The sequence below is a fragment of the Promicromonospora iranensis genome, from assembly GCF_028994775.1.
Classification (GTDB): domain Bacteria; phylum Actinomycetota; class Actinomycetes; order Actinomycetales; family Cellulomonadaceae; genus Promicromonospora; species Promicromonospora iranensis_A.
The window spans coordinates 1-54,838 of sequence record NZ_JAJQMN010000016.1 but is presented as its reverse complement, the minus strand read 5'-3'; the positions used below and the strand labels follow the sequence as shown (position 1 = coordinate 54,838).

57 protein-coding genes (1 of these 57 cut by a window edge) are annotated in these 54,838 nt (G+C 71.2%); 24 read left to right on the top strand and 33 right to left on the bottom strand.

Going from position 1 to position 54,838, the window contains the following annotated elements; translation table 11 throughout:
• Both LUU90_RS23350 and LUU90_RS23345 read left to right on the top strand, forming a co-directional pair.
• Positions 1–463, top strand: the 3' portion of a protein-coding gene (locus LUU90_RS23350; protein ID WP_275006358.1) for a TetR/AcrR family transcriptional regulator. 140 nt of this gene lie to the left of the window's left edge; only the last 463 of its 603 coding nucleotides appear in the window; its start codon lies beyond the left edge, outside the window; its stop codon occupies positions 461–463.
• Between the two features lie 569 nt (positions 464–1,032).
• Positions 1,033–1,698 (top strand): class I SAM-dependent DNA methyltransferase, encoded by a 666-nt coding sequence (locus LUU90_RS23345; protein ID WP_275006357.1) that lies wholly within the window; start codon positions 1,033–1,035, stop codon positions 1,696–1,698.
• A gap of 3 nt (positions 1,699–1,701) precedes the next feature.
• Here the strand turns inward: LUU90_RS23345 and LUU90_RS23340 are convergent, their stop codons facing one another.
• Positions 1,702–2,745: a maleylacetate reductase gene (locus LUU90_RS23340; protein ID WP_275006356.1), complete on the bottom strand. Its 1,044-nt coding sequence runs from the start codon at positions 2,743–2,745 to the stop codon at positions 1,702–1,704.
• 103 nt (positions 2,746–2,848) lie between these two features.
• Between LUU90_RS23340 and LUU90_RS23335 the strand changes: the two genes are divergently transcribed.
• The gene (locus LUU90_RS23335; protein ID WP_275006355.1) at positions 2,849–3,352 is read left to right on the top strand and encodes a MarR family winged helix-turn-helix transcriptional regulator; all 504 of its coding nucleotides are present in this window, start codon (positions 2,849–2,851) and stop codon (positions 3,350–3,352) included.
• Positions 3,353–3,370: 18 nt separating this feature from the next.
• On the opposite strand, the gene LUU90_RS23330 is transcribed toward LUU90_RS23335, so the two are convergent.
• Positions 3,371–3,799, bottom strand: coding sequence for a hypothetical protein (locus LUU90_RS23330; protein ID WP_275006354.1), 429 nt, complete (start codon positions 3,797–3,799; stop codon positions 3,371–3,373).
• A 179-nt stretch (positions 3,800–3,978) separates the two neighbouring features.
• Between LUU90_RS23330 and LUU90_RS23325 the strand changes: the two genes are divergently transcribed.
• Both LUU90_RS23325 and lat read left to right on the top strand, forming a co-directional pair.
• Positions 3,979–5,286, top strand: a complete 1,308-nt coding sequence (locus tag LUU90_RS23325) for a CynX/NimT family MFS transporter (protein WP_275006353.1) — start codon at positions 3,979–3,981, stop codon at positions 5,284–5,286.
• Positions 5,287–5,342: 56 nt separating this feature from the next.
• Positions 5,343–6,650, top strand: coding sequence for an L-lysine 6-transaminase (gene lat / locus LUU90_RS23320; protein ID WP_275006352.1), 1,308 nt, complete (start codon positions 5,343–5,345; stop codon positions 6,648–6,650).
• Positions 6,651–6,716: 66 nt separating this feature from the next.
• Here lat and LUU90_RS23315 read toward each other — a convergent pair whose 3' ends face one another.
• Both LUU90_RS23315 and LUU90_RS23310 read right to left on the bottom strand, forming a co-directional pair.
• Positions 6,717–7,400: a hypothetical protein gene (locus tag LUU90_RS23315; RefSeq protein WP_275006351.1), complete on the bottom strand. Its 684-nt coding sequence runs from the start codon at positions 7,398–7,400 to the stop codon at positions 6,717–6,719.
• A 1-nt stretch (position 7,401) separates the two neighbouring features.
• Complete coding sequence (locus tag LUU90_RS23310; RefSeq protein WP_275006350.1) at positions 7,402–7,932, bottom strand: peptidoglycan-binding domain-containing protein; 531 nt, start codon at positions 7,930–7,932, stop codon at positions 7,402–7,404.
• 210 nt (positions 7,933–8,142) lie between these two features.
• Here LUU90_RS23310 and LUU90_RS23305 point away from each other — a divergent pair, with 210 nt between their 5' ends.
• A complete protein-coding gene (locus tag LUU90_RS23305; RefSeq protein WP_275006349.1) occupies positions 8,143–9,069 on the top strand; it encodes a S66 peptidase family protein in 927 nt (308 codons plus the stop codon).
• Between the two features lie 22 nt (positions 9,070–9,091).
• On the opposite strand, the gene LUU90_RS23300 is transcribed toward LUU90_RS23305, so the two are convergent.
• On the bottom strand, positions 9,092–9,559 hold the full coding sequence (locus LUU90_RS23300; protein ID WP_275006348.1) for an Lrp/AsnC family transcriptional regulator: 468 nt from the start codon (positions 9,557–9,559) through the stop codon (positions 9,092–9,094).
• Positions 9,556–11,406, bottom strand: coding sequence for an ABC-F family ATP-binding cassette domain-containing protein (locus LUU90_RS23295; protein WP_275006347.1), 1,851 nt, complete (start codon positions 11,404–11,406; stop codon positions 9,556–9,558). Before LUU90_RS23295 ends, LUU90_RS23300 begins: the two co-directional genes overlap by 4 nt.
• A 225-nt stretch (positions 11,407–11,631) precedes the next feature.
• Between LUU90_RS23295 and LUU90_RS23290 the strand changes: the two genes are divergently transcribed.
• Positions 11,632–12,621, top strand: a complete 990-nt coding sequence (locus LUU90_RS23290; protein WP_275006346.1) for an acetylxylan esterase — start codon at positions 11,632–11,634, stop codon at positions 12,619–12,621.
• A gap of 87 nt (positions 12,622–12,708) precedes the next feature.
• The gene (locus LUU90_RS23285; protein ID WP_275006345.1) at positions 12,709–13,518 is read left to right on the top strand and encodes an acetylxylan esterase; all 810 of its coding nucleotides are present in this window, start codon (positions 12,709–12,711) and stop codon (positions 13,516–13,518) included.
• A gap of 33 nt (positions 13,519–13,551) precedes the next feature.
• On the opposite strand, the gene LUU90_RS23280 is transcribed toward LUU90_RS23285, so the two are convergent.
• The 7 genes from LUU90_RS23280 to metG form a co-directional block, all read right to left on the bottom strand.
• Positions 13,552–14,505, bottom strand: a complete 954-nt coding sequence (locus LUU90_RS23280; RefSeq protein ID WP_275006344.1) for a 4-(cytidine 5'-diphospho)-2-C-methyl-D-erythritol kinase — start codon at positions 14,503–14,505, stop codon at positions 13,552–13,554.
• The gene (gene rsmA / locus LUU90_RS23275) at positions 14,502–15,371 is read right to left on the bottom strand and encodes a 16S rRNA (adenine(1518)-N(6)/adenine(1519)-N(6))-dimethyltransferase RsmA (protein WP_275006343.1); all 870 of its coding nucleotides are present in this window, start codon (positions 15,369–15,371) and stop codon (positions 14,502–14,504) included. The genes LUU90_RS23280 and rsmA overlap by 4 nt, the downstream gene beginning before the upstream one ends.
• Before the next feature lie 109 nt (positions 15,372–15,480).
• Entirely contained in the window at positions 15,481–16,860 is a 1,380-nt protein-coding gene (locus LUU90_RS23270; RefSeq protein ID WP_275006342.1) for a ubiquitin-like domain-containing protein, read from the bottom strand.
• A gap of 368 nt (positions 16,861–17,228) precedes the next feature.
• Positions 17,229–18,602 (bottom strand): ubiquitin-like domain-containing protein, encoded by a 1,374-nt coding sequence (locus LUU90_RS23265; protein ID WP_275006341.1) that lies wholly within the window; start codon positions 18,600–18,602, stop codon positions 17,229–17,231.
• A 214-nt stretch (positions 18,603–18,816) separates the two neighbouring features.
• Positions 18,817–19,989, bottom strand: coding sequence for a ubiquitin-like domain-containing protein (locus tag LUU90_RS23260; protein ID WP_275006340.1), 1,173 nt, complete (start codon positions 19,987–19,989; stop codon positions 18,817–18,819).
• 90 nt (positions 19,990–20,079) lie between these two features.
• Positions 20,080–21,039, bottom strand: a complete 960-nt coding sequence (locus LUU90_RS23255) for a TatD family hydrolase (RefSeq protein ID WP_275006339.1) — start codon at positions 21,037–21,039, stop codon at positions 20,080–20,082.
• An 11-nt stretch (positions 21,040–21,050) separates the two neighbouring features.
• Complete coding sequence (gene metG, locus LUU90_RS23250) at positions 21,051–22,676, bottom strand: methionine--tRNA ligase (RefSeq protein WP_275006338.1); 1,626 nt, start codon at positions 22,674–22,676, stop codon at positions 21,051–21,053.
• A gap of 149 nt (positions 22,677–22,825) precedes the next feature.
• Between metG and LUU90_RS23245 the strand changes: the two genes are divergently transcribed.
• Complete coding sequence (locus LUU90_RS23245) at positions 22,826–23,422, top strand: isochorismatase family protein (RefSeq protein ID WP_275006337.1); 597 nt, start codon at positions 22,826–22,828, stop codon at positions 23,420–23,422.
• A gap of 24 nt (positions 23,423–23,446) precedes the next feature.
• On the opposite strand, the gene LUU90_RS23240 is transcribed toward LUU90_RS23245, so the two are convergent.
• On the bottom strand, positions 23,447–25,150 hold the full coding sequence (locus LUU90_RS23240) for a dolichyl-phosphate-mannose--protein mannosyltransferase (RefSeq protein WP_275006336.1): 1,704 nt from the start codon (positions 25,148–25,150) through the stop codon (positions 23,447–23,449).
• 111 nt (positions 25,151–25,261) lie between these two features.
• Here LUU90_RS23240 and rsmI point away from each other — a divergent pair, with 111 nt between their 5' ends.
• Positions 25,262–26,137, top strand: coding sequence for a 16S rRNA (cytidine(1402)-2'-O)-methyltransferase (rsmI, locus tag LUU90_RS23235; RefSeq protein ID WP_275006335.1), 876 nt, complete (start codon positions 25,262–25,264; stop codon positions 26,135–26,137).
• Positions 26,138–26,208: 71 nt separating this feature from the next.
• Here rsmI and LUU90_RS23230 read toward each other — a convergent pair whose 3' ends face one another.
• Both LUU90_RS23230 and LUU90_RS23225 read right to left on the bottom strand, forming a co-directional pair.
• Positions 26,209–27,789, bottom strand: a complete 1,581-nt coding sequence (locus tag LUU90_RS23230) for a family 20 glycosylhydrolase (RefSeq protein ID WP_275006334.1) — start codon at positions 27,787–27,789, stop codon at positions 26,209–26,211.
• A 57-nt stretch (positions 27,790–27,846) separates the two neighbouring features.
• Positions 27,847–29,295: a hypothetical protein gene (locus LUU90_RS23225; protein WP_275006333.1), complete on the bottom strand. Its 1,449-nt coding sequence runs from the start codon at positions 29,293–29,295 to the stop codon at positions 27,847–27,849.
• Between the two features lie 355 nt (positions 29,296–29,650).
• On the opposite strand from LUU90_RS23225, the gene LUU90_RS23220 reads away from it, so the two are divergent.
• The 3 genes from LUU90_RS23220 to LUU90_RS23210 all read left to right on the top strand — a co-directional run bounded on the left by LUU90_RS23220 (position 29,651) and on the right by LUU90_RS23210 (position 32,231).
• A complete protein-coding gene (locus tag LUU90_RS23220; RefSeq protein WP_275006332.1) occupies positions 29,651–30,250 on the top strand; it encodes a TetR/AcrR family transcriptional regulator in 600 nt (199 codons plus the stop codon).
• A 205-nt stretch (positions 30,251–30,455) separates the two neighbouring features.
• Positions 30,456–30,884, top strand: a complete 429-nt coding sequence (locus LUU90_RS23215) for an organic hydroperoxide resistance protein (RefSeq protein ID WP_275006331.1) — start codon at positions 30,456–30,458, stop codon at positions 30,882–30,884.
• 234 nt (positions 30,885–31,118) lie between these two features.
• Complete coding sequence (locus LUU90_RS23210) at positions 31,119–32,231, top strand: DNA alkylation repair protein (RefSeq protein ID WP_275006330.1); 1,113 nt, start codon at positions 31,119–31,121, stop codon at positions 32,229–32,231.
• Positions 32,232–32,363: 132 nt separating this feature from the next.
• Here the strand turns inward: LUU90_RS23210 and LUU90_RS23205 are convergent, their stop codons facing one another.
• Positions 32,364–34,166, bottom strand: coding sequence for a cytochrome c biogenesis protein CcdA (locus LUU90_RS23205; protein WP_275006329.1), 1,803 nt, complete (start codon positions 34,164–34,166; stop codon positions 32,364–32,366).
• A gap of 184 nt (positions 34,167–34,350) precedes the next feature.
• Here LUU90_RS23205 and LUU90_RS23200 point away from each other — a divergent pair, with 184 nt between their 5' ends.
• Complete coding sequence (locus LUU90_RS23200) at positions 34,351–35,028, top strand: fasciclin domain-containing protein (protein ID WP_275006328.1); 678 nt, start codon at positions 34,351–34,353, stop codon at positions 35,026–35,028.
• Positions 35,029–35,182: 154 nt separating this feature from the next.
• Here LUU90_RS23200 and LUU90_RS23195 read toward each other — a convergent pair whose 3' ends face one another.
• The 12 genes from LUU90_RS23195 to LUU90_RS23140 all read right to left on the bottom strand — a co-directional run bounded on the left by LUU90_RS23195 (position 35,183) and on the right by LUU90_RS23140 (position 45,168).
• A complete protein-coding gene (locus LUU90_RS23195; protein WP_275006327.1) occupies positions 35,183–36,031 on the bottom strand; it encodes an anti-sigma factor in 849 nt (282 codons plus the stop codon).
• The gene (gene sigK / locus LUU90_RS23190) at positions 36,024–36,608 is read right to left on the bottom strand and encodes an ECF RNA polymerase sigma factor SigK (RefSeq protein WP_275006326.1); all 585 of its coding nucleotides are present in this window, start codon (positions 36,606–36,608) and stop codon (positions 36,024–36,026) included. The genes LUU90_RS23195 and sigK overlap by 8 nt, the downstream gene beginning before the upstream one ends.
• 114 nt (positions 36,609–36,722) lie before the next feature.
• Positions 36,723–37,937 (bottom strand): D-mannonate dehydratase ManD, encoded by a 1,215-nt coding sequence (manD, locus tag LUU90_RS23185; protein WP_275006325.1) that lies wholly within the window; start codon positions 37,935–37,937, stop codon positions 36,723–36,725.
• A 57-nt stretch (positions 37,938–37,994) separates the two neighbouring features.
• The gene (locus tag LUU90_RS23180; protein ID WP_275006324.1) at positions 37,995–38,810 is read right to left on the bottom strand and encodes a carbohydrate ABC transporter permease; all 816 of its coding nucleotides are present in this window, start codon (positions 38,808–38,810) and stop codon (positions 37,995–37,997) included.
• A complete protein-coding gene (locus LUU90_RS23175; RefSeq protein WP_275006323.1) occupies positions 38,807–39,769 on the bottom strand; it encodes a carbohydrate ABC transporter permease in 963 nt (320 codons plus the stop codon). The genes LUU90_RS23180 and LUU90_RS23175 overlap by 4 nt, the downstream gene beginning before the upstream one ends.
• Positions 39,769–41,082, bottom strand: coding sequence for an ABC transporter substrate-binding protein (locus tag LUU90_RS23170; RefSeq protein ID WP_275006322.1), 1,314 nt, complete (start codon positions 41,080–41,082; stop codon positions 39,769–39,771). The genes LUU90_RS23175 and LUU90_RS23170 overlap by 1 nt, the downstream gene beginning before the upstream one ends.
• Positions 41,083–41,237: 155 nt before the next feature.
• The gene (locus tag LUU90_RS23165; RefSeq protein WP_275006321.1) at positions 41,238–41,480 is read right to left on the bottom strand and encodes a hypothetical protein; all 243 of its coding nucleotides are present in this window, start codon (positions 41,478–41,480) and stop codon (positions 41,238–41,240) included.
• The gene (locus tag LUU90_RS23160; RefSeq protein WP_275006320.1) at positions 41,477–41,899 is read right to left on the bottom strand and encodes a sigma factor-like helix-turn-helix DNA-binding protein; all 423 of its coding nucleotides are present in this window, start codon (positions 41,897–41,899) and stop codon (positions 41,477–41,479) included. The genes LUU90_RS23165 and LUU90_RS23160 overlap by 4 nt, the downstream gene beginning before the upstream one ends.
• Before the next feature lie 19 nt (positions 41,900–41,918).
• Positions 41,919–42,695, bottom strand: a complete 777-nt coding sequence (locus tag LUU90_RS23155) for a FadR/GntR family transcriptional regulator (protein WP_275006319.1) — start codon at positions 42,693–42,695, stop codon at positions 41,919–41,921.
• 84 nt (positions 42,696–42,779) lie between these two features.
• Positions 42,780–43,643 (bottom strand): endo alpha-1,4 polygalactosaminidase, encoded by an 864-nt coding sequence (locus tag LUU90_RS23150; protein WP_275006318.1) that lies wholly within the window; start codon positions 43,641–43,643, stop codon positions 42,780–42,782.
• Between the two features lie 200 nt (positions 43,644–43,843).
• Entirely contained in the window at positions 43,844–44,491 is a 648-nt protein-coding gene (locus tag LUU90_RS23145; protein ID WP_275006317.1) for an SDR family oxidoreductase, read from the bottom strand.
• Positions 44,492–44,742: 251 nt separating this feature from the next.
• Positions 44,743–45,168, bottom strand: a complete 426-nt coding sequence (locus LUU90_RS23140) for a VOC family protein (RefSeq protein WP_275006316.1) — start codon at positions 45,166–45,168, stop codon at positions 44,743–44,745.
• Between the two features lie 214 nt (positions 45,169–45,382).
• Here LUU90_RS23140 and LUU90_RS23135 point away from each other — a divergent pair, with 214 nt between their 5' ends.
• Positions 45,383–46,468, top strand: coding sequence for a phosphotransferase family protein (locus LUU90_RS23135; protein ID WP_275006315.1), 1,086 nt, complete (start codon positions 45,383–45,385; stop codon positions 46,466–46,468).
• Here LUU90_RS23135 and LUU90_RS23130 read toward each other — a convergent pair.
• Positions 46,356–47,594 (bottom strand): TDT family transporter, encoded by a 1,239-nt coding sequence (locus LUU90_RS23130; protein ID WP_275006314.1) that lies wholly within the window; start codon positions 47,592–47,594, stop codon positions 46,356–46,358. The genes LUU90_RS23135 and LUU90_RS23130 overlap by 113 nt on opposite strands.
• Positions 47,595–47,680: 86 nt before the next feature.
• Between LUU90_RS23130 and LUU90_RS23125 the strand changes: the two genes are divergently transcribed.
• Positions 47,681–48,571, top strand: coding sequence for a LysR family transcriptional regulator (locus tag LUU90_RS23125; protein ID WP_275006313.1), 891 nt, complete (start codon positions 47,681–47,683; stop codon positions 48,569–48,571).
• 20 nt (positions 48,572–48,591) lie between these two features.
• On the opposite strand, the gene LUU90_RS23120 is transcribed toward LUU90_RS23125, so the two are convergent.
• Positions 48,592–48,963, bottom strand: coding sequence for a winged helix-turn-helix transcriptional regulator (locus LUU90_RS23120; protein WP_275006312.1), 372 nt, complete (start codon positions 48,961–48,963; stop codon positions 48,592–48,594).
• 81 nt (positions 48,964–49,044) lie between these two features.
• Between LUU90_RS23120 and LUU90_RS23115 the strand changes: the two genes are divergently transcribed.
• The 4 genes from LUU90_RS23115 (at position 49,045) to LUU90_RS23100 (ending at position 50,974) form a co-directional block, all read left to right on the top strand.
• Positions 49,045–49,455, top strand: a complete 411-nt coding sequence (locus tag LUU90_RS23115; RefSeq protein ID WP_275006311.1) for a RidA family protein — start codon at positions 49,045–49,047, stop codon at positions 49,453–49,455.
• Positions 49,456–49,521: 66 nt separating this feature from the next.
• Positions 49,522–49,689, top strand: a complete 168-nt coding sequence (locus LUU90_RS23110; RefSeq protein ID WP_275006310.1) for a hypothetical protein — start codon at positions 49,522–49,524, stop codon at positions 49,687–49,689.
• Positions 49,689–50,402: a DsbA family oxidoreductase gene (locus LUU90_RS23105; protein WP_275006309.1), complete on the top strand. Its 714-nt coding sequence runs from the start codon at positions 49,689–49,691 to the stop codon at positions 50,400–50,402. Before LUU90_RS23110 ends, LUU90_RS23105 begins: the two co-directional genes overlap by 1 nt.
• Positions 50,399–50,974 (top strand): TetR/AcrR family transcriptional regulator, encoded by a 576-nt coding sequence (locus LUU90_RS23100; RefSeq protein ID WP_275006308.1) that lies wholly within the window; start codon positions 50,399–50,401, stop codon positions 50,972–50,974. The genes LUU90_RS23105 and LUU90_RS23100 overlap by 4 nt, the downstream gene beginning before the upstream one ends.
• A 4-nt stretch (positions 50,975–50,978) precedes the next feature.
• Here the strand turns inward: LUU90_RS23100 and LUU90_RS23095 are convergent, their stop codons facing one another.
• Positions 50,979–51,929 (bottom strand): GlxA family transcriptional regulator, encoded by a 951-nt coding sequence (locus tag LUU90_RS23095; RefSeq protein WP_275006307.1) that lies wholly within the window; start codon positions 51,927–51,929, stop codon positions 50,979–50,981.
• A 161-nt stretch (positions 51,930–52,090) separates the two neighbouring features.
• Here LUU90_RS23095 and LUU90_RS23090 point away from each other — a divergent pair, with 161 nt between their 5' ends.
• The 3 genes from LUU90_RS23090 (at position 52,091) to LUU90_RS23080 (ending at position 53,997) form a co-directional block, all read left to right on the top strand.
• Entirely contained in the window at positions 52,091–52,753 is a 663-nt protein-coding gene (locus tag LUU90_RS23090; RefSeq protein ID WP_275006306.1) for a DJ-1/PfpI family protein, read from the top strand.
• Positions 52,754–52,881: 128 nt separating this feature from the next.
• A complete protein-coding gene (locus LUU90_RS23085; RefSeq protein ID WP_275006305.1) occupies positions 52,882–53,589 on the top strand; it encodes a haloacid dehalogenase type II in 708 nt (235 codons plus the stop codon).
• Positions 53,590–53,787: 198 nt separating this feature from the next.
• Positions 53,788–53,997, top strand: a complete 210-nt coding sequence (locus tag LUU90_RS23080) for a helix-turn-helix transcriptional regulator (RefSeq protein ID WP_275006304.1) — start codon at positions 53,788–53,790, stop codon at positions 53,995–53,997.
• A gap of 30 nt (positions 53,998–54,027) precedes the next feature.
• On the opposite strand, the gene LUU90_RS23075 is transcribed toward LUU90_RS23080, so the two are convergent.
• A complete protein-coding gene (locus LUU90_RS23075) occupies positions 54,028–54,435 on the bottom strand; it encodes a DUF6766 family protein (protein WP_342471053.1) in 408 nt (135 codons plus the stop codon).
• A 298-nt stretch (positions 54,436–54,733) separates the two neighbouring features.
• On the opposite strand from LUU90_RS23075, the gene LUU90_RS23070 reads away from it, so the two are divergent.
• Positions 54,734–54,838, top strand: a 105-nt coding sequence (locus tag LUU90_RS23070; protein WP_275006388.1) for a manganese catalase family protein, incomplete at its 3' end; no start/stop codon positions are given.

Genomic DNA, 54,838 nt, shown 5'->3' with positions numbered 1-54,838 from the left:
CGGCAAGGAGGGCATCTACGCCGTCGTCGTGGACCGCGAGGTGCAGGCGCTGACCACCGCGCTGACCGGAGCCCTCGGCTCGGGCGGCCACCCCAAGGTGCTCCTGGAACGGACGGCGCTCGCCCTCCTGGACTACATCGAGTCGTCCGAGGACGGTTTCCGCATCCTCGTGCGCGACTCCCCCGTGGCGCAGGCGACGGGCACGTTCTCCAGCCTGATCGGCGACGTCGCCACCCAGGTCGAGGCGATCCTCGAGCCGCAGTTCCGGGAGAACGGTCTCGAGACCAAGGCCGCACCCCTCTACGCACAGATGCTGGTCGGCATGATCGCGCTCACCGGCCAGTACTGGCTGGACGCACGCAGCCCCCGGAAGACCGAGGTAGCGGCCCACCTGGTCAACCTGGCGTGGAACGGCCTGCACAACATGGAAAAGAAGCCGGCGTTGACCAAGCACTCGCGCTGAGCCGTGGAGAGCACGCGCGCACTGACGGGGCGTCAATAAAGCCGTCGAAATGCCTGCCACCACCGGAATGTCCGAACCGGTCAGGCCCTTTTGCGTCAAGGCAACAATGTCTGCGCGCAACGCAAAAAACGAAAGCCCTCTGCATTGGAAGCAGAGGGCTTTCGCTTTAGCTGGGGATGCTATTGACGTCGCTTCCGAGGAATGTCAGCAACGTCTGTGCAGGTCAGAGACCCAGGAGGCAGAGGATCTGCTCGACGGTGTAACCCAGGTTGTGCAGCAGGTCCGAGAGGATGTCAACGACGGTCATGGAGCTATTCCTTCCAGAAAAGGGAAATCACAGGATGATCACCTGCGAGCGGAACAGTGTTCGCGTTCCATACATTAAGCACACGACACGGACTCTGCAACGGGAAATGGATATTCGCCTTTAATGCGCGCTCCGTTTCACCCTGTGATAGAGAGTCAGGAATCGAAGTACGGTTCACCGCAAAGTGGACAACTCGTGAGCGGGAGTCCGCCCGGTCGGACATCGGCCCGCGCCCTCCGGCGTCGCGTCTAGGCTGCGGAGCGTGACGTCTTCCGAACATCTCGCGACCGTCCGCGCGGACTACGACGACATGGCCGACGCCTATACGGCGTTCGTCCGGGGAGCGTTCGCCGACCAGCCGCTGAACCACGTCATGGTCCAGGCCTTCGCCGACCTGGTCCGGCAGGCGGGCGGCGGTGCGGTGGCCGACGTCGGCTGCGGACCCGGGCACGTCACCGCGTGCCTGCGGGACCGCGGCGTCGACGCGTTCGGCATCGACCTCTCGCCGCAGCTCGTGGCGATCGCTCGTGCGGCCCACCCCGGCGTCCGCTTCGACGTCGGCGACATGGGTTCGCTCGAGGTCGCCCCAGGAGGTCTCGCCGGGGTGCTGGCGAACTACTCGATCATCCACACGCCGCCCGCCGTGCTGCCGACGACGCTCGCCGAGCTCAGCCGGGCCCTGGCGCCCGGCGGGTATCTCCTGGTGTCGTTCCAGGCGCTGGGCGGTACCGGAGCGGCTGCCGAGGCCTTCGACCACAGGGTGTCGCCCGCCTGGCGGTACTCGCCCGACCACGTCGCCGGGCTGTTGCGGGAGAACGGTGCGGACGAGGTGTCCCGCCTCGTGATCGCGCCGGGCGAGGACCCGGTGCGGGGCTTCCCGCAGGCACACCTGCTCGCCCGCAGATCCGCCCGCGGTGCAGGCGGCTGACGCTCACCAGGCGGCGAGCAGCAGCTCCTCCACACCGTCAGCGGTGACCGGCCGGGGGTTCGGGTACGGATCGTCCGCCACCCGCTCCGCCACCTCACGCAGTGCGGTGCGCGGCACGCCGAGCGCGCCGAGCGTCGTCGGACCCTCGTGCGTCGAGGCGAGGGTGGCGACGGCGAGCGTCGGGTCACCGCCGGCGACGCGCGCCAGGCGAGCGGCGGCGTCCGGCGCCGCGACCAGGTTGAACCGCATGACGTGCGCCAGGAGCAGCGCGTGCAGCTCCGCGTGCGGCAGGCCGAAGGTCCCGCCGAGTACGTGCGCGAGCTGGTGGTGCAGACCCATCCGGGCCTGCGCCAGGCAGGCACCCGCCAGCCACGCCGCCTCCTGCAGACGGCCGCGGGCAGCGATGTCGGACGGGTGGTCCAGCACCACGGGGAGCGCCGCGAGGATGCCGTCCGCGGACTCGACCCCGTAGGCCCGGGTCGCCGCGCTCGCCCCGGTGTCCCACAGCGCCTCGACGGCGTGCGCGAGCGCGTTGAGGGCCGACGTCAGTGTCAGGCCGCGCGGCAGCGACAGCGTGAGCTCCGGGTCGTACACGACGGTGTCCGGGGCGAAGGCCGGGTCGCGCCGCGTCGTCTTGACGCCGTTCTCCGTCTCGCCGAGCACCGGTGTGGCCTCCGAGCCCGCATAGGTGGTCGGTACCGCCACCTGGGGCATGCCGGTCCGGATGGCCAGCGCCTTCGACAACCCGATGGCTGATCCGCCACCGATCGCGACCAGCGCGTCGGCCCGGACCTCACCGGCCAGGGCGAGCGCCTCGGCGGTCACCTCGACCGGGGTGTGCTGGGCCGGGTGCCCGAAGGTCGCGGCGTACCGCTCCCCCAGCGCGGTGGCCAGGTCCCGGGCGACCTCGGCCGACGACGGTGCCGCCACCACCAGCACACGCTGCGACCCGAGCCGCTCCGCCTCCTCGGGCACGAGGGACCGCGCCCCCGGACCGTGCAGCACTCGACCGGCGTACACCTGGTGCACCCTGATATCTGTTCCCACGAGGCCTGAGCCTACGGTCGCCGCACCGCCGCTGACCACGCACGACACCGGACGCACCCGCTATCGAGATTCTTGACGTCGAGACATCCGGTAGCCTCTCGCCATGGAGCACACAGGTCCCGCCGACGAGGTCGACCGCATCGTCGCCGCGTGGCACCACGTGCGCCCGGACCTCGAGCTCGAGCCCCTCACGGTGTTCAGCCGCGTCTCCCGGCTCGCCCGGCACCTCGATCTCGCGCGGCGTACGGCCTTCGCCCGGCACAGCCTCGAGACCTGGGAGTTCGACGTGCTCTCCGCGCTGCGCCGCGCGGGTGAGCCGTTCCGGCTCTCGCCCGGCACGCTCGTCACGCAGACCCTGGTCACCAGCGGCACGATGACGAACCGGATAGACCGCCTCGAGTCGCGCGGGTTCGTCCAGCGGCACCGCTCCCCCGACGACCGCCGCGGGGTGCTGGTCCAGCTCACCGAGGAAGGGCTGGCACGGGTCGATGCTGCGATGAGCGACCTGCTGGACATCGAGGCCAAGGTGCTGACCGCCCTGTCGCCCACGGAGCGTCCGCAGCTGGCGAACCTGCTGCGCACGGTCACCGCCCAGTTCGACGAGTGAGCTCGACGGCCCGCCCGCTCAGCGGCTCCGGCTCACCACGATCTTCTCGCGCCCGAGCTGGTCGGGCAGGAAGAAGAGGTCATCGGCGTCGGCGACGTACAGGGGCAGGCTGCCCAGCTCCGCGGGCATGCCGTCCGCGTCGGTGACGGTGAGCTCGACGTGGTCGGCGGAGCTCTTCGAGTCGTACTTCCAGGTGCCCTCGATCTCGGCCGGGACCTCCTCGACCGTGCCGCCCGCCGCGTCGTCGAGCACCTCGTCCGGGACCCCGACGGCCTTGAACGTCCTGTCCTCCCCGAGTGCGACGACGGTCGCGGCGCCGTCGCCCACGTAGGAACCGACGAACTCGGGCTCCGTGTAGTCGAGCTTCCCGATGTCGAACCCGCACCCCGACAGCATGAGTACGCCGACGAGTGCTCCGACACCGCGGAAGACCTGCCGCTGCTCCATTCGACACCTCTGTTGTTCCAGACCGGCTGATGGTGTTCCAGACCTGCTGACCGGTCGCCCAATCTAACGGGAAAGCCGCAATCCCTCCTGGGGAGCGGAGATGACGATCAGCACACCTGTGGGGATGCGATGGACGCCTGACGCAACCAACTGACCCCGTCACGCACAATGACAGCATCATGAGCAACATCCGCACAGCGGCCGGCGGCTCCGCGCTGCTCGTCGCGGTCCTTGTCTTCGCCCTGAACCTGCGCACCCCCATCACATCACTCCCGCCGGTCATGGCCGACGTCGCGACAGGCCTCGGGCTGGACCAGACCCTGGCCGGCCTGTTGGTGGGGATCCCCGCGCTCTGCTTCAGCGTGGTGGCGCCGGCGGCCTCGACCCTGATCGCCCGGGTGGGGCCGTACTCCGCGGTCACCGTCGCCCTGGTGGGCGTGATCGTGGGGACGCTCGTCCGGTCGGTCGGCACCGGCACGGCAGGCGTGGTGGCGGCCTTCGCGGGCACGGTGGTGCTGGGCTGTGCGATCACCGTCGGCAACGTGGTGGTGCCGGTCATCATCGCGCGCGACTTCTCGACGCGGACGGCCCTTGCGACCGGCCTGTACTCGTCGACGATGAACCTCGGCTCCGTCTTCGCGACGTCGCTCACGGCACCGTTCGCCGCGATCATGGGCTGGCAGGGTGCCATCGCCTCCTGGTCGGTCGTCGCGATGGTGGCGCTGGTCGTGTGGCTCGTCACCACCAGGAAGCAGGGCAGGCGGTCACCCGACGCCGACCGCGGGCGCGCGGGGACACCCACCGGGACGCCCGTCGAGACCCAGGTCGACGGCCCCACCGGGATACCCGCCGACGCACCCGCCGAACCGGTCACCGCGCCACGTGGCGAGCGGCCCGACGAGACGTGGGGCGGCGTGCTGCGCCGCCCGATCACCTGGGCACTGACGGTGGCGTTCGCCGGGCAGTCCTTCTCGTACTTCGCGGTCACCGGCTGGCTGCCCGAGCTGCTGCGCGACCTGCTGCACGTGTCGGTGACCACGGCGGGCAACGCGGCGGCCCCCTTCCAGGGCTTCGCGATCGCGGGCAGCGTGCTGGTGCCGCTCGCGCTGGCCGCCCGGGTACCGATGCGGGGCGCCGCGGTCACGATGGCGCTGCTGTGGGTCTCCCTGCCGGCGGGCCTCCTGCTGGCGCCGCAGTGGTGGCTGCTGTGGGTGAGCCTCGCCGGGATCGCCCAGGGCGGGAACTTCGTCGTGATCTTCACCATCGTCGCGCAGCGGTGCCGCACGGTGGCCCAGACGCGGCGGACGGTGGCGGCCGTGCAGGCGTTCGGCTACGCCGTCGCGGCTACCGCGCCCGCCGTGATCGGCGCCGTGCACGCGGCGTCGGACGGCTGGACGGCGGCGCTCCTGGTGCTGCTCGGCTCCACGCTCGCGCTGGGGACCGCCGAGCTGCTGGCCACCCGACGACCCAAGGATATGCGCTCCTGACAGGAACTTTTCCATAGTCATTGAAACTTGACAGGATCATTGCCTACCTTTCCAGCATGACGACACCTCTTGAGCCCACCGCAGTGCTCCCCACCCTTCGCGAGCACCTCCTGGTCGACGGGTTCGACCTCGTCCTCGACCTCACCCGGTCGCACGGCTCCACGCTGGTCGACGCACGTGACGGTCGCGAGTGGCTCGACCTGTTCACCTTCTTCGCCTCCTCACCCCTGGGCATGAACCATCCGGCCCTCGCCGACGACGCCGCGTTCCGCGAGGAGCTCGCCACCGCCGCGATCAACAAGCCGTCCAACTCCGACATCTACACCGTCGAGATGGCCCGCTTCGCCGACACGTTCGCGCGCGTCCTCGGTGACCCCGCGCTGCCGCACCTGTTCTTCATCGACGGTGGCGCACTCGCCGTCGAGAACGCGCTCAAGGTCGCGTTCGACTGGAAGTCCCGCCACAACGAGGCGAACGGCCGCTCGTCCGAGCTCGGCACCCGGGTGATGCACCTCGAGCACGCGTTCCACGGCCGTTCCGGGTACACGATGTCGCTCACCAACACCGAGCCGGGCAAGGTGGCGCGGTTCCCCAAGTTCGACTGGCCGCGCATCCCGTCCCCGTACATCGCCGAGGGCAAGGACATGGACGCGGCGGAGGCGGCGGCGCTCGGGGCGGCACGTGCGGCGTTCGAGGCTCACCCGCACGACATCGCCGCGTTCATCATGGAGCCCATCCAGGGTGAGGGTGGCGACCACCACTTCCGCACCTCGTTCCTCCAGGGCATGCAGGACCTGTGCCGGGAGTTCGACGCGCTGTTCATCGTGGACGAGGTCCAGACCGGCGCGGGCATCACGGGGACGACCTGGGCATACCAGCAGCTCGGCATCACCCCCGACGTCGTCGCGTTCGGCAAGAAGACGCAGGTCTGCGGCATCATGGCCGGCGGCCGCGTCGACGAGGTCCCGGACAACGCGTTCGCCGTCTCCTCACGCATCAACTCCACGTGGGGCGGGAACCTCACCGACATGGTCCGCTCGCGCCGGATCCTCGAGACCTACGAGGCGGAGGGCCTCGTGGACCGGGCACGCACCATGGGCAAGCGGCTCAACGACGAGCTGGTCGCGCTCGCCCAACGGCACGACGGCGTGACCGACGTCCGCGGCCGGGGCCTCATGTGCGCGCTGACGCTGCCCTCCCGCGAGGTCCGCGACCGCGTGCTGGCCGCGCTCACCGAGCGGAGCGTGCTGCTGCTGGGCTGCGGCGAGCGGTCGGTCCGGTTCCGCCCGGCACTGACGGTGCCGGCCGAGGCCCTGGAGGCCGGCGTCAAGGCGCTGGACGAGGTCCTGACGGAAACCCTCTGACCCGCTCGCCGCTCACGGCGCGCTGGTCGAGCTTGGTGAGCGCCCTCGCTGAACCAGCGAGGGCGCTCACTCGTCCTCGGCCGCGACGCTGTCCGCGATCCTGATCAGCTCGGCCACCGTGGGCCCCGAACCGCCCGTCGGCGTGCGGCCCATGGTGCCGAGCAGCAGGTAGGAGCCGGCGTCGTCGGACCATTCGACCCGGACCGGACCGAAACCGTTGTTGTCCACGCGAGTGACCCGGGCATCCAGGCCCGACTCCGCGAGGTCCACCCACTCGACCATCACGTTGTCGCCGGACATCTCGTCCGACAGCTCCGCCGAACCCGGGTACGCCACGTAGGTGATGGCCGAGGCCGGGTGATAGGCACCGGAGCGGACCTCGTCCTCGGGCCAGGCCGGTCCGGGACCACCCCTGAACGTCTCCTGGTTCTCCGCGCCGTCCAGCGGGTAGACGATCCACGTGCCGAGGTGGTCCTCCGCCGTCGTGCGGCCGATGCCCGCCGAGATGTCCGCCGGGCACTCGACCACCGCACGCCGGACGGAATCCGGCACCCAGTGCGGCTGGCGCAGGTCCTCGGCGCAGGTGCCTGCCGTGAGTTCCGTGGCGTCGGCAGGAGTGACCACGGGCTCCTCCTCACCCGACCCCAGCACGAGCGTGACCACGATGATGACGATCGCGCCGAGCAGCGTCACGGCCCCGCCGAGCAGCCACTCCGGACGGATCCTCGGTTCCTCGATCGAGGTGACCACGTCAGCCCTCACACTCGATCTCGACGACCGCGTCCCGCGAGAGCGCCATGATCTTGTTGGACGTGACCGGCGTGTGCGCCACCCCCGGCAGCACGTAGGAGCCCCAGTCGCAGTCGTTGTCGGCGAAGTAGGCCTCCCGGGCGCCGCCCGGCGCGGCGTAGCGCACGCGGTGGTCGGGACCCCGGCAGTCGAACTCCGGGTCGCACAGCGAGATGACGTACGCCCGCATGGTGACCCAGGTGCCCGTGTCGACGCAGCCGTTGACCGGCAGGCCGTTGTGGGCCTGGAACGCCTTGGTCGCGACCTCCGACTCGGCGTCCCACGACCCGTCGACGGGCTCGAGCCCGGTACTCGCCGACAGCACGTTCTGGGCTGCCACCACCGCACCGCCGGACGTCTGACCGCACTCGCCGACCGGGTCGTTGGACACCCACATCGCGCTCGAGTTCATCGCCTGCACCACGGCGGCGATGATCAGAGCGGCGGCCACGGTGCCACCGCCCGCCTGCAGCCAGGTTCGGGTGGTGGGCATTCCCTCGGCGCTCCTTCGTCTGCCCGACGCGGAGCCGGGCAATGTACTGGCGAGCGCGAGCGTAACAATCTGCTCTTACAAGACGGAAGCGACGCACCGGACTAAATAGGTGCAGGTGCACCGAACCGGCACGGGCGCGCCAGATTTCGCCTGACTGCAAAGCCTGCGGCCCGACGCGCGGCGTATCGCCCGAAAGGTAATCTCGGCCGCATGCTGCGGCACCTGATGAGCCCGCCGCGACTGCGTCCGGGGGACATGGTCGCCGTGGTCGCCCCGTCCGGACCGGTCCACGCCGACCGGCTCGACGCTGGCGTCAACCACCTCCGGGGGTGGGGCCTCGACGTGCAGGTGATGCCGCACGTGCTGGACGAGCATCCCGGCCTCGGCTATCTGGCCGGCTCCGACGAGGCGCGCGCCGCCGACTTCCAGGAGGCCTGGCTCGATCCTGACGTCCGTGCGGTCGTCTCGGCGCGCGGCGGGTACGGGGCGGCACGGATGATAGACCTCGTCGACTGGGACGCCCTCGCCGCCACGGACCCGAAGGTGCTCGTCGGCTACAGCGACTGCACCGTGCTGCACCAGGCGGTCGCCGCCCACCTCGGCCTGGTGTCCCTGCACGGCCCGATGGCGGGGACGGCGTCGTTCCTGACGTCCGAGCCGGCCCGCGACCATCTGCGGCGCAGCCTGTTCGAGCCGGAGACCACGCAGACGATCACCGGTCCCCTGGCACACACCCTGGTGGGTGGCACGGCCCGTGGCATCACCACCGGCGGCTGCCTCTCGCTCCTGGCGACGTCGGTCGGGTTCGGCACGCCGCCGACGTCCGCCGCCGGCGGGATCGTCCTCCTGGAGGACGTCGCCGAACGGGCCTACCAGATCGACGCGCACCTCACGTACCTGCTGCGCTCGGGCTGGTTCGACGGTGCGCTCGGGATCGCGCTGGGCTCGTGGGAGGACTGCGGCCCCGCGGAACCGGTGGTCCGGGACCTGCTGGGCGCGCTCGGCATCCCGATCGTCGGCGAGCTCGGGTTCGGCCACGGGCCCGACCCGCGCACCGTGCCCCTGGGGGTGTCCGTCGAGCTGGACGCCGACGCCTGCACGCTCACGCTCGACCAGCCGGCCCTCGCTCAGCGTTGAGGCGCGGGCCGCGTCACCGGGGTCAGGACGGCTCCGTCGTCTGCCCCTCGAAGTAGGTCTGCAGCACCACCGTCGTACGCGTCGAGACCTTTGCCGTGCGCCGGATCCGCCCGAGCAGCTCCTCCAGCGCCCTGGGCGAGGCCACCCGGGCGGTGAGCAGGTAGTTGGCGTTGCCGGCCACGGAGTAGCAGGACTCGATGCCCGGCATGCCGCGCAGGCGCTCGGGTGCGTCGTCCTCCTGTGCCTGGTCGAGGGGCGTGATCTCGATGAAGGCGGACAGCGGCAGCCCGACCGCCTCCGGGTTCACCACCGCTCGATAGCCCGTGATGACGCCGCGCGCCTCCAGCTTCCGCACCCGCACCTGCACCGCGGACAGGGACAGGCCCGAGATCTCGGACAGCACCGCGAGCGTGGTGCGTCCGTCCTTGCGCAGTGCGTCGACGAGCGCTCGGTCCACCCCGTCGAGCGGTGTCAGATCGTTGTCGGTCATCCCGCCACCTCCGCCGCTTCCAGCCATGCCGCCTCGAGCTCGTCGCGCTCGCTCGCCAGGTCGCGGAGCTCCGCGTCGAGCCGGGCGACAGCCTGGTAGTCCGTGGCCTGCTGTGCGATGGTCTCGTGCAGCTCGGCCTCCTTCTGGGCAATCTTCGCAAGACGGCGCTCGATTCGGGAGACCTCCTTCTTGGCGGCACGGATGTCACGCTGGGTGACCGCCTCGCCCCCGGAGTCGGCGCCGGACGTCGGGGCCGCACCCGTCGCCGTCCCGCCGGCGCCCGAGCCGCCCGCCGGGGTGCCCGAGGCAGAGGCGCCTGCGGCCTTGGCGGCGGCCCGCAGCCGCAGGTATTCCTCGACGCCGCCGGGCAGGTCGCGGATGGTCCCGTCACCGAGCAGCGCGACCTGCCGGTCCGCCACCCGCTCCAGCAGGTACCGGTCGTGGGAGACGACGATCAGCGTGCCCAGCCAGCCGTCGAGCAGGTCCTCGACGGCGGCGAGCGTGTCGGTGTCGAGGTCGTTGGTGGGCTCGTCGAGCAGCAGGACGTTGGGCTCGGCCACCAGCAGCCGCAACAGCTGGAGCCGACGCCGCTCGCCGCCGGACAGGTCACGCACCGGCGTGTAGGCCCGCTCCCGCGTGAAGCCGAGCTTCTCGGTGAGCTGCGACGCGGTGAGCTCCTTGCCGTCGACGACGACCCGGCCCTTCTCCTGCTCGATGACCTCGACCGCCTTGAGGTCACCGAGCTCGTCGAGCTCCGCGACGTCCTGCGACAGCTCGCGCACGTGGATCGTCTTGCCGCGCTTGACCCGGCCGGAGTCGGGCTCGCGACGGCCGGCGAGCAGCGCGAGCAGTGTCGTCTTGCCCGCGCCGTTGACACCGACCACGCCGTACCGGTCGCCGGGGCCCAGCCGCCAGGTCACGTCGTCGAACAGCACCTTGCCCGGGACGGTCACGGTGACCGACTCCAGGTCCAGCACGTCCTTGCCGAGCCGCCGCGTCGCCATGCGGGTCAGCTCCATCGAGTCGCGCGGCGGCGGCTCGTCGTCGATCAGCGCGGAGGCGGCGTCGAGCCGGAACTTCGGCTTGGACGTCCGTGCCGGCGCGCCGCGGCGCAGCCAGGCGAGCTCCTTGCGCAGCAGGTTGTCCCGCTTCTCGGCGGCCGTCGCGGCCTGCCGTGCCCGCTCGGCGCGCGCGAGGATGTAGGCCGCGTAACCGCCCTCGTACCCGTCGACGGCGCCGGTGTCGTCACCGCGCACCTCCCACATCCGTGAGCAGACCTCGTCGAGGAACCAACGGTCGTGCGTCACGACCGCCAGCGCACCCGTCGTGCCGGGCCGCCCGTACCGCTCACGGAGGTGGGCGGCGAGCCAGGCCACGCCCTCGACGTCGAGATGGTTGGTGGGCTCGTCGAGCAGCAGCAGGTCCGGGTCCTGCACGAGCAGGGCCGCGAGCGCCACGCGACGGCGCTGGCCGCCGGAGAGCTTGACGACCGGAGCGTCCCAGGCGAGGTCGGCGAGCAGTCCGTCGTGCACCTCGCGGACCTTGGCGTCCGATGCCCAGACGTGCGTCTCGGCGTCGCCGTGCACGATGTCGAGGATCGTCGCATCCTCGGCCAGCTCGTCCCGCTGGTCCAGCATCCCGAGGGTGGAGCCGCCCACCCGGGTGACCCGGCCGGCGTCGGGCCGCGAGGTGCCCGCGAGGATCCGGAGCAGCGTGGACTTGCCCGCGCCGTTGGGCCCCACGACGCCGACGCGGTCGCCGTCGTCGAGACCGAGGGAGACGTCGGACAGGAGGGTGCGAGTACCGATGGTCAGCGCGATGCCGTCCGCGCCGAGAAGATGTGCCACCTCAGAAGACTACGGCGTGTTCCGCCGGTCCTCAGACGCCGGACACCGCCCTTCCCGGCATGCTCCGGCCGGTTTCCGTGCGGTCCCTGCCCGGTCCCTGCCCGGTCTCCGGCAGGTATCTGTTCGATGTCGGACGCCGCGGCTACGCTGTCCACCGTCGACGGCGACCGTGCCCGCGGGGCCCCGGCGTCGACCCTGCAGACGACTACGCCGAGGAGCACCCACGTGGCCCAGTTCGACATGCCGCTGTCCGATCTCGAGGTGTATGCGCCCGAGATCGACGAGCCCGCCGACTTCGACGAGTTCTGGTCCACGACCCTTGCCGAGGCGCGCACGTTCGACGAGGCGCCGAAGGTGGAGCGCATCGACGTCGGGCTCACCGAGGTGGTCGTCGACGACGTGACGTTCCCCGGTTTCGGCGGGCACCCGGTCAAGGCGTGGCTCACCCGCCCCGCGCACGCCGACGGCGACCTGCCCGTCGTCGTCGAGTACGAGGGCTACGGCGGCGGACGGGGTCTGCCGCACGAGAAGATCCACTGGGCCGCGGCCGGCTACGCGCACCTCCGGATGGACACGCGGGGCCAGGGTTCGGGCTGGGGCGCCGGCGGGGACACGCCGGACCCGGTGGGCTCGGGACCGGCGACTCCCGGGTTCATGACCCGCGGTGTGCTCGACCCGCACGACCACTACTACCGCCGCGTCTTCACCGACGGCGCCCGCGCCGTCGACGCGGTGCGTGCCGTCCCCGGTCTGGACCCGCGGCGCGTGGCGGTGAGCGGCGGCAGCCAGGGCGGCGGCATCACCATCGCGGTCGCGGGGCTCGTGCCCGACGTCGTGGCCGCGATGCCCGACGTGCCGTTCCTGAGCCACTACCGTCGCGCGGTGTCCATCACGGACAACCTCCCGTACGGCGAGATCACGCGGTTCCTGTCCGTGTACCGCGACCCGGCGGTCGAGGCGAAGGTCTGGCGCACGTTCTCGTACCTGGACGGGGTGTCGTTCGCGCGGCGGGCGCGTTCGGCGGGCCTGTTCTCGGTCGCCCTCATGGACGCCACCTGCCCGCCGTCCACCGTGTACGCGGCGTTCAACAACTGGGCTCCGGACCAGGCGGAACCGGTGCTCAAGGACATGGACGTCTACCCGTACAACGACCACGAGGGCGGTGGCGACTACCGGTTCCCCCGCAAGCTCGCGTGGCTGGGCAAGATCATCTGACGGGACGGAGGGGACGGACCGGAAATTTACCTGCCGCATCCTGGCGGTAGGCTCCCCAGCGCACGCCCATCCCCGGAGGTCTCCCCCGTGCCTGAGTACGACCTGCCGCTCGTCGCGGTGGCGCCGGCAGCGCCACCGGCCACCGACGAGCCCGCCGACTTCGACCTGTTCTGGTCGCAGACGCTCGCCGCGCACCGCGACATCGAGGTCGCGCCCGTGCTGACCGCTGCCTCCGCCCGTGCCCGGGACCTCACGGCCGAGGCCGTGACGTTCGCGGGGTTCGAAGGACGCCCGGTGACAGGCCGGCTCATCACCCCGGCCGGTGCCGGCGCCACGCTGCCCGGCCTGGTCGAGCTCCGGCCCGCCGGCCGGGCCGCGGGCCGCGACCTCGAGTGGCTCGCCTCCGGTGGGTTCGCGCACCTCGTGGTTGAGCTGCCGCCGGACGACCTCGACGACCCCTACAACCGGGCCGTCTTCACCCATGCCGTACGGGCGGTGCAGGCGCTGCGGACCCTCACGAGCGTCGACCCGTCACGCGTCTCGGTGCTCGGCACCGGCCCGGTGGCGGCGGCCGTCGTCGCGGCGGCCGGGCTGCTGCCCGATCTCGCGTGCGCCATGGTGGAGGGCGACATCCCCGCCGCGCACAAGGACTCGCTGGTCGCTTTCGCCCGCCGGGCGAGCACACCGCTCCAGCTCACCCAGGGCGCGGGTGCACAGGTGCTGTTGGAGGAGTGGGGATTCAACGCCGCGCTGGCACTGGCCGCCATGACCGGCTCCGTCGAGCGCGTGGTGGAGTGCGTCCTCACCACGGAGAACAACACCACGGCGCGCCGCACCCGCTGGATCGCCTCCCACACGCACCTGACGAACGTCTTCGTCCCGCAGGTCGCCTACTGACCCCTCCCCGCCACTGTGGCGGGGGGAGGGCGGTCAGCGGGTGATCGAGGTGATGATCTGCGTGCCCGGGGCGGGGCCCGTGGCGCACCAGACGGCGTCGACGACATCGGCCGCCGTCCACGCAGCCCCTAGCGCCAGCGCATGCTGCCGGGAGCGGCCGAGAGCCGCGACGGTGGGGCCGGACCCGGACACGACCACGCCCAGCGCCCCGGAGTCCATGGCGACGTCGAGCACGGCGGCGAGCTCGGGTCGCAGGTCCAGGGCAGGGCCCTGCAGGTCGTTGTGCAGCGCCTCGCCCAGTGCGACCGCGTCCCCGGCCCGGAGCGCGTGCATGAGCTCGGTGTCGTCGGCGGCGGGCGCGACGTCGGGCGTCGACGGGCCCGCGAGCTCGTCGAACCGTCGGAACACGCTGGGTGTCGACAGGCCGACGCGCTGCGTGCCGAAGCACCAGTGGAACTCGCCGCGTGTCATCGCCGGGGTCAGCAGGTCGCCGCGCCGCGTGCCGACGGCGGTGTGCCCCAGGAGCGAGAACGGCACGTCGGCCCCGAGCTCCGCGGCCATCTCCACCAGCTCCGGGCGCGGCACCCCGGCCTCCCAGAGCGCGTCACAGGCCACGAGCGCTGCGGCGGCGTCGGCTGACCCGCCGGCCATGCCCCCGGCGACCGGCACGCCCTTGGTGATGTGCAGCGCGACGTCGGCCGCCAGCCCCGTGCGGTCGGCGAGCAGCGCGGCGGCGCGCCACGCGAGGTTGGACTCATCGGTCGGCACGGCGTCCGCCTGCGGGCCCGAGACCGTCAGCGAGATACCGGACCCCGGCGCCACCTGCGTCGCCGTGACCTCCTCGAAGAGGGACACCGCCTGGAAGATGGTCGCCAGCGGGTGGTAGCCGTCGCTCCCGACCGGCCCGACCCGCAGGGCGAGGTTGACCTTTCCGGGCGCGCGCACGCGGACCGACGGCGGCGGCGCCGCACTGAGACGGGCGCTCACTCGGCGCCCTCCGCCCGCTGGTCGAGCTGTTCCGCGATGCGGGCGAACTGCTCGACGACGAGCGTCTCCCCGCGTGCGCTCGGGTCCACACCCGCGGCACGCAGCGCCGTCTCGGCGGCGGCTCCTGAGCCGAACAGGCCCGACAACGCGGCTCGCAGCGTCTTGCGCCGCTGCGCGAACGCGGCGTCGATGACGGCGAAGACCCGCTCGCGCGGCGCGCTGGTCGACGGCGGATCCCGGCGCTCCAGGTACACGAGCGCGGAGTCGACGTTCGGCGCGGGCCAGAAGACGTTGCGGCCGATGGTCCCGGCCCGGCGCGCCGACGCGTACCAGGCCGCCTTCACCGACGGGATGCCGTAGATCTTCGAGCCTGGTACCGCGGCGACCCGGTCGGCCACCTCGGCCTGCACCATCACGAGCACCCGTTCCAGCGAGTCGAACCGCTGCAGCATCGTGAGCAGCACCGGGACGGCCACGTTGTACGGGAGGTTCGCCACGAGCGCCGTCGGCGGCTCACCGGGCAGGGCGGTGACGTCCAGCGCGTCGGAGAGCACCACCTCGAAGTCGGCGTCCGGGAACCGTGCCTTGACGGTTTCGGTGATCTGCCCGGCCAGGACCGGGTCGATCTCGATGGCGACCACCGAGGCGCCGGCCTCGACCAGACCAAGGGTGAGGGAGCCCAGCCCGGGCCCCACCTCGACGACCCGTTCGCCGGGCCGCAGCCCGGCGATCCGCACGATCTTGCGGACCGTTCCGCCGTCGTGCAGAAAGTTCTGACCCAGCGTCTTGGTGGGCCGAACGCCCAAACGCCCTGCCAGGTCGCGGATCTCCGCGGGACCGAGCAGGGCGCTTGAGGTTTCGTTCATGCAGGGGAGCCTATCTGGAGCGTTCGTGCGGAGCGCACTCGGAGGTGGGACGCAGCGAAGCAAGTTCCGCCGGAGAGTGCGCGCAGCACGAGAGCGACCTAGGGTCGGATCAGTACCAACCCACCGACTCCGAGTGGCCCCACGCACCGCACGGCGTGCCGTAGCGGTCAGCGATGTAGCCGAGACCCCACTTGATCTGGGTGGCCGGGTTGGTCGCCCAGTCCGAGCCCGCCGAGCCCATCTTGGAGCCGGGCAGCGCCTGCGGGATGCCGTAGGCACCCGACGACGGGTTAGCCGCCTGGTGGTTCCAGCCGGACTCGCGCTCCCAGAGCATCTCGAGGCAGGTCCACTCCTGGCCGGTCCAGCCACGGGCGGCGGCCATCTGCTGACCGATCTCCTTGACGGAGCCCGCCGGCACCGGGGTGCTCGGCTCGCTGGAGCCGCTGGGCTCGCTGGAGCCGCTGGGCTCGCTGGCCGCCTCGGTCTCGACCTCGGCGGAGGTCTCCTCCACGACGGGGCGCTCCTTGGTGCCCTCGACGATGACGCGGTCGACAGGCTTCTTCGTGACCTTGTCGGAGAGCTCCTTGCGGAGCACGACCTCGCCGTCGACGGTGCGCAGCAGGATGACCCGCGTGCGGACTCCCCGCTCACCGTCGGTCCGGACGAGCTCGCCCTCGTCGACGAAGCGGTCGTCGTCCTGGACCGTCTTCGTGTCGAAGGCCACGTGGGACTTCTTGGTGACCTGCTTGCTCTCGACGCGCTGCACCTGGACGGCGACGTCGGCGCCGGCCTCCCGGGCAGACTTCGCCGACCTGGCGTCGATCGTCTTGTCCTCGGCCAGGGTGTCGACCGGGACGACGCTCACGAGGTCGTTCTTATCGACCTTGATCTTGACGTCGTCCAGCACGCTGTCGACGCTCGCCGAGTGGTCCTCGACCACTCGGGCCGAGCCGTCCGCCACGACGGCGACGGGGCCGTCGTCGTTCAGGCGGAGCGGGAGCGACACACGATCGCCGGAGCGGGACGCCACGAGCGCGACGTCGCCGCCACGCTCGGCGAGGGTGGTCAGCGCCTCGTGCGCGTCGGTGACAGTGACCCAGACGTCTCGCTCCGCCTTGCCGTCGGACATGGTGACCTGGCGGGCGTAGCGGACGACGATCTCGTCACCGTCGGACAGCTTGGCGTCGGCCCCGGGGGCCACGAGGTCGCGGTCGCCCAGACGGACGCCCTGCGACTCGAGCATGCCTGCGACGGAGCCGGAGTAGGTGGTGATGGTCTTCGATGTGCCGTCGACGTCGAGCGTGACGGTCTTCTGTGCCTCCGCGAAGGCGACCGATCCGGACGCGACGATCGCGACGGCCGAGAGGCCGGCGACGAGCGGCCAGCGACGGCGACGCTTCGAGGGGGCGTCCTGAGGTGCTACAGCCTCGGACTCTGAGTTGATGCTGGGGATGGAGCCAGAACTCTGCTGCTCAAAACGGGGGTTCACTCGTGTCCAGTCGTCGGACGTCCCGGGCACGGGCGGCGAGACGGGTCCCGTTTGGGGCGGGAATCCTTACCACGATTCGGCCTGGGGGCCTGGCGACTCTCGCGAGTCGTCGCGGTCTCGACCGGCCGATCCGGCGGTCTCACACTGCCCGCGAGGTTCCGCGTCCAGTGCCGTCCTACTGCCGCCGGAGTGCAGTGGTCTACACCACTTCGCACCCCCGCGCCAGCGAGGACAACCGAACGTAACTGATTTGTTACCGCTCGGCCAACTATCCCAGTGAATTGCAACTGTGTTCTCGGTCACTTGTCTTGGACAAGTGTCCAAGTCTCGGAGGGGCCTGTGAGGGGTGGCGGTGGGGCACTACCGGGTCAGTTCTCGGCCTGCCGCTTCGAGTCAGGCCCGGCATCGCGCTTCGGCTCGGTCTCCGTGTCGGACTTAGCGTCGGACTTAGCGTCGGACTTCGTGTCGGCCTTAGCGTCGGACTTGGCGTCGGACTTGGCGTCGGGCTTCGTGTCGGCCTTGGCGTCGGACTTGCCGTCGGACTTCGAGCCCGGCTTCGACTTCGTGTCGGACTTCGCGTCGGACTTCGGCTTCGGGTCCGGCTCGGGCTCGGGGCGCTTCTTCGTGCCGTACATGATCACCCTGTCGACAGGTGCCTTCGCGACCCAGGTGTTCAGCTGCTCCTTGCTCACGACCTTGCCGTCGACCTCGGTGATGTCCCACGACATGACCCGCTTGCCGGCGGCTCCTTCGGAGGCGACGTATGGGCCGAGATCCTCGTAGTGGTCCGGGTCGGTCGCCGTCACCGTGTCGAACGGCATCGTGCTGACCGTCTCGACGATGGAGGTTTGGATATCCTTGACGACCACAGTCACCGCGGGCGCGTCCTGATCGCCCATCGGCCTGTGCCCGACGGCGATCCGGTCGTCCGCGTCCACGGCGATGTCGTTCGCGGCGAGCAGCTCGTCGAGGTGCACGGAGCCGTCAGCCACCCGCTGCGTCTCCCCGCCGGCCACCAGGTACACCGGGCCGTCGGCGTCGAGCCGCATCGGGAGGGTCACCCGGCCCTCGGCACGCGAAGGGACCAGGACCACACGGCCGGACTCCTGCGAGAGCTGGCTCAGCGCCTGGTCGGCATCGAGTGCGGCCACCCAGGCGGTCCGTTGCTCGCCGTCGGCCCGCACGGTGACCTCGTGGGCATAGCGGACCACCACGGTGCCGCCGTCCCGCAGCGCGCCGTCCACGCCGGGCGTCACGACGTCCCGGCCGGTGAGCTCGACACCCTCCCCCGCCAGCAGGTCGCCGACGTCACCCTCGAAGGTCTCGACGGTGGCCACCTCGCCGTCCACGTCGAGCGTGACCGTCTTGTGGGCCGCCGCGTAGGTCGCGGCGCCACCGGCACCGGCCAGCGCGACGACCACGAAGGTCACGAGGAGCACCACGCCGCGGCGCCGCCTGGGTGGCTCCGGCTCGGGCGGCGGCGGCGGGGGCGGCGGGGTCGTCATGACCCCTGCCCCGCCGGTCGTCACGACCGGCGTCGGCCCGGAGGGATGGCCGGGCGGAAGGCTGTCCATCACCTCGGACGGGGTGTTGAGCACGTCCGCGACGGTCATCGCCGCGGGAAACACCTCGTCCGCGGGCGGCGGCGGGCCGAAAGGCTCGGTGAGGCCGACGTCGCCGTCGGCGTCGGGGTGGAGGAAGAGTCGTCTGGGGCTGCTCTGAGCCGGATGCGGAGATGTCACGCGGGTCCAGTCCTCGAGCGGTCCGGGCACGGCAGCCGGGGCGGCTCGCCTCGCACGCACCTCTCGCGCGAGACGTGGGCCCGGCTGTCCGATCCGGCGGTCTCACAGACCGTAACTCGGCCGTTACCAAATGCAAGCGCTATTGCGTGATTTGCTGAGCAAAGGGTCCAGAAAGCTCAGCAATACCCTAAATGTCTGCTGGGAAAAGCATGGCTCAGTACCAACCGATCTCCACGGAGTGGGCCCAAGCGCTGCAGGGTGTGCCGTAGCGCCCGGAGATGTACCCGAAGCCCCACTCGATCTGGGTGGCCGGGTTGGTCAGCCAGTCGCTGCCGACGGTCGCCATCTTGGAGCCCGGCAGCGCCTGCGGGATGCCGTAGGCGGAGCTGTTCGGGTTGTCCGCGTTCCAGCGCCAGCCGCTCTCCTTCTGCCAGAGCTGGTCCAGGCACGAGAACTCGTCGGCACCCCAGCCACGTTCCGCGGCCATCGCCTGGCCCAGTGCCCGTGCGGAGCCGGGGTCGACAGGGGCCGTGGCGACGTCCATGGTCCCTACCACCAGCACCTCGTTCACCGGCTTACGGGTGACCTTGCGCTCCACCAGCGTGCGCTCGACGACCGCCCCGCCGACCGTCTTCACCGCGTACGTCACCTTGGCCTCACCGGGCACGCCCGCCGTGCGGATCGACTCGTAGCCCTCCGGCAGGCTCGAGTCCTCGACGGTCTCGGTCTCGAACGGCAGCACCTCGGTCACCGTGCGCGACGACGAGGCGTCGCGACTAACCATGACGACCATCCCGTCCACGGCCGCGGCGTCGAGCGGCACGGAGGTGACGTCACGGTCGGCCAGCGAGATGCCCGCCTCGCGGAACAGGCCGCGGACCGTCGACTGGGTGGTGTGGAACTCGAGCACCGAGCCGTCCACCGCGATGTTCACCTGCTTGACCGTGGAGAACCGGACCGGGTCGCGGTCCAGCCGCGCGGTCCGGGAGGCCGTGGCGAGCGCACCGTCCCCACGCGGTCCCAGGGCCGCCAGCAGCTCACCGACGGTGCCCGCGGTGGTGCGGAGCGTCATGACCTGGCCATCTAGCTCGACGGTGACCTCGCGGCTGGTCCGGACCACCACGGTGCCACCCGCGCCGACGTCGGAGGTCGCGGCGGGCTGCACGACGTCGTCGCGCCCCAGCCGGATGTGCTGCGACGCGAGCGCCTCGCCCACCGTGTCCCCGTAGACACCGACCGTGCGGACGACGCCGTTGTAGTCGATCGTCAGGGTGTTCGCGTTGGCGACGTAGACACCGCTCACAGCAGCGAGCGTGCCGACGACGGCGCCACGGACCACCCAGCGGGCCGCTCTGCTCGCGAGCCACGGCCGTGCGTACCTCACCACGAGCACCAGACCGTAACGGAACAAACCGCGCAGGAAAAGCCAACCGGGCATGAAATGAAATACCGCATTCTTCGCCTCAATGCGGCATTTTCACCAGGTGCCGTAGACGCGTTCCGAGTTCGCGGCGAGGTCGGTGCACAGCGTCCCGAGGTCTTCGTCCAGGTGAGCCGCCATGGCTCTGGCCGTGTGGGCGGCCGCGAACGGGGCGTTCGGCTGGCCCCGGAAGGGGTGCGGCGTGAGGTACGGGGCGTCGGTCTCCAGCAGGATCAGCTCCCGCGGTGCCGCCGTCAGCGCCTCCCGCAGGTGATGGTTGGCCTTGAAGGTGACCGGCCCGGCGAACGACAGGTACCAGCCGTTCTCGGCGCAGACGCGGGCCATCTCGGCGTCGCCGCTGAAGCAGTGGAAGACGGTGCGCTCGGGGGCGCCGTCGGCCAGCAGGACCTCGATGACCTCGGCGTGCGCGTCCCGGTCGTGGATCTGCAGGGCGAGGCCCAGCTCCTTGGCCAGCGCGATGTGCGTGCGGAAGCTGTCCCGCTGGGCCTGCGCGCCGCGCGGACCCGTGCGGAACAGGTCCATACCGGTCTCGCCGATCGCCCGGATGCGTTCGTTGCCCTTGGCCAGGTCCGCGATCTCGGCGATCGCGTCGTCGAGCCCGACGGCGTGGTGCGCCTCGGGCTCCGGTGCGAGCCCGTCCGGCCCGACCTCGAGGATGCCGGCGTGCAGCGTGGCTTCGTTGGGATGGATGGCGACGGCCCCCAGGACCCCCGCCGTCGGCTGAGCACCCGCGCCCGACGTCGTGAGGAGGGTGTCGGTCCACCGGGCCGACGGGAGGTCACAGCCCACCTGGACCACACGGTCCACCCCCGCACGCGCGGCACGCGCCAGGTGGTCGGCGACCGACGGCGGCCAGGCGCCACCTGGCTCGCCGTCGGGCGGCGTGTCCGGGAGGACAGCACCGATGTGGTCGAGGTGGGTGTGGTTGTCGACGACGGGTACGGGCAGCGGCTCCGGATCGGCCGGGAATCCGCGCTCGCGTGTGCGCTTCGCCATCTCCGGGCCGCTCAGGCCGTCTGGTCCTCGAGGCGCGGGAAGAGTGAGGCGCCCTTCGTCACCGTGGTGCCTGCGGGCAGGACGCCGAAGGCGGCGGCACTCTCGAGAGGCTGCGCATCGAGCGCCCCGAGGTGAGCCTCCGCGCCGAGCAGCTCCCACAGCGCGGCCGCCGCCTTGGGCGTGATGGGGTTGAGCAGCACCGCGAGCGACCGCAGCGCTTCCGTGGCCGTGACGAGCGTCGTGGCGAGGCGTCCGCCGTCGACCCCGGCGCCGGACTCGTCGGTCTCGCCGGGCTCCTTCGCGAGCTTCCACGGCTGGGTGTCGGCGAGGTAGCCGTTCGTGGCGTCCACGAGCGTCCACACCGCCGACACGGCCTCGTGGATGGCCAGCCGGTCGATCGCGGCCTCGGCGTCGGCCACGGCCTTGGCCGCGACCTGAGCGAGGGCGACCTCGGCGTCCGTGCGCTCACCAGGAGTCGGCAGCGAACCACCGAAGTACTTGCCGATCATCGCCGCGGTCCGGGACGCGAGGTTGCCGAACCCGTTGGCGAGCTCGCCGTTGTAGCGGGCGGACATGTCCTCCCAGGAGAACGAGCCGTCGCCGCCGAACGCGATGGTCCGCATGAAGTAGTAGCGGAACGCGTCCGACCCGAAGGTGTCGATGATGTCCGACGGCGCGATGCCGGTGAGCTTGGACTTGCTCATCTTCTCGCCACCCACCAGCAGCCAGCCGTGCGCGAACACCGTCTTCGGCAGGGGCAGGCCCGCGGCCATGAGCATGGCCGGCCAGATCACGGCATGGAACCGCAGGATGTCCTTGCCGACGAGGTGCACGTCGGCGGGCCAGGTCCGTGCGAACTGTTCCTTGCGCTCGGGGTCGCTGCTGTCCAGGCCCACGGCCGTGGCGTAGTTGAGCAGGGCGTCGAACCACACGTACAGCACGTGCGACGAGTTCCACGGGATCGGGACACCCCAGTCGAACGTGGAGCGCGAGATCGACAGGTCCTGCAGGCCCTGCTTCACGAAGCTGACGACCTCGTTGCGGGCCGACGCCGGCTGGACGAACTCGGGGTGCTCCTCGTACAGGGCGATCAGCCGGTCGGCGTACGCGCTCATCTTGAAGAAGTAGTTCTGCTCGGAGAGCATCTCGACAGGCGTCCCGTGGATGGGGCACAGCTTCTGGCCCTCGTGGTCGCCCGTGCCGTCGACCAGGTCGCCCGGCAGCTTGTACTCCTCGCAGCCCACGCAGTACGGCCCCTCGTAGGAGCCCTCGTAGATCTCGCCCTTGTCGTACAGGTCCTGGAGGAACGCCTGCACCGCGGTCTCGTGCCGCTCCTGCGTGGTGCGGATGAAGTCGTCGTTGCGCACGTCGAGGGTCTTGAGCACCGGCTTCCACGCCGTCTCGACGAGCCGGTCCGCCCAGTCCTGAGGGGACACGCCGTTCGCCTCTGCGGTGCGAAGCACCTTCTGGCCGTGCTCGTCCGTCCCGGTGAGGAACCAGACGCTCTCCTGCCTCTGACGGTGCCAGCGCGTCAGGACATCGGCGGCGACCGTCGTGTACGCGTGCCCGATATGAGGGGCATCGTTCACGTAGTAGATCGGCGTCGTGAGGTAGAAGGTCTTCTCGGCTTCCGGCATGACCTCAATGGTAGTTGGGTCGCGGCGGAGAGCGGCGCGCGGATGGTCGGCATCTCGTCAGGTGGTCGGCATTCCGGGGTACCGATCATGTGACGGACTACCGATCGCTCGGGGACCGGGCGGGCGCCGGTCGGTGGCAGAGTGGGGGCATGAGCATCAGCGAGTCCGGAACCGTACGCCGGGCGCTCGTCGTCGTCGACGTGCAGCCCACGTTCTGCGAGGGCGGTGAGCTCGCCACGGAGGGCGCGAACGAGATAGCGCACCGCGTCGCGGCCTACGCCGCCGCGCACCGCGACCGGTACACCACCGTGGTGACCACGCAGGACTGGCACATCGACCCGGGCGAGCACTTCAGCGACACCCCGGACTTCGTCGACTCCTGGCCGCCGCACGGCGTCGCCGGCACGCCCAACGCCGAGCTGCACCCGGCGCTGTCCGACCTCGACCCGGACGCCCGGCTCAAGAAGGGCCAGTACTCGCACGGGTACTCCGGCTTCGACGGCGCGGACGAGCACGGCCGCACGCTCGCCACCGTCCTGGAGGAGGCCGGGGTCACCGACGTCGACGTCGTGGGCCTCGTCGAGTCGCACTGCGTGAAGCACACCGCACTCGACGCGCGCCGAGCAGGGCTTGCGGCGCGGGTGCTGACCGACCTGACGATCCCGGTGTCACCGGCGCAGGGCGAGGTCGCCGAGCGGGAGCTGACGGCCGCGGGCGTGGAGCTCCGCGACTCCTCGGCGATCTGATCGCAGCTCGACCGGCGAGGTCCGTCAGATCCAGCTCGGGAGCAGCATGAGGCGCTGCCAGTACTCGTACGGCACCGGCATCGCCGTCCAGATCGGGTAGTAGAGCACGCTCACCCCCACGATCAGCACCACGAGCACGGCGGCCAGCCAGCACACGATGCGCCGGTCCCCGCTCCGGCGTGCGGTCCGTTCGATCCCGACGGCCAGCAGGTACACGAGGGTCAGGATCACGAACGGCGTGAACACGATCGTGTAGAAGGTGAAGATGGTCCGGTCGGCCAGCGGCCACGAGTACTGGAACCAGGGCAGCCAGCCGGCCGCGATGCCCGTCAGGGCGGCGGCGCCGCGCCAGTCGCGGAACCGGATGGCGAGCACCAGCACGACGGGGATCGCCAGCGCGCCCAGCCACCACAGCAGCGGGTTGCCCAGCGACGTCACGGCGGTCGCGCAGTCGCCGACGGCGTCCGCGGGGCACGGCCCCTGGCCGGGGGTGTACTTCTCCCAGAAGAACGACGTCGGACGCCACTGCACGATCCAGCCCAGCGGGTGCGACGCGTAGTTGTGGTCCGAGTCCAGACCCGTGTGGAAGTCCCACATCATGTGGTGGTACTCCCACAGCGACCGTCCGGCCTCCCACGCGCCCTGCGCCCAGCCCCAGTCGGGCCACCAGCCGGGCGGCGTCACGCCGTTCACCGCCGCCCAGTCGCGCAGGTACGACTTCGGGTGGGCGAACCAGGCGGACCACGACGCGATGTAGACGGCGGCCACCGTGGGCAGCATGATCAGGGCGGCCGGGACGGCGTCGACCACCAGGGCGTCCTCCCACCAGCGCTCGACGCCGGCGGTGCGGCGCGCCGTCATGTCCCAGACGACCGTGAGCAGGCAGAACGCCGCGACGAAGTAGAGGCCCGACCACTTGACGCCGCATGCGAGCCCCAGCGACACCGCCGCGGCGAGCCGCCACCAGCGGAACCCGAGGCGCGGCCCGTACTTCCCGATCGCCCCGCCCGCCTCGACGATCTGCGCCACGCGGTCCGCGAGCCGCCGTCGGGCCCACTCCCGGTCCATCACCAGGCAGCCGAACCCGACCAGCACCCAGAACATGAGGAACTGGTCCAGCAGGCCGGTGCGCGAGTGCACGATCGCCTCGCCGTCGACCGCCAGCAGCAGGCCCGCGACCAGGCCGAGCATGGTGGAGGAGAAGAGCCGCCGGGCGATCCGCACCATGAGCAGGACGGCGAGCACCCCGATGACCGCGCTCGCGATGCGCCACGCCATGGGGTTGTCGGCCCCGCCCATGAGGCGCATCCCGATGGCGATCATCCACTTGCCGACGGGCGGATGGACGACGTACTCGGCCTCGTCGGTCTTGTACGAGCTGACGTCACCGGCCTCGAACGCCGGGTTCGGGTCCTCGGGCCAGGCGGCCTCGAACCCGAGGCTGGCCAGTGACCAGCCCTCCTTGACGTAGTAGGTCTCGTCGAAGACCAGCTTGCCGGGACGGCCCAGCTCCCACAGCCGCGCACCCGCGGCGATCGCCGTCACGAGCAGGGCGCCGAGCACGCCCCAGAACCGGTCGGCGGCGGTCCGTCCCAGCGCCAGACGGCGCTCACCCAGCAGATCGCGCAGCAGCCGGTCGCGCACGGAAGGCACGGGCCGCGCAGGCTGCCCGACGGCGGGGAACGACCCCGTGCGCGTCATCCGGCCCGCGACGGCTTCACGGCGCATGTGCGCGCCGTACGTTCCGGGCAGAGCCTGCTGCGTTGCGGCGAAATGCGCTCCTGTGGCGTCAGGCTGCTGAGACACCGGGCCAGCATAGAGCGTGGGACCCTGTGGTTCATGACCGAACCGTCCCTGGTTCCCGGGCCCGCGCCCGAGGCCGGCTCCCTCGTCCTGGCCGCCACCCCGATCGGCAACACGGAGGACGCCTCACCGCGCCTGGTCCGGCTGCTGGCCGAGGCCGACGTCGTGGCCGCCGAGGACACCCGCCGCCTGCACGGGCTGGTCGCTCGACTCGGGGTCGAGGTACGCGGCCGGGTGACCAGCTACCACGAGCACAACGAGACGGCCAGGGCCGACGAGCTCCTCGACGTCGTCGCCGGCGGCGGCACCGTGGTGGTCGTGACCGACGCCGGGATGCCGTCCGTCTCGGACCCGGGCTACCGCATCGTGGAGCGCGCCATCGAGCGCGAGCTGCGCGTCACCGCCGCCCCCGGACCGAGCGCCGTGCTGACGGCGCTGGCGCTCTCCGGCATGCCCACCGACCGGTTCACGTTCGAGGGCTTCCCGCCGCGCAAGGCGGGCGACCGGGCCCGGACGCTCTCCGCGCTGGCCGCCGAGCCGCGCACCATGGTGTTCTTCGAGGCACCGCACCGGATCGCGGAGACGCTGGCCGCCATGGCCACCGCGTTCGGGGAGACCCGGCCGGCCGCCGTCGCGCGCGAGCTCACCAAGACCTACGAGCAGGTGCTGCGCGGCCCGCTCGCCGACCTCGCCGAGCGGGCGGCCGCGGAACAGCTGCGCGGCGAGATCTGCGTGGTGGTCAGCGGCGCGCCCGCGGTGCGGGTCAGCGTGGAGGACGTCGTGGGCGAGGTCCTCGAGCGGGTCGCCGCGGGCGAACGGCTCAAGGTGGCGGTCGCCGAGGTCGCGGAGACGGCGGGCGTGCCGAAGCGGGACCTCTACGCGGCGGCCCTGGCGTCCCGCCCCCCGAAGTAACCCGTTGAGTGCTGGCTATTTGTTGAGATCGGGCCGTTTTCTCAACAGATAGCCAGCACTCAACGAAAGGGCTACCAGTCGATCTGTGGGGTCGGGTGGTACGTCGAGCCCTCGCGGCGCCACGTGCCCGCCTCGACCGCCACCCGGCTCCTGAACGACTCCCAGTCCTTCGCGGCCGGTCGCGACCAGGCGGTCTCGGCCACCGCGGCGAGCCGGGGCAGCAGCATCGAGAACAGATCGTCGCGGCTCAGCAGGGTCTCGGTCCAGACGGCGGCCGAGACGCCCTCGATCGCCGACTCGGGCAGGCCCTCGATGAGAGCCGCCGGGTCCCAGTCGTAGGAGTCGTGCAGCTCGACGAACGCGGCCCACTGCTGGCCCAAGGGGTGCTCGGGCGTGTACTTCATGTCGAGGTAGGCCCGGTCGGCCGGGGACATCACGAACTTCGCGCCGGCTTCGGCTGCACGCAGGAACGGCGCGTGATCCGGCCGGGTGTCCCAGTACTGCAGCACCGTGCCCGGCCGGACGACCGCCGGTCCTTCGCCGTCCGCCACCGCGTCGGACGCCACCGCGCCGGACGCCACCGCGCCGGACGCCACCGCGGCCCCCGCCTGCGCCGCCACCGCCACCGCCGACTGGTCACCGTGCGCGGCGCCCGCGGCCTCCTGCCACGCGACGGGCGTCTTGCCCGCACCCGTGACGATCTCCTGGCACAGGGTCACGAACCGGCCGAACTCCTCGGGCTCCATGGTGTGGACCTCGTCGCCGCCGAAGTGCACCCACGGCCCCAGCGTCATGCGCGCGACGTCGGTGAACACGTCCCGCAGGAACGGCTCGGTGGCCGGCAGGTCGATGTGCAGCTTCGAGAAGCCGACCTCGATGCCGTCGTAGGTGTCGGTCGGCTCACCCGAGGGTGTGAGCTCGCCGTAGGCGTGGGTCGCCGCGTTGACGTGCCCGGGCACGTCGATCTCGGGCACGATGACGATCTCCCGCTCGGCCGCGTACTCCTGCAGCTCGCGGTACTCGTCGGCGCCGAGGAACCCGCCGGTCGCCCCCGACACGGCCGTCTGCGACGACTTCTCCGTCAGCGCCGGCCGGGACGGGATCTCCAGCCGCCAGCCCTGGTCGTCGGTCAGGTGCAGGTGCAGCCGGTTCATCTTGTACGAGCCCACGAGATCCACGACGGCCCGCAGGTCGGCCGGCCCGAACCAGTGGCGCACCACGTCCAGCGACAGCCCGCGCCACGCGTACCGCGGCTCGTCGCGCACGACGACGGCGCCCACCTCGAGCGGTCCGTCCGTCTCCCGGCGGCCCGCGTTGACGAGCTGCCGCAGCGTCCGCACGCCGTGCAGCAGGCCCGCACGCTCGGGCGCCGCGACGGCCACGCCGGCCGCCGTCACGGTCAGGGTGTAGCGCTCCGGGTTGCTGGAGCCGGCGGGGCCGGCGGCGGGGTCCATCGTCAGGTCGACGGGCGTCCCGCCGTCCGGCACGACGGACGCCCCGGTGGTGGCGAGGAGCTCACCCGCGAGGCGCACGACGACGGCGTCCGGCGCGTCGACGGTGACCGCCGTGAGGTCCAGCACCCCCTCGGCCGGCATCAGCTCGACAGGTGCTGGGATGACTGCGTCGGCGACGATGCCCGCGCTGCTGCTCACGGTGGTCACGATTGTTAGGGCCCCTTCGCTCCGATGGTTGCCCGCAGTTTCGCAGGTTCAGCCTGCGGAGACCAGACCCAGGAGCGGTTCGGTGGGCATGATGCTCGTGGGATCCGCCGGAACCTCGCTGGGCGCCGACCAGCCGAGGAACGTGTGCGCGGGGATCTCGCCGGCGACGTCGGCCCACACGCCGGCCGCCGTGGCCTGCCCCTCGCCCGGACCCGCGGCGGTGAAGACCACCGCGACCTGCGGCGGAACCTGGAGCTGCGCCCGGTCCACCACTGACGCCGCCGTCGACTGGTGCACCTCCAGCATGATCTGCGGCAGGCCGCGCTCCGTCGCGATCTTCGCGAGCCGGTCCACGACCGCCTGCAGCTCCGCGACGGGCACCGCGCCCGCCTCCGCGCCATTGCCCGCCAGCCGGAACTCCGGGTGCACCGACAGGCCCACACCCGGCTTCGACAGCAGCGGCTCCACCTCGTCGAGCTGCGCGGCAAGCGGCTCGTTGCCGGGTGCGACGTCCAGCAGCACGAGCTGTCCGGCCGCACGGATCGCGTCGACGGCCGGGGTGAGCAGATCGAGCGGCTGCTCGTCGACGTAGTCGCCGTCCTCGCCGGCCGCACCGGACCGCAGGCTCGCGGTGACGGTGACCAGGGGCGAGCCGCCCAGTACCTCGCCGTTGGTCGTGGCCGCGGTTACCGCCCGAGCCGCGTCGGCCGCCGGGTCGGCGATGCCGGCCGGCACGGTGTACGACGTCGACACGTACCGGCCGGGGAACAGCCGCAGCGTGCCGTCGGGCAGCGTGGCCCCCGAGGTGGCCACGGCCACCTGCCAGCCCAGGTCGTCGGCCGAGCCGAACTCGGCGCCGATCCCCACCACGCCGAGCGGCTTGAGGGTACGGATGGTCTCCACCGTCTCCGGCCCGGCGGCGACGCTGCCCCCCGGGACCACCACGGGCACGGCGCCGGCGGCGAGCGCCGTGCCGATCGCCGCTTCCTGTCCGAGCTTCGGGTCGACCGCCACGAGGATCTCCTGCAGCAGCTCTGGGTCCGCGACGTCGGGGATCTTCGAGCGCAGCCCGTCCACGTCGGCCGCGTCGAGCCGGTCGGCGGTGGGCATCTGGACCTTGGCGACGTTCTGCTTCTTGTCGTTGCCGCCTCCACGGCCCGTGGAGGCGGCCGCCTCGGCGGCCGCGCTCAGCGCGCCCGGGTCGAACCGGACCGCCTCGGCCTCGCCGGTGGCGTCCCCGACGGCCGCGAGCGCCTCCTCGTCCCCGATGACGACGACGGTGCTCGCGCCGAGCCGTTCGAGCTCCGTGGCGAGATTCTTGTCCGAGACGCCGCCGTCGGTGAGCAGCACGGGGGCGGTGACGGCGGCGCCGGTGGCCGCGGCGGTGGAGCGCGCGTCGTCGTCGTCGGCCGACGCGAGCACGGCTACCGGAGAGGCGTGGAAGAAGGCCTGGCTCGCGGTGAGCGCGAGCTCTGCGGGGTCGGTCGAGTCGAGCACGAGTGCCGGCCCGGACGGTTCACGGACCTGAAAATTCTCCCCCGTCCTCCCGTCGACACCCCCGGCCGTCGGCACCGTGCAACCGGCGAGGACGAGGGCGGCTGCCGCGAGCAGAGCCGCAGCGGACGCAGAACGGTGGTGCGGGACGAATCGGGCGTTCCGGATGACCACGGGTGCCATTGTCCCCCACCCGGCGGTGAAGTGGAAACCCCGGGGTAGCGACGACCCCAACACGGGCCGACCTACGGATGAACAGGCCTGGGCGGCGGGATCGAGGTAGACGAACCCGTCAGTACACCGCCGCGTAGAATGGTCCTTCGGATCATCGAAAACGAGCACGGAAGCAGATGGCGCGATGAGCACCCCGACAGCGGGCGGCCCGACGGCCCGGGACCGCGTCCTCGACGCGGCGACCGAACTCTTCTACTCCCAGGGGATCCGCGCGGTCAGCGCGGACCGGATCATCGAGCGTGCCCGGATCACGAAGGTCACGTTCTACCGCCACTTCCGCACCAAGGACGCACTGGTGGTGGCCTACCTCGAACGGCAGGCAGCCTGGGAGCGCGAGGCGCTGGACGGCGTGCGTGCGAGCACCGGCGACGACGCCGAGGCCCTCCGGCGCTTCGCCCGCGCCGTCGGCACCGAGACGTGCCGCCCGGGTTTTCGCGGCTGCTCGTTCATCAACGCCGCGGCCGAGTACGCCGACCCGGACAGCCCGGTGCGGCAGGTCGTCGCGGAGCACCGCGCCTGGTACCGGCGGACCTTCGCCGCGATGGCCGGGCACCTGGGCGTGCCCGACCCGGAGCAGGCGGCCGACGAACTGATGATGCTGCGGGACGGCGCCATGCTGACCGGCTACCTCGACGACCCGTCCCGGGTCGGCGAGGCGCTGGAGCGTGCCATCTTCGCGGTGGTCGACGCCGCCCGGACCGCCCAGCCCGCGCAGCCCGCCTAGTTATCGCAACAGCGCCCCGTCGCGCCGCGCACGAGCCCGCCGCCACGTCCTGTGGCGGCGGGCTCGTGCCGTTCCCCGGCTGCCCTTCCCGCCGGCAGGCCGGGCCGCTCACTTGTGCGCGGCAGGGTTCGGCCCTACGGTAGACGTACTAGTTCGTCTACTTGGCCGGAGCGCTCGTGCGCCGGTCTCAGAGAAGGAGCAGAACATGGCTGACAGCATCTACACGGCAGTCGCGACGTCCACGGGCGACGGCCGCGCCGGAGGCCACGTGGTGACCGACGACGGCGTACTCGACGTCGGCCTGGCGATCCCGCGCGAGATGGGCGGCCCGGGCGGGGCCACCAACCCCGAGCAGATGTTCGCCGCGGGCTGGGCCTCGTGCTTCCACAGCGCGCTCAAGGCGGTCGCCGCCTCGCAGAAGGTGCAGATCAACGACTCCGCCGTCATCGCGGAGGTGGGCCTGAACCCGATCGACGGCGGCGGGTTCGGCCTGAGCGCCGCGCTGCACGTGGAGCTCTCCGGGGTGGACCAGGACACCGCCGACAAGCTCGTCGAGGGCGCGCACGCCATGTGCCCGTACTCGAACGCCACACGCGGCAACATCCCCGTGACGATCGACGCGACGGTCGCCTGAGCCGGAGGTGCAGCGCAGGGTGCGGGCCGAGGAACGAGGCACGCGCCCGAAGCGGAACCGCAGGCTCAGGCGATACAAGTAGGACCTGAGCCGGAGGTGCAGCGCAGGGTGCGGGCCGAGGAACGAGGCACGCGCCCGAAGCGGAACCGGCTCGCCGAGCGTCGATGTCAGAGGCTCAGGTCACCCTGGTGACCTGAGCCTCTGCCGTACCCGCCCTCGTCGAGAAGGAATCGCATGCCGTTCGCCGACCAGCTCATCAGTGACCACACGGCCACCACGCTCACCGACGCCGTGGGTGTGGCCGCCCCGGACCTGGTCCTGCGCGCGCTACCCGCGACGGTCGGCCGGCTCGGCGAGCTCTCGCTCCGCGAGCGGGCGGACCTGCTGCGCGACGCACTGCTGGCCGACGTACCCGGCGGGTACGCGGACCTCGCCCGGGTGGTGCGCGCCGCACGCGACGGCGTGACGCCGTTCACGGGCTGGTTGATCTGGCCCGTCACGAGTGCCGTGGCGGAACGCGCGGTCGAGGAGGGGACGGACGCCGCCTTCGACGACGCGATGGACCTCCTCGCCGAGCTCACCGGGCGCCTCACCGCCGAGTTCGCGGTGCGCACCCTCCTGCGCCAAGACCTGGACCGCGCCCTCGGCCGCGCCACGGCCTGGACGCGGTCCGACGACGCCGATGTGCGCCGGCTGGCCAGCGAGGGCACCCGCCCGTATCTGCCCTGGGCAGTGCGGGTGCCGCAGATCCTGGCCCGCCCGGGAGTGACCGTGCCCGTCCTCGACGCCCTGTACCGGGACGAGAGCAAGTACGTACGCCGGTCCGTCGCCAACCACCTCAACGACCTCAGCCGCGACCACCCCGAGCTGGTGGTCGCCACGGCCGGCCGCTGGCTCGCCGAGCCCACCGCGACGACGCAGGGACTCGTGCGGCACGCGCTCCGCACGCTGGTCAAGCGTGGCGATCCGGGTGCCCTGCGGCTGCTCGGGTTCGGCCCCGCCTCCCTCGAGATCGAAGGCCCGGTGCTCGACGGCGCCCGCGTGCCGTTCGGCGGCACGCTCCGGTTCACGGCCGAGGTCCGCAACGTCGGCGCCGAGGAGGCCCGACTGTCCATCGACTACGTGGTCCACCATCAGAAGGCCAACGGTTCCCGCACCGCCAAGACGTTCAAGCTGACCACCCGCACGCTCGCACCCGGCGAGCGGGTGCGGCTCAGCCGCGAGCACTCGTTCCGGCCGATCACCACGCGCCGCTACTACCCGGGACCGCACGCCGTCGCCCTCCAGGTCAACGGCATCGCCACCGACCTGGCCGCGTTCGAGCTGGAGACCCCGGTGGACGCCTGAGCGCCTGGACTCCTGGACTCACCGAGCGTCAGCGCAGCCACGTCCGAACGATCCCGGCGGCGTAAGCGGCCCACCCCGTGGGTCGAGCTGGTCGAGACCTGATCTCGACCAGCTCGACCCACGGGCCCGGCCTTACCCGAACGTCATGGTGAAGACCTGGACACCCTTCGGCACCTTCAGGTCCACGAGCCCCTCGGTCCGGTCGTCACCCTCGAGCACCGGGTAGAGCCGCGGGTTGCCGGAGACATCGATCTGCAGGATCTCCTGGGTCTCGCCGTCGGCGTCGGTGACTGCCGCCTCGACCGTTCCCTCGCCGCCGAGGACCACGAAGACGTCGGCCGACCGATACGCGACGCGCACCCGTGCGTCGTCGGACAGCGCCTGCGCGCCCTGGAAGTCGACCTCCCAGCTACCGCCGAGCGAGAACGTGTCCTGCTGCTGCCCGTCCGCGAGGACGAACTCCTGGCGGCCGGCCGCGTATTCGGGTTCACCCGCGTAGTTGATGACGCGCTTGATGGAGAAGTAGGTCTCGGGCGTGATCTCGTCGAGCGGTGACGCGTCCTGCACCGTGGTGGCCGCCGGCAGCTGTACGCCGGGGTTCGCGTCCGTCAGGAGCTCGCGGATCAGCTTCTCGGTGTTCTCGTAGCCGCCCTCGCCCAGGCGGATGTGCCGCACGGTGCCGTCGGAGTCGATCAGGTACTGGGCCGGCCAGTAGCGGTTCCGGTAGGCCGTCCAGGTCGCGTACGAGTTGTCCTGGGCGATCGGGTAGGTCACGTCGAGGTCCTCCGCACCCTTGATCACGTTCCGCGTCTCCCGCTCGAACGCGAACTCGGGGGTGTGCACACCGATCACCTCGAACCCCTCGCCGACGTCGGCATACGCGTCGTACCAGGCGTTGAGGTGCGGGATGGCCCGCTGGCAGTTGATGCAGGAGTAGGTCCAGAAGTCGACAAGCACGACCTGGCCACGCAGGGCCTCGAGCTGGAGCGCCTCACCCTGAGGGGTGTTGAGCCATGCGTCGATGCCGCGGATCTCGGGCGCGGTGCCGCACTCCTCGAGCACCGGTGCGCCGTTCGAGCAGTTGGACAGCTCACGGTTCTCGTCGGTGACGAGGCCGCCCAGGTCGAGTGCCTGCCGCACGGTCTCCGAGGAGTCAACCCGCTCCTGCAGCGCACCCGTGTAGTCCGGGAGCTGCCGCTGGATCGCGGCGGGCACGTTGAACGCCAGGGCGATGGCCAGCAGGATGACGACCACACCGCCGCCGGTCCGGATGGCCTTCGTGTGCCGCTGGAAGGCCTGGACCCGCTCGGCGATCCGGCGTCCGGCAAGTGCGAACAGCAGGAGCGGGAGCGCGGCGCCGACGGCGAACGACACCGTCAGGGCCACGGTCTCCGGCCCGATGTTGCCCGTGGCGCCCGCGACGGTGATCGCGGCGAGGACCGGTCCGGCGCACGGCACGTAGAGGACGCCGAGGCCCATACCGAGGACGAATGCGCCCCGGTCCTGCCGGGCCGCGCCCCGCTTCGCCCCGAAGGCGGCGATGCGCTGGAAGGGCCGTTCAAGGACGGTCTCGAACCGGGGCACGATCATGCCGATGCCCAGCAGAATGAGCAGGGTGATCCCCGCCCAGCGCAGCAGGTCCTGGGGCAGGCCCAGGACCGTGAGCAGCAGGGAACCGAGCAGCGTGAAGACGCTGAAGCTCAGGACCAGGCCGGCGATGACGATGTAGGGGCGCAGAGAGCGCCGGGTGCGCACGGCGGTGGCGGTGGCGGTGGCGGTACCGCCGGTGCCAGTGCCCCCGTTGTCGTCGGCGCTCCGTGGCCGCGCACCCTGGACACCGCCCGCGAAGAAGATCACGGGCAGCATCGGCAGGATGCATGGCGATATTCCGGTGATGAGGCCTCCCAGGAGGCCGATGACGATGAGGGTTCCCATGCAGCCGGTTCGGTACGGCGGCCCGTCCGGATGGGTGGAGCCGCGGTTCCGGGCGGATCCGTCCCCGTTCCGAACACCGAAAAAACTCGTACCCATCCGGCCCCATCCGGGTGGCCGCCGGCTCCGAACCTCGGTCAAGACGCCCCGTGAGACCGCGGGGTGACGACACACCGAGGAGAGACCGATGAACGTTCGAACCCGCAAGTCTTATGCAGCAGTCGGCATCGTCGCCCTGACCATGATCGGCCTCAGCGCCTGCGGCTCGGGCACGGAGGACGAGGCCGGCGCGAGCGAGACCACGGCGACCGAGGAGGCCCCCGCGGAGGAGCCCACGGACGAGATGACCGAGGACATGGCAGCCGACCCGGCCGCCAACCTCGTGGGCCCGGGCTGCGCGGCCTACGCCGAGCAGGTGCCCGACGGCCCCGGTTCGGTCACGGGCATGTCCACCGACCCGGTGGCGGTCGCGGCCTCCAACAACCCGCTGCTGACGACGCTGGTCGCGGCGGTGAGCGGCGAGGTGAACCCCGACGTGAACCTGGTCGACACCCTCAACGGCGACGAGTTCACGGTGTTCGCCCCGGTGGACGAGGCGTTCGCCGCGGTCGACGCCAAGACGATGAAGAGCCTGGAGACGGACGCCGACCTGCTGAGCACGATCCTGACCTACCACGTGGTCCCCGGGCAGCTCACGCCCGACCAGGTGATGGGTGAGCAGACCACCGTCCAGGGCGAGACCCTCGAGGTCACCGGCAGCGGCGACGAGCTCAAGGTCAACGACGCCAACGTGATCTGCGGCGGCGTCATGACCCAGAACGCGACCGTCTACCTGGTCGACTCGGTGCTCCTGCCCCCGATGTGAGCATCCTCTGAAGCATGATCGCTGAGCGGGCCCTCCGGGTCTCGACAGGTTCCACCACCGGTGGTGGAACCTGTCGAGAACCGGAGGGCCCGCTCTTCTGTGCGCGCACGAAAGAGCGGGCAACCCGTCGTACGGGTTGCCCGCTCGAAGGCCGTCAGGCTCCGAGGACCACGACCGGGTCGGTGGTCGGCTGCTCGGAGCCGGCCTCGGGCTCGACGGTCACGGCCATCCCGATGCCCTCGACGCCCTGGACCAGCGACGCCGTCTCGCCGTCCCGCACGGAGAGGACGCCCGCCGAGGAGACGCTGCCGTCCTCCGCCACCACCCAGAGCTGGTAGGCGCGGCCCGGGGCCGGCTCCGGCAGGTCGTCGGCACGGAAGAACATGTCGTCGTCAGCCACGAGCACGGACGCCTGCCCCCCGCCCGCGACGGCGCCGCGGAGGATCGAGGCGTCGGGGTCGACCAGCATCTCCGACACGATCTCGCTCTGCTCCTGCAGGCGGTCGCGTTCCGCCGTCACCTGCACGGCGATGGTCGTCGGGACGGCGATGGCCGCCGCCGCGGCCACCGCGGTGAGCGCGACGCCCCAGCGACGTGTCCGCCTGCGCGCGGTGAGGTCGACGACGTCGCCGCCAACGCCCGTCGTCGGCCCGCCTGCCGGCGGAGCGGCCACAGCCGACGACGACGGCGCGGTCATGCCCGACGACGCAGTCGTGCCCGACGACGCGCTCGGGGCACTCGTGGCGGACAGCTGCGGTGTGTTCCGCACGCGGTCGAGCACGCTCGCACGCAGCTCGGCCGGGGGTTCGGTGTCGACAGCGAACGCCGCGACGACCTCGCGGTACTCGTCCAGGGCACGGCGCGCATCGGCGTCCGACTCGAGGAGCCGCTCCACCGACCGGCGTTCCAGGTCGTCGAGGGCGTGCAGGGCGTAGCCGGGCAGGAGGTCGCGCACGTCGCCCTGCGCGCCCTGCGCGGCCTCGCGGTCGTCGCGGTCAGACATTGCGCGCCACCCCCAGGCAGTCCCGCAGCCGGATGAGTCCGTCACGGATGCGGCTCTTGACGGTCGGCAGGGCCGCGCCGAGCTGCTCGGCGACCTCGCGATAGGTGAGGCCGCCGTAGTACGCGACCACCACCGCCTCGCGCTGGGTCGGGGTGAGCCCCTCGATGCAGCGACGTACCGCCGAGCCGTCGAGGCTGCGCTCGACATCCTCGACGACCACGTCCCGCGCGGACTCGCCGTTGCGCAGGTCGGTGTCCCGCTGGTCCCGGTCACGTCGAGCCTGCTCCGAGCGGACGCGGTCGACCGCGCGCCGTCGGGCGAGCGTCGCGACCCAGGTGCGGGCGGAACCGCGAGCCGCGTCGAACCGTGCCGCCGTCTGCCACACCTCCACCATTACCTCCTGGGTCACCTCGGCCGCGTGATCCGGGTCCCGGAGGACGCCGATCGACGCGCCGTACGCTACCGGGGCCAGCGCGTCGTACACGGGAGTGAACGACGCAGGGTCACCGCCGGCGCACGCCGTGAGGAGTGCGTCGACGGAGTCGCGCGACGAGGTACGGGCGGGTGGTGATGCCACCGGCCCAGTCTGCCTCACGAAGACCCGATCATCTCTACACAGCAGGTTCGGTGCCGAGACGTTATCGGATGGGCGTGCATCTGCCGCAGAGCTGTGATCCGCCGCACGCTCGGCTCACCAGTCGTGGACCGAGCCGTCCTGGAGCCGGTTGACCGGGAGGTAGCCGGGCACGTACGGGTGCGCGGCCGCGAGCTCCTCGTCCAGCTCCACGCCGATGCCGGGGGCCTCCCCGGGGTGCAGGTAGCCGTCCTCGAACGTGTAGGCGTGGCGGAAGACCTCGTTGGTGCGGGCCGTGTGCCCCGAGTACTCCTGGATGCCGAAGTTGTGGATCGCCAGGTCCAGGTGCAGCGCGGCCGCCATGCCCACCGGCGAGATGTCCTCCGGCCCGTGGATGGCGCTCTTGATCCCGCGCTGCCCCGCGTAGTCGAACAGCTTCCTCATGGGGCTGACGCCGCCGAAGTGGGTGACGGCGGAGCGCACGTAGTCGATGAGTCGTTCGTCGACGAGCGTCTGGTAGTCGAACACGGTGTTGAACACCTCGCCGATGGCCAGCGGCGTCGTCGTGTGGTGCCGCACGAGGCGCAGCGCGTCCTGGTCCTCGGCGGGCGTGCAGTCCTCCAGCCAGAACAGGTCGTACGGCTCGAGGTCCTTGCCGAGGCGGGCCGCCTCGATCGGGGACAGCCGGTGGTGCGCGTCGTGCAGCAGCGGCAGGTCCGGGCCGAACTCGTTGCGGACCGCCTCGAAGACCCGCGGGATGTACCGCAGGTAGGCGGCGGTGTCCCAGTCCTCCACGACGGGCCGGGCGAGCACGTCCGGCGCCGACCCGTCGTCCGACGTCGAGGTGTGCACCCCGTAGACGGACTGGAGGCCCGGCACCCCGCTCTGGATGCGGATGCTGCGGTAGCCGCGCTCCTGCAGCGCCCGCACGGAGTCGAAGATCTCGGGCAGGCTGGAGCCGTTCGCGTGCCCGTAGGCCATGATCCGGTCCCGGCTCGCACCGCCGAGCAGCTGGTACAGCGGCAGGCCCGCGACCTTCGCCTTGATGTCCCACAGCGCGACGTCGACGGCGGCGATCGCCGCCATGGTCACCGGACCGCGGCGCCAGTAGGCGCCCCGGTAGAGGTACTGCCAGGTGTCCTCGATGCGGTGCGGGTCTCGGCCGATCAGCAGCGGGGCGACGTGGTCGCGCAGGTAGCTGACCACGGCGAGCTCACGCCCGTTCAGGGTGGCGTCGCCGAGCCCCGTCACACCGTCGTCCGTGGTGATCTGGAGCGTGACGAAGTTACGGCCGGGCGAGGTGACGACGACCTTCGCGTCGACGATCTTCATGCGGAGACTTTCTGTTGGCGGTTCAGGAGGAGTTGCCGGTTCGGCAGGACGGCGGCGTCAGCCCTTGGTGGCGCCTGCGGTCAGGCCCGCCACGAGGTAGCGCTGGCCGAAGACGGCGGCGAGGAGCACGGGCACCGTCATCAGGGTCGCGGCGGCCATCAGCCCGCCCCAGTCGGTGCTCGCGTAGGACATGAAGTTGAAGAGCAGGACCGGCATCGTCATGGTGCGCTCGTCCGCGAGGATCAGGGCGAAGATGAAGTTGTTCCAGCTGAAGATGAACGCCAGCACCGCGGCGGACGCCGTGCCGGGCGCCGCGAGCGGCAGCGCGATCCGCAGGAACGCTCCGAAGGCGGAGAGCCCGTCCGTCCGTGCGGCGTCCTCGAGCTCGACCGGCAGCCCCTCGAAGAAGCCGATCATGATCCACAGGATCAACGGCACGGAGACGAACATGTGGCTCAGGATCAGCACCAGGTGGCTGCCGACCAGGCCGAGCTGCGCGAACATGTAGTACCAGGGCACGAGCAGCGAGATGGCCGGGACGATGCGGGCCACGAGCACCATCGACCCGGTCCGGCGCATCCGGAACCGCCCGACCGCCCAGGCGGCAGGTACGGCGATCACCACGCTGAGCGCCGTCGAGACGGCACCGATGAGCAGCGAGTTGCCCAGTGACTGCACCAGGGCGCCGTCGGCCAGGACACCCCGGAAGTTGTCCCACGTGGGCGAGAAGACCAGGCCGACGGTGGGGTCGGTGACCTGCACGTTCGTCTTGAACGCAGCGGCGATCATCCAGACGATCGGCAGCGCGATGACCGCGCACACGAGAAAGATCAGGACGGCGCGCAGGGTGCGGTAGGTGGTCGATGCGCTCACGAGGCGCTCCTCTCGGTCCGGCGCCGCAGCACGACGACTATCGCGACGATGAACAGCGTGAACAGGACCAGGACGGCGGAGGCGAGGCCGTACTCCTGGTAGTCGAAGGTGAGGCCATAGGCGTAGACGTTCAGGGTCTCGGCCTCGAAGTCCGAGCCGCCGCCCGGGCCCTTGGTCGCGTAGATCAGGTCGAACGTCTTGAGCGCGTCGACGCCGCGGAGGACCAGGGCGGTGAGGATCGTGGTGCGCAGCATGGGCAGGATGATGTGGACGAACCGCTGCCAGGCGTTGGCACCGTCGACCTTCGCGGCCTCCTCGGGCTCCTCGGGCAGGGTGGTGAGTCCGGCCAGCAGCAGCACGGTCATCATCGGCGTCCACTGCCAGACGTCGATGAGCATCAGGGTGGGCAGTGACTGCGAGACCGACCCGAGGAACTCTTGCGGCGGGATGCCCACGAACCCGAGCAGGTGGTTGGCGATGCCGTTGGTCGGGTCGAGGATGAGCATCCAGAGGATGCCGATGGCGACCGGCGTGGCCAGCAGCGGGACCATCAGGATGGTGCGGACGATCTCCATCCCGCGGAACGGCTTGCGCATGAGCATCGCCAGGGCCAGCCCGAGCACGGTCTCCAGGAGCACGGCCACGAGCGTGAAGACGACGGTGCGCCCCACGGCCGGCCAGAAGCGCCGGGTGTCGGTGAGGGCGTCCGCGAAGTTCTGCAGACCCACGAAGGAGTTGCCCGCGTTCACCGCACCGAACGCGTCGGTGAGGCTGAGGTTGATGGTGAACGCCAGCGGGAACACGATCATCAGGCCGACGAACCCCAGGGCCGGGGTCAGCAGCGCCCACTTGAGACGGCGGTTCGCCTGCTCGAACGTGACCATGGGCCTGGTGCCCGACGACGGGGTACGGCGGCCGGGCGTGGCGCCGACGGCGGGACGGGTGCTTGTCGTCGTCATCAGAACTCCCGCTGACGGTTGTCACGGACGAGGAAGTCGTTGAACTCGGCGTCGGCGTCGGCCGCGACCGCGCGCACGTCCTCACCGACGATCCCGGAGACCAACGGTCGGCCGACGATGTCGCGAGCGCGGCCCACCTGCATCACCTCGGGGCGGTCGTGCCCGACGCCGTTGGCGGCGTTGACCCGCATCGCCTCGGCGAGATCGGCCGGGAAGGACTCCAGCGTCGAGGGGTCGTCCCAGACGGACTGCCGGGCGCCAGGGATGCCCTCGGCCTGCAGCCGGGCGACCATCCGCGGGCTGGAGGCCCAGCGGACGAACTCCCACGCGTCGTCCCGCAGCAGCGAGAACTCGTTGATCGCGAGGCTCCACGACGGGATGTTGTGCGGGACGGAACCCGCCTGACCTGCGGGGAAGGGTGCGAACCCAACCGTGTCGGCGACCGTGGAGATCTTCGGGTCGAGAAAGTTGCTGTAGATCGCGTCGGCGTCGACGTACATCGCGGCCTTGCCCTGCGCGAAGATCGGCATCGCCTGTTCGAGGCTCATGTTCGTGGCTCCGGGCGGTCCTGCCTCGTGCAGCAGGCGGCCGTAGTACTCGTAGGCGGCGACCGCCTCGGGCGTGCCGATGCCGGACCGCCCGTCGTGCATGAAGTCGCCGCCGAACGAGTAGAGGAAGCTCGACCACTGGGTGACGGCCCCGCTGCGCTGGCCACGGCCGACGTAGCCGAAGAAGCCCTCGCTGCGCCGTTCCAGCTCCAGGGCGATCTCGAGCATGTCGTCGAGGGTGCGCGGCGCTCCCCCGAAGTCCTCGAGCAGGTCCTTGCGGTAGTAGAGCGCGGGACGCTCGGTCACCACGGGGACGCTGACGGCGGCGCCCGCCGTGATCGACCGCTCCCGCGGGGCCTCCTGGAAGTCGCTCCAGCGGAAGTCCGCGTCGTTCTCCACCCGGTCGGTGAGGTCGGCGATCCAGCCGTTGCGCGCGAACATCATCTGGTCCTGCAGCGGCCGGACCGTCATGACGTCGATGTCGGTGGCCGAGGCGTTGAGCTTGACATTGAAGCTCGACGTCAGCTGGTCGGCGGTGAGCATCCGCATGGAGACCTTGCGGCCGATCTGCTCCTCGAACTCGGGCAGGTAGCGGCTGATCGCCTGCGTCCAGACGTGGTTGATCGCGAGCACCCGCAGCGGGGCGTTCGGGGCAGCCGTCTGCGGCCCGCGCGAGCAGGCGGCCAGCACGGACGCGGCGGCGAGCACGCCGAACGACCGTCGGCTCAGCTCGCCGGCGCGCCGTCGGCTCGTGGGGGGTGTCATGCGTGCGTCACACCTCCATGTGTGGCAAGGAATCTTGTTCGGGACCAGTGGTCCAACTGGTAGGACCAGTTGGACGCTAGCACGGTGACGAGGGCGTTCCAAACGTGCTGGCACCGCAGGACGGCGGCACCGCCTCAGCCGCGGGGACGCCCGCGTCAGATGATCGAGGCAGCCCTGTCGACGGAGGTCGGCGGATCCGCATCGACCGCGATCAGCATGCCGTCGTCGTACTCCATCAGCGTGACCGCATCAAGCGTGCTACCGCCGCTCCGGATGATGCGCACCAGATCACGGGCGCACGCGCGGGACGAGCTGACCGCATCACCACCACTGAAGCCGGCATCGACGGCCTCTGGGGAAACCAGGTGCCGCCGCGTGAACCTCGTCGCGCAGCTCACTCATGCGCATCCAGGATCAGGTCGACCTCGCCCTCGGTAAGAAATCCGCCTTCGAGGAGCACCTCGACGTCCTCCTCCGACGAACCGGGTAGAGCACCGTCGACGGGGTCGACGACGCGGGGCATCCAGGCCGTCACCTCCCGCAGGCGTCGGAACATCTGGTCGGTCGAGCACTTGCCCACGAACCTCTCAAGCACGATTTCCTCGACCGACTCACCGACGCCCAGCACCTTGGCCCGGGCGATCAGTCGATGCACAGCGGACTGGGACATGTGTACGGCACGCGCGATGTCACGCTGCGGCATGCCGCCTTCGGCGGCGAGGTACACGCGCCGGGTCCGCTCGAGCTCCGCCAGGCGCGCCCGCGCGTAAGCCATCTTCAGATCTGACTCGCCAACACGGGCAACGTTGTTCGACATGACGACCTCCCGCGGCCGGCTACCGCCCCAGCAGCGTCTCGATGTGCCGGGACGCCATCAGGTCCAGGCCGACGTCGAGGTCCGCGCCGTACGTCCGCAGGCCGAGCGCCAGGTGCTCGCGCATGCGTTCCCGGGCGAGCTCGACGTCGCGCGCCTTGATCGCATCGACGATCTCGGGGTGGTGCGGCACTCCCGGCTCCCCGATCCGCGGGTCGGAGTTGGACCGCAGCATCATCTCGAACATCATGCCGCCGATCGACGACAGCATGGTCCGCAGCACCGGGTTGCCGCAGGCCGCGGCGATGGTGTCGTGGAACCGGAGGTCCTCGCGCGCCTTGTCGACGACGTCGCCCGCCGACTCGACCCGGTCGAGTGCCTGCACGATCGCCTCGACCTGCTCGTCCGAGGCGCGTTCCGTGGCCAGTCCTGCGATCTCCACCTCGAGCGGGATCCGTGCCTCGATGAGCTGCCGGACGGTCGGCCGCTCCGTGCGGTACAGCGCGTCGTACCCGCGGGCGTGCGCCGACGACTGCTCGGCGACGAACGACCCGCGCCCGGGTGCCACCTCGATGAGGTCGGTGGCCTCCAGCCGGCGCAGCACCTCCCGGATCACGTTGCGGCTCGCGCCGAACTGCACGGCGAGCTCACGCTCCGACGGCAGCTTCGCGCCCACCGCCCACTCGCCCGTGCGGATCTGCTGCTCCAGCTGCCGCGCGATGTGCTCGGTGAGCAGGCCCCTGCGTCCGGTCGTGCCCGTGTCACGGGGGTCCGACGGCGGCACGAGGGGGGTAGTCATGCGTCGAGGATAAGCACCGGTCGCCATCCGACGGTGCAGAAAGGTGCCGTGCCCCGCGGGGCCCTACTGCGCGCCCCATGGACGTCAGCACTGGTCGTACGCGTACGCATCGTCGTCCGGCCCCACCAGGTCCCGGTCGCGCAGGATCGTCAGCGGCGCACGGTCCGGGTCGGCGCAGACGGCGCCGAACCCGTCGGGGAGGTTGTCAGTGTACTCGATCTGGAGCACGTGCTCCCCGTAGACGTCGGTGTACGAGCCGCACTCGTCGTAGGCCGCGCACTCCTCGGTGACCGCGAAGTCGAACCCGAGCTCGCGGGCCGCCGCCGTCGCCTCCGCGGCGTTCTTCTGCCCGATGGCGAGGCCCGCCTCGTGCGCGAGGGCGATGTACGAGCCGGCGAGCGCCAGCGCGTCCTCCCGCTCGATCAGGCCCGTACCCGGCTCGGTGAACCGGGTCCAGGTGTCGAGGTTGTCGATCTCCACCGCGTCGAAACCGGCGTCCGCGCAGCCGGTGAGCACCGGGCCGAGCAGGCCGACGATGCGGTCGCGCCGCTCCTCGGTCGAGGGGTCCAGGACGTATTCGTCGGGCCAGTCGGGATCGACGACGAGATCGCCTGCCGCGTCGTGCAGGAGCAGGTCCTCGTTGCCGTCGAGCCAGAGGTCGGCTTCGCCGGGCTGGGTCTGGAACCCGTTGACGTAGCAGACGCCGTAGGCCCCGTCGGCGGGCTCGGCCGTCGCGTCCCGCACCACGACGTCGAGCCCGCCGTCCAGCTCGTAGGCGGTGCCTAGCTGGTAGTCGAACTGCCCGCTCGTGGGCGGGAGGGCTACCTCGGCGACGGTCAGGGAGGCGGCATCCTGGTCGCCGTCGCGCCCCTGCTGCCCGGCGCTCGAACCGCCCTGGCATGCCGTGAGCGTGAGAACGACGAGCGCGGCGACGAGGATCTGAGGCATCTGCCGATCGTAGGCGGACCGCAGCCGCGGCGGACGGGACGGCGGACGACTGATCAGAGGGAATGAGCGCTCCGCCGCCGTCCACGGGCTGCGCACCTCTTCGAGACCTAAGTTCCTCCGCCCTCAACCGGCTGAGAGCGAAGAAACTTGGGCCTCGAAAGAGGGCGCCGCAGGCAGCGCGCTGCGGCCGGGTGACCAGGTCAGCCGCCGGCGACCGCCTCGGCGATCGGCGTCCCGCCGTTGCCGAACGGGATGGTCTGTCCCACCGTGCTGTCGTCCGCGAGGACCGCGGCGGCGACCGCCGCGACGTCGGCCCGCGAGACCCTGCCGTCGCCGGGGTTGACCACCTCGATGAGCCCGGTGGGCTCGTCCATCGTGAGCGGGCCGGGCTGAAGGATCGTGTAGTCGAGCGTCGAGGCACGCAGGTGCTCGTCGGCCGCGGCCTTCGCCTCGGCGTAGGCGAAGAACGAGTTGTCCTCCGGCACCCCGTGATCGGGCCCGGCGCCCAGGTAGGACACCATGACGTAGCGGGGCACGCCCGCCGCCTTCGCGGCGTCCATCGAGCGGACGGCGGCATCGCGGTCGACGGCGTAGGTGCGCTCGGGGTTCCCGCCACCCGCGCCGGCCGACCAGACCACCGCGTCCTGACCGTCCAGGAGCGAGGTCAGCCCGTCGGTGTCGAGCTGCTCGACGTCGGCGACCAGCGGGAGCGCCCCCGTGGCCGCGACCTCGTCCTGGTGCTCCGGGTTGCGGATCACGCTCGTGACGACGTCGCCCCGCTCGACGAGCAGAGGGGCGAGCCGGAGCGCGATCTTGCCGTGACCGCCGATGATCAGAACACGGGACATGGTGCTTCCTTCCGAGAGGTTCCGTTCAGGCTATGCCGGGTGCCGGACGTCGGCGCATCCGCGGCGTGGCGACCCCGACCACTGAACGCCCCGGCCACGCCGAAACGTCCCCACACCCACCGCCACCTCGGCAGGTTCCCGAACAGCGCAGCTCACCGGACACCTTCGAGGTCTAAGTTTCTCCGTTCTGAATCGGTTCAGAGCGGAGAAACTTAGACCTCGAAGGGGATCGTGGTACCCGTGGAGAACCGTCAGCCGAGCTTCTCCGCGAGCGCCACGATGATTCCCTCGGGGCCGCGGACGTAGCAGAACAGGTAGCTGTCCTCGACGGGTGTCAGCTCACCGACGAGCTCCACCCCACGGGCCCGCAGTCCGGCGACGACGTCTTCGATGTCCTCGACGGCGAACAGGACGCGGCGCAGGCCCAGCGCGTTCGCCGGTGCGTTCACCGGCTCGGTGCGGATCGCCGTCGGCGTGTCGTAGCTCATCAGCTCGACGCGACCGTTGCCGTCCGGGGTGCGCATCATCGCGACGTCGAGCCGGACCTCGTCGAACCCACTGATCCGGGCCGCCCAGTCCTGGTCGACGGTGACCTCGCCCTCGAGCTCGAGGCCGAGCCGGGCGAAGAAGTTGATGGCTGCCGGGAGGTCCTCGACGACGATGCCGACGTTTTCCATGCGCGTGATCATCGTGCTGCTCGCTCTCTGTCGTGCGGCCCGTCCGGCCGCTTCTGCCCCTGGGACGGAGCCGCTACCGGATTCTCGACATCTGTCGCGAGACCCGGTCACGAGAACGAGCCGCACATCAAGAACAGAATGCACATTCTTCGCCCCATCGTGGTCGGATGGCTCTCGTCCGAGGATCCACTGCACCGTCGCCGTGAGGAGACCGATGTCCGAGCGTGTCCTGCCCGACGCCGCCACGGTCGAGGCCGCACTCGCCTCCCACGAGGGACCTTGGGGTGCCGGTGCGCGCGTCCTCTCGGTGCTGGACCGGTCCACGGGGCTGGGACAGGCAGCGGTGCTGCGGGCGAGCGTCGCGCCGCCGAACGCCTGCCCGTCCGTGTGGATCGTCAAGATCCTGGGCTGGGGCCGTCAGACCTTGCTCGACTCGCGCGACAGCCTGCTGGACCGCCGCGAGGCGCACTTCTACGGCAGCGGGATCTCCGACCTGCTGCCCAGCGGGCTGACGACGCCGCCGGCCGCGACGGTGTTCAGCCACTACGGCTTCACCTGGGTCGTCATGCGGGACATCGACGCCGTCCTGCAGCAGCGCTGGACCCCCGAGTCCGCCATGACCGCCGCCAGGCGGGCCGCGCTGCTGTACGTCCCGGGTGTGCTGCGCCCCGGCCTGCTCGACGCCCCGTGGCTGGAGCTGGAGGGCTACGCCGCCTACACCCACCACATCCCGACCGGCCACGACAACCTGGACGCACTGGCCGGCGACCCGCGGCTCCGGGCCCTGTTCACCTCCGAGCAGGTCCGTGACCTGCATGCCTGCCTCGACGCGTCCGACGAGCTGTGCGCGCGTGCCGCAAGGCTGCCCACCACGCTCGTGCACGGTGACCTCACGCCGCGCAACGCGGGCGTGGACCGGCGCGGCGCCCTCGCCCTCATCGACTGGGAGCACGTCGGCGTGGGCCCCGTCGGCTTCGACCTGGGCACGTTCGTCTCGCTCTACCGTGCCTTCGGTGGCCACGGCGAGCTGGACGAGCCTGCAGTCCTCGAGGCGTACGGGCGGACCGTGAGCGAGCTGGCGGGCATCGATCTCCGCGCCGCCGCGGCGCTGGGCGCGGCTACCACCCACCTCACCTGGGGCCTGCACCTGCGCCTGGGCCCCGGCCTGACCCTGGTGCGCCAGGGTCTCAACCGCGACGCCCCGGCGAAGCTCGCCGCACACCTCGACGACCTCCGGTCGGGATGCCTGCGCGCCCTGTCGTGGGCGTCCGCGGCCGGAGCGGTCGCCGCGGTCCGCTGATCCGCGCCTCCGCCACGGCCGCCGCCGGTTCCACCGTCAGCCGTACCGGCTCCGCCGCCGGGACTGTCACGAGCCGTCGCCACCCGAAGCCGTCCCCTGCGGTCCGGACGGCGACGATCACCCAGGCCACGACGAGCCCGGCGAAGAGCAGGACGGACAGCACCACGAACGCCGTCAGCCCGGTGTGCGCGGCGAGCCCGGCGGTCGCCGTCACGCAGGTGCCGACCGGGAAGGTGAACGACCACCAGGTCAGTGAGAACGGCAGCCCGTGGACGGCGGCGCGCACCGTGACCGCGGCGGCGATCGCCGCCCACAGCAGCGCGAACCCGAGCACCGAGACCCCGAAGACGACGGCGAAGTACACGAGCCCGCGCTCGAGGACCGGCCCGAACGTGCCACCCGCGTTGGCCGCGAGCAGACTCACCGCGGTGACCGACTGGCCGAGCGGGCCCAGTGCTATCCACAGGGTGGGGACCATCCGGTTCGCGCCCACCTGGTGGTGCATCAGCCGGCTCCACAGCTGGGGAAGGATCACCAGCGACGCGATCAGGCTGAGCCCGAACATCGCGTAGCACGCCAGGAGCATCGTCTCGCGGGCCTCCCCCGGCGCGATGTGCGGCAGGAGGAGCGCTCCCGTCGCCGCCGACACCATGGGCGCCACCACCGGCATGAGCCAGCCGGCGAACGCCGCGTCCGCCGGGTTCTGGTGCCGCGTGAAGGCGAGGTAGGGCACTGCCACGGCGCTGACCAGGCCGGCGACGGTGCCGAGAGACCACAGCACCGCATGGATCACGACGGCGGCCTCCAGGCCGACCAGGTCGCGGCCGACCAGGAGCGTCCCGGCGCCCACCGTGAGCAGCGCCATCGGAGGGGCGCCGTAGAAGTGCGCCATCACCGGGTCCGCGTGGTGCGCACGCGCCGCGGCGGGGTGCCGCACCCAGTGCAGCACGGTGGCGGTCAGGAAGAAGACGAGCATTGCGGAGGCGAGCAGCCAGACGGCGACAGCGGCCTGGCGCTGGCCGGGGAGCTGGACCGGCAGCGTCGCGGCGGCATTGGCGACGATCCCGGTGCCCATCACGGAGGCGAACCAGTTCGGTGTCACGGTGGCGATGCTGAAGCGGGCCATGCGCCTCAGTCTCGCTACCGACCGACCCGGCCGGTATCCTCAGTTTCATTGTGGAACCACAACCTGACGTTGTAGCTGGGAGCGGTGTGGACCTGCCATCGCTCCGCCTCCTCTCGGCGATCGCGGAGGCCGGGTCCATCACCGCCGCCAGCAGGACGCTGGGTATCACCCAGCAGGCCGCGTCGACCCGGATGCGCCGGCTCGAACGCCGGCTCGGGGTGGCGCTCCTGGTCCGCGGGCCGCGCGGCAGCACGCTCACCCTCGACGGCACGATGGCGGCGCAGTGGGCGGCCGAGACCGTGGAAGCGGCCGACCGGTTCGACGCGGGCGTCGCCGCACTCCGCACGGCCGGTCACGCCAGGCCCCTTGCCATCGCCGCGAGCCTCACGGTCGCGGAGTACCTGCTCCCCCGCTGGCTCATGACGCTGCGCGCGCGGGACAGCGCCGCGCACGCCATCTCGGTGACCGCGACGAACAGCGCGCACGCCATCGAGCTGGTCACCGATCGCAGCCACCAGCTCGGCTTCGTCGAGACGCCCACGGAGATCCCGGGTCTGGTCACCACCACCGTGGCGAGGGACGAGCTCGTCGCCGTCGTCGCACCGCAGCACGCCTGGGCCCGGCGCCGCGCCGTGAGCGCCGCCGAGCTCGCGCGCACCCCGCTCGTGACGCGGGAGAAGGGCTCGGGCACCAGGCTCAGCGCGGAGCAGATCCTCGTCGACGCCGGGCACACGATCGCGGCTCCGCTGGCCGAGCTCCCGACCACCGCGGCGGTCCGGACGGCCGTCGCGTCCGGCGCGGCGCCCGCCGTGCTCAGCATCCTGGCCGTGCGGGACGACCTCACCGCGGGGCGGCTGGTGCGCGTCCCCGTCAAGGGTCTGCGCTTCGTGCGCGAGCTGCGCGCCATCCGTTCCCCGGACACGTCACCGCTGCCGCCGCTGGAGACGCTGCTGTCCATCGCGGCACGGAACGGCTGAGCCGACGGCGTCCGTGCCCGTCACCCCTCGGCGTCGAACCGCGTCCGCGCCCGCTCGACGTCGGCCATGTTCTCGGCGCTCCAGTGGAACAGCGCGTCGATGAGGTCCTGGATGGACCGGCCGAGCGCCGAGATGCGGTACTCGACGGCGATCGGACGCGAGCTCACGACCACCCGGTCGACCATCCCGTTGCGCTCGAGACGGCGCAGCGTCGCCGTCAGCGACTTCTGGGTCACCACGGGGATCGCGCGCCGCAGCTCGTTGAACCGCAGCGGCTGCTCGCACAGCTCGTCGAGCACCTGGAGCGACCATTTGTCGAGCACCTGGTCGAGCAGCTCACGGTGCGGCGTGGAGATCTGTATGCGCTCGGCGGGTTCGGTGGTATCCGGCATGAAACCTAGTCTCGTTGAAGTTCCCTTCGTACACCAAGTACACATGGGATACCTGCTAGACCATCAACGAAGGGACCTTCCATGACCGTGCAGCTGCTCACCCCCGAGGGCATGTTCCAGCCCGTCCCGTATCACCACGTCTCGATCGGCACGGGCACCCGCCAGGTGCACGTGGCCGGCCAGATCGCACGCGACGCCGAGGCGAACCACATCGCGCCCGACGACCTGACGGGCCAGGTCGCGCAGGCCCTGCGCAACACCGCCCGCGGCCTCGCCGGCGCCGGCGCGACCTTTGCCGACGTGGTGCGCCTCCGGTTCTTCGTCACGCACTGGAGCCCCGAGAAGATGGACGACTTCATGGCCGGGCTCGAGAGCGTGACCGACGAGCTCGGCATCCCCAAGCCGCTGCCGCCCGTCTCGCTCATCGGCGTCGACTACCTGTTCGAGCCGGACGTGCTCGTCGAGGTCGAGGCCTTCGCCGTCCTGGACTGACCGTCCGGATCGCCGGCGGTCGCCGATCTTGACCATGGATTCAAGTTGCGGCTAGGGTTCTTGACCATGATGTCAAGTAACGTGACCACGGACCCGGCCTCGGTGGTCGACTCCCCGGTGGAGCAGACCCCCGAGGCCGCCGGCGGCGGCTCGGCCACCACCACGTCGCCGTTCGAGCTCCTGCCCGCGGGCGAGTCGTTCGGCGTCTGCGACCTGGACGGGGTGTGCTCCTGATGGCCGGCGAGGCATTCGGCCAGGCCGCGGACCGGCTCGTCGTCGACGTGTGGAGCGACGTGATGTGCCCGTTCTGCTACATGGGCGACACACTCCTGGCGCAGGCCCTGGAGAAGTTCCCCCACGCCTCCGGCGTCGACGTCCGGTACCACAGCTTCCTCCTGATGCCGCAGCTGTCCGACGACGACGCACCGGTCAGCCCGACCGAGCTGCTGTCGGCCAAGCACGGCCTCCCGCGCGAGCAGGCGCAGGCGATGAACGACCAGGTCACGGAGCGCGCCCGGCAGATCGGGCTGGACTACCGCATGGACCGGGCCCAGGCGGTCGGCACCCGCACCGCGCACCAGCTGAGCCACTTCGCGGCCACCCAGGGCAAGCAGCACGAGATGGTCCAGCAGCTGTTCAAGGCGTACTTCACCGACGGCCGCAACGTCGCCGACCACCAGGTCCTGGCCGACCTCGCCGCCGACGTCGGCCTGGACCGCGACGCCGCCCTCGCCGCACTGGCGAGCGGCGAGTTCGCGGAAGCCGTCGAGGAGGACATCCAGCAGGCCCGCCAGTACGGCATCCAGGGTGTTCCGTTCTTCGTGTTCGCCGGCAAGTACGCGGTCTCGGGCGCACAGCCCGTCGAGGCGTTCCTGCAGGCCCTGGACACAAGCTGGAACGAGACGGTCGGGGCGGCCGACGCCGCTCCCGCCGGGGCGGGTCGATGACGGCGGAGACCCCCCGCCTGCGTGCCGACGCGCGGCGCAACGTCGAGGGCATCCGCACGGCTGCCCTCGACGTGTTCCGCGCGCACGGGCTGAACAGCCCGCTCGACGAGGTGGCGCGGGCCGCGGGCGTCAGCAAGGGCACCATCTACCACCGCTTCGGGGGCCGGCAAGGCCTGATCGACGCGGTGGTCGAGGAGCTCGTCGCCGAGCGCATCACCGGCATCATCACCGCGGTCCGCGACATCGAGGACCCGGTCGAACGGTTCGAGAGCTACCTGCGGCAGATCTGGCTGCTCCAGTACGACGAGCCCGCCGCGAACGACGTCCTGCTGCGCGCGATGCCCGGCTCGGACCCGCTGGTCGCACTGTGCGAGCGCGCCAGCGAGATCGCGGGCGGCCTGCTGGCCGAGGCGCAGGCCACCGGCAAGGTCCGGGACGACCTGACCTCCGAGGACGTCTACCTCCTCATCTGGGAACGCGGCATCATCGCCCGCGCGTGCACCGAGCAGCCCCGCGACGGCTACCGCCGACGCTGCGAGTACACCCTCCGGGGCCTGCGCAGCGGCGCGTAGCCGGTCACGCCCCGGGCCTGCCGCGGAAGGTGGTCCGGTAGGCGTGCGGGGTCACACCGGCCGCCCTGCGGAAGAGGGCGCGGAAGTTGCTCGGGCTCGAGAACCCGACCTGCCGGGCGATGCGCTCGACGCCGTGGTCGGTGGTCTCCAGCAGCTCCTGCGCGTGCCGGATGCGCACGCCGCCGAGCCACTGCATCGGGCTCTGGCCGGTCTCCTGGTGGAACCGGCGGTTGAGCGTGCGGACGCTCGTGTGCGCGGCGGCGGCGATGTCCGCGAGCGTGAGGTCGGAGTGGGCGTTCTCCTCGATCCACAGGAGCACCGGTTCGAGCGTCGCGCTCTGGAACGTGGGCGGGTTGCGCAGGATGAACTGCGCCTGGCCGCCGTCGCGGTGGAGCGGCGCGACCGAGAGCCGTGAGGTGTCGGCGGCGACGGCGACACCGTGGTCGCGGCGCACGAGGTGCAGGCACAGGTCGAGCCCGGCAGCGGCGCCGGCCGAGGTGAGGATCTGGCCGTTGTCGATGTACAGGGTCTCCGGATCCACGTCGATCGACGGGTACCGCTTCGCCAGGGCGTCCGCGGCGAGCCAGTGCGTCGTCGCACGCAGCCCGTCGAGCAGGCCGGCTTCGGCGAGCGTGAAGGCGCCGACGCAGATCGAGGCGATGCGCGTGCCGTCCGCGGCCGCCGCCCGGAGCGCGGCGATCGCGGGCGCCGGGGTCTCCAGCTCGGGATGGATCCGGCCCGGGACGACCACGGTGTCCGCCCGCTCCAGCGCCTCCAGGCCGACGTCGACGCCGAGCCGCAGCGGGCCTGCCTCGACGACCGGCTCGGTTCCGCACACGATCACGCGGTAGGCGGGGCGGCCGTCCGGCAGCCGGGCACGCCCGAAGGTCTCGATCGGTGTGGCCAGATCGAAGATGATCGTGTCGGGCAGGGCGACGACCGCGACGGTGTGCACCGGCCCACGGTATCCAGCGCGCGAAGCGGGTGGGGCCACTCAGGAGCAGGTGGCCAGATACAGGCGGTTCGTGGCATGCGGGCCTCTGGTTCGGCGGCCCGGCGGCAGCCGAGCATGGACGCAACAACCCGGCCACACCCACTCGTCCCTGAGGAGCACTCATGCCCCTGTCCGTCCAGGTAGTCCTGTTCGACGGCTTCGACCCGTTGGACGCAGTCACCGTCTTCGAGGTTCTCGCCGCCGGGAGCGCCAGCATCGGCGGCGAGCTGGCGGTCGAGCTCGTCACCGCGGAGGGCCCGCGGCAGGTCCGCTCGGGCACCACCGGCATCACCATGCCTGCGACGGGAACACTCGACCCGGAGCGACCGGGCTACGTCATCGTCCCGGGTGCCAGCGGGCCGGTCGATGCGGATCCCGACGACGGCGTCGACACCATCCCGGTGCTGCTGTCCCGCTTCGCGCAGACGGCCGCCGTCCCGCTCGTCCGGCGCGCCATGGAGAACTCGAAGGTCACCGTCGCGGCCGTCTGCGGTGGCTCGCTCGCGCTGGCGATGGCGGGGCTGCTCGAAGGGCGCAACGCCGTCACGCACGTGCTCGGCATGGACGCCCTGGATGCCACCGGCGCCCACGCCGTCCGGGCGCGTGTGGTGGACGACGGCGACCTGGTCACCTCCGGCGGCGTCACCTCAGGGCTCGATCTGGGTCTCTACCTGCTTGAACGCGAGTACGGCCCGAAGATCGCCCGCGCCGTCGAGACGCTCTTCGAGTACGAGCGCCGCGGGACGGTCTGGACCGACACCGGACGCGTCCCGCAGGCCGCCTGAGTCCCGGCCCTTGGATACGGGGACACGCTCACCGGGCACTCCCGCGCCGGCCGGCTCCCCTGGAGCCAGGCCAGGGCAACCCGTCGGCCGCACTGAACCGAGCCGCCACCTTCGTTACGGTGGAAACCATGGAACCCGCGACGGAGGGCACAGCCCGGCCGACCGTTGTCTTCGATGTTCTCGGCACCCTGGTCGACCAGACAGGGAGCATGGAACGGCAGGTGTCAGCGATGGCCGGGATCGACAGCGGTGCCGCCGCGGAGGTGGCCCGCCGCTGGCTCGGGCACGTCGCCGAGCAGGAGCGCGCGATCGTCGAGGGGCGGCGCGCGTTCACACCCAGCCATGAGCTGGACGTCGAAGCCTTGGACGTGCTGGTCCGCCAGGGCCTGCTGGTGCCCGAGGCCGCCAGCCGGCTCGCCGACGCGTCCGAGTGGCTGCGGCCCTGGCCGGACACGGTCGCCGGCCTCGACCTGCTCGCCGCCGACGTCACGGTGCTCGGGCTGTCGAACGCGAGCCGCCGGGTGCTCGCCGGGATCAGCACCAACGCCGGGCTGCGGTGGCACCAGGTGCTGTCGAGCGAGGACGCACGCACCTACAAGCCGGACCCGGCGATCTACGAGCTGGCGAAGAACAGCACCCCCACCGGGTCGGGCACACCGTTCATGGTGGCGGCGCACGCCTGGGACCTGCGGGCCGCCGCGGCGGCCGGGCTGCGGACGGCGTACGTGCCTCGGTCCGACGGCGACCCGCCGGGGCCCGGCGACACGTTCGACCTGCAGGCGAAGACCCTCCTGGATCTGCACGCGCAGCTCCTCGACCTGATGGAGGGCACGTAGCCGACTGCTGGACCCTGCGTGTCAAGCGTGCTTTTGCTTGCCGACACGTCAAGCACGCTTGACTTCCAGCGGAGGCGAACGATGATCGGTCGATCGCCGTCGCGCTCCTGGTCGGCGCGACCAACCCGGCCGACTTCTGGATCGCGGCGGGCATCGGCGCGATGTTCGCTACGCCGTGATCCGACGCCGCGCGCTCCGATGAAGAACGACCTGGCGGCCCGCCGGCTGGAACGCGAGTGGACCCAGGCCGATCTGGCGACCGCCCTCGGCGTCTCACGCCAGACGGTGATCTCGATCGAGCGGGGACGGTTCGACCCGTCCCTCCCCCTCGCCTTCCTCATCGCCCGGATCTTCGGCTGCACGATCGAGGACATCTTCACGCCCGACCGAACCGGCGCCGAGAGGTAGTCCTGGGCGCCCATCTCCGAGATGCAGACCTCAGGACGCCCGGCCGTCAGCTCGGGCCTTGACGTCGCGGTCCATCGTCTCGGGGTCGATACCCCGCTCCTGGAGAAGCGCATCGATCTTGGACTCGACGCGCTCCTCGCCCTCACGGGACTGCGAGGATCCCCAGAAGTAGAAGAGCATCAGGCCGGCCGCCTGCCACACCAGCTGAAGGAACTCCGACTGCCAGTTCTCGAACGTGGACGAGAGGAACTGCGGAAAGAAGTCGGACCACGTGAACGCCGAGCCGTGCTCTTCGGCGTCGTTCCGCACCGCGATCGCCTGGAAGACGAACTGGCCGACCCACGACACGATGAAGAAGATTCCCGTCACGATGCCGAAGGAATAGGCACGGTGAAACCTCGGGCGAGACTTCGCTTCGTCGGTGGAGCTATCAGTCATCGCAACCAACCTCCTCTTCGACCGGCGAACAATCGCCGCTGGCGCTGAGAGTCCCGCTCATTGAGGCCCGCGCCCCGGACGTCTATAGACGTCCATGTTGTTCACGTTAGGCCGAGGTGAATCGGCTCGCACGAGGAACCCTCTCGAGCAAAAATTCCGGCATCTGAAAAATCCCCGGGGCACGGTGCGGCCCCGTACCGGTCCCATGTGCGAGTGGCCGAACCGCACACAGACAGTGGATCTGCCGCTCGCGACAGCGGGTGGCTCCATCTGATGGATCGTCTGAGGGAGTACCGCTATGTTCTTCCATCGTCAGGAGCTGCAGCACACGGTCAAGCCAGAGAAGCCCGATGCCGTCTACGCCCGCAAGCTGCAGGAGGTGCTCGGTGGCCAGTACGGCGAG

What these genes read in the sequence shown, in the direction of transcription:
- LUU90_RS23085 (WP_275006305.1), top strand. Translation starts at nt 52,882, where the DNA reads ATGGAACCCGCGACGGAGGGCACAGCCCGGCCGACCGTTGTCTTCGAT.
- rsmI (WP_275006335.1), top strand. Translation starts at nt 25,262, where the DNA reads ATGACCGAACCGTCCCTGGTTCCCGGGCCCGCGCCCGAGGCCGGCTCC.
- LUU90_RS23310 (WP_275006350.1), bottom strand. Translation starts at nt 7,932, where the DNA reads ATGCCCACCACCCGAACCTGGCTGCAGGCGGGCGGTGGCACCGTGGCC.
- LUU90_RS23090 (WP_275006306.1), top strand. Translation starts at nt 52,091, where the DNA reads ATGCCCCTGTCCGTCCAGGTAGTCCTGTTCGACGGCTTCGACCCGTTG.
- LUU90_RS23130 (WP_275006314.1), bottom strand. Translation starts at nt 47,594, where the DNA reads ATGGCCCGCTTCAGCATCGCCACCGTGACACCGAACTGGTTCGCCTCC.
- metG (WP_275006338.1), bottom strand. Translation starts at nt 22,676, where the DNA reads ATGCCGGAAGCCGAGAAGACCTTCTACCTCACGACGCCGATCTACTAC.
- LUU90_RS23100 (WP_275006308.1), top strand. Translation starts at nt 50,399, where the DNA reads ATGACGGCGGAGACCCCCCGCCTGCGTGCCGACGCGCGGCGCAACGTC.
- LUU90_RS23205 (WP_275006329.1), bottom strand. Translation starts at nt 34,166, where the DNA reads ATGGGAACCCTCATCGTCATCGGCCTCCTGGGAGGCCTCATCACCGGA.
- LUU90_RS23325 (WP_275006353.1), top strand. Translation starts at nt 3,979, where the DNA reads ATGAGCAACATCCGCACAGCGGCCGGCGGCTCCGCGCTGCTCGTCGCG.
- rsmA (WP_275006343.1), bottom strand. Translation starts at nt 15,371, where the DNA reads ATGAACGAAACCTCAAGCGCCCTGCTCGGTCCCGCGGAGATCCGCGAC.
- LUU90_RS23220 (WP_275006332.1), top strand. Translation starts at nt 29,651, where the DNA reads ATGAGCACCCCGACAGCGGGCGGCCCGACGGCCCGGGACCGCGTCCTC.
- LUU90_RS23175 (WP_275006323.1), bottom strand. Translation starts at nt 39,769, where the DNA reads ATGACGACGACAAGCACCCGTCCCGCCGTCGGCGCCACGCCCGGCCGC.
- lat (WP_275006352.1), top strand. Translation starts at nt 5,343, where the DNA reads ATGACGACACCTCTTGAGCCCACCGCAGTGCTCCCCACCCTTCGCGAG.
- LUU90_RS23215 (WP_275006331.1), top strand. Translation starts at nt 30,456, where the DNA reads ATGGCTGACAGCATCTACACGGCAGTCGCGACGTCCACGGGCGACGGC.
- LUU90_RS23335 (WP_275006355.1), top strand. Translation starts at nt 2,849, where the DNA reads ATGGAGCACACAGGTCCCGCCGACGAGGTCGACCGCATCGTCGCCGCG.
- manD (WP_275006325.1), bottom strand. Translation starts at nt 37,937, where the DNA reads ATGAAGATCGTCGACGCGAAGGTCGTCGTCACCTCGCCCGGCCGTAAC.
- LUU90_RS23200 (WP_275006328.1), top strand. Translation starts at nt 34,351, where the DNA reads ATGAACGTTCGAACCCGCAAGTCTTATGCAGCAGTCGGCATCGTCGCC.
- LUU90_RS23110 (WP_275006310.1), top strand. Translation starts at nt 49,522, where the DNA reads ATGATGTCAAGTAACGTGACCACGGACCCGGCCTCGGTGGTCGACTCC.
- LUU90_RS23210 (WP_275006330.1), top strand. Translation starts at nt 31,119, where the DNA reads ATGCCGTTCGCCGACCAGCTCATCAGTGACCACACGGCCACCACGCTC.
- LUU90_RS23105 (WP_275006309.1), top strand. Translation starts at nt 49,689, where the DNA reads ATGGCCGGCGAGGCATTCGGCCAGGCCGCGGACCGGCTCGTCGTCGAC.
- LUU90_RS23255 (WP_275006339.1), bottom strand. Translation starts at nt 21,039, where the DNA reads ATGGCGAAGCGCACACGCGAGCGCGGATTCCCGGCCGATCCGGAGCCG.
- LUU90_RS23150 (WP_275006318.1), bottom strand. Translation starts at nt 43,643, where the DNA reads ATGCCTCAGATCCTCGTCGCCGCGCTCGTCGTTCTCACGCTCACGGCA.
- LUU90_RS23245 (WP_275006337.1), top strand. Translation starts at nt 22,826, where the DNA reads ATGAGCATCAGCGAGTCCGGAACCGTACGCCGGGCGCTCGTCGTCGTC.
- LUU90_RS23135 (WP_275006315.1), top strand. Translation starts at nt 45,383, where the DNA reads ATGTCCGAGCGTGTCCTGCCCGACGCCGCCACGGTCGAGGCCGCACTC.
- LUU90_RS23140 (WP_275006316.1), bottom strand. Translation starts at nt 45,168, where the DNA reads ATGGAAAACGTCGGCATCGTCGTCGAGGACCTCCCGGCAGCCATCAAC.
- LUU90_RS23120 (WP_275006312.1), bottom strand. Translation starts at nt 48,963, where the DNA reads ATGCCGGATACCACCGAACCCGCCGAGCGCATACAGATCTCCACGCCG.
- LUU90_RS23160 (WP_275006320.1), bottom strand. Translation starts at nt 41,899, where the DNA reads ATGTCGAACAACGTTGCCCGTGTTGGCGAGTCAGATCTGAAGATGGCT.
- LUU90_RS23080 (WP_275006304.1), top strand. Translation starts at nt 53,788, where the DNA reads ATGAAGAACGACCTGGCGGCCCGCCGGCTGGAACGCGAGTGGACCCAG.
- LUU90_RS23305 (WP_275006349.1), top strand. Translation starts at nt 8,143, where the DNA reads ATGCTGCGGCACCTGATGAGCCCGCCGCGACTGCGTCCGGGGGACATG.
- LUU90_RS23145 (WP_275006317.1), bottom strand. Translation starts at nt 44,491, where the DNA reads ATGTCCCGTGTTCTGATCATCGGCGGTCACGGCAAGATCGCGCTCCGG.
- LUU90_RS23155 (WP_275006319.1), bottom strand. Translation starts at nt 42,695, where the DNA reads ATGACTACCCCCCTCGTGCCGCCGTCGGACCCCCGTGACACGGGCACG.
- LUU90_RS23300 (WP_275006348.1), bottom strand. Translation starts at nt 9,559, where the DNA reads ATGACCGACAACGATCTGACACCGCTCGACGGGGTGGACCGAGCGCTC.
- LUU90_RS23195 (WP_275006327.1), bottom strand. Translation starts at nt 36,031, where the DNA reads ATGTCTGACCGCGACGACCGCGAGGCCGCGCAGGGCGCGCAGGGCGAC.
- LUU90_RS23330 (WP_275006354.1), bottom strand. Translation starts at nt 3,799, where the DNA reads ATGGAGCAGCGGCAGGTCTTCCGCGGTGTCGGAGCACTCGTCGGCGTA.
- LUU90_RS23075 (WP_342471053.1), bottom strand. Translation starts at nt 54,435, where the DNA reads ATGACTGATAGCTCCACCGACGAAGCGAAGTCTCGCCCGAGGTTTCAC.
- LUU90_RS23240 (WP_275006336.1), bottom strand. Translation starts at nt 25,150, where the DNA reads ATGCGCCGTGAAGCCGTCGCGGGCCGGATGACGCGCACGGGGTCGTTC.
- LUU90_RS23115 (WP_275006311.1), top strand. Translation starts at nt 49,045, where the DNA reads ATGACCGTGCAGCTGCTCACCCCCGAGGGCATGTTCCAGCCCGTCCCG.
- LUU90_RS23170 (WP_275006322.1), bottom strand. Translation starts at nt 41,082, where the DNA reads ATGACACCCCCCACGAGCCGACGGCGCGCCGGCGAGCTGAGCCGACGG.